General features: G+C 50.0%; 46 protein-coding genes and 1 pseudogene (2 of these 47 running past the window's edge). 17 read left to right on the forward strand and 30 right to left on the reverse strand.

Translation table 11 applies throughout. The features are described from left to right. On the reverse strand, positions 1-833 hold the 5' portion of the coding sequence (locus AC50X8_RS04655; protein WP_494864678.1) for an ABC transporter permease. It extends 679 nt beyond the left edge of the window; only the first 833 of its 1,512 coding nucleotides appear in the window; it begins with the start codon at positions 831-833; its stop codon lies off the left edge, out of view. Positions 834-847: 14 nt separating this feature from the next. Further along, the gene (locus AC50X8_RS04660; protein WP_494879066.1) at positions 848-2,224 is read right to left on the reverse strand and encodes an ABC transporter permease; all 1,377 of its coding nucleotides are present in this window, start codon (positions 2,222-2,224) and stop codon (positions 848-850) included. A 187-nt stretch (positions 2,225-2,411) separates the two neighbouring features. Here AC50X8_RS04660 and AC50X8_RS04665 point away from each other — a divergent pair, with 187 nt between their 5' ends. Then, on the forward strand, positions 2,412-4,148 hold the full coding sequence (locus AC50X8_RS04665) for an ABC transporter ATP-binding protein (protein ID WP_494878860.1): 1,737 nt from the start codon (positions 2,412-2,414) through the stop codon (positions 4,146-4,148). 142 nt (positions 4,149-4,290) lie between these two features. Here AC50X8_RS04665 and AC50X8_RS04670 read toward each other — a convergent pair whose 3' ends face one another. Then, the gene (locus AC50X8_RS04670) at positions 4,291-5,190 is read right to left on the reverse strand and encodes a manganese catalase family protein (protein WP_494864674.1); all 900 of its coding nucleotides are present in this window, start codon (positions 5,188-5,190) and stop codon (positions 4,291-4,293) included. A gap of 128 nt (positions 5,191-5,318) precedes the next feature. After that, the gene (locus AC50X8_RS04675) at positions 5,319-6,143 is read right to left on the reverse strand and encodes an AraC family transcriptional regulator (RefSeq protein ID WP_494878861.1); all 825 of its coding nucleotides are present in this window, start codon (positions 6,141-6,143) and stop codon (positions 5,319-5,321) included. A 126-nt stretch (positions 6,144-6,269) separates the two neighbouring features. Between AC50X8_RS04675 and AC50X8_RS04680 the strand changes: the two genes are divergently transcribed. Next, on the forward strand, positions 6,270-7,727 hold the full coding sequence (locus AC50X8_RS04680; protein ID WP_494878862.1) for an alpha-L-fucosidase: 1,458 nt from the start codon (positions 6,270-6,272) through the stop codon (positions 7,725-7,727). Between the two features lie 58 nt (positions 7,728-7,785). Here AC50X8_RS04680 and AC50X8_RS04685 read toward each other — a convergent pair whose 3' ends face one another. Together AC50X8_RS04685 and AC50X8_RS04690 are read right to left on the reverse strand one after the other, a co-directional pair. Next, the gene (locus AC50X8_RS04685; protein ID WP_494878863.1) at positions 7,786-8,016 is read right to left on the reverse strand and encodes a deaminase; all 231 of its coding nucleotides are present in this window, start codon (positions 8,014-8,016) and stop codon (positions 7,786-7,788) included. Continuing rightward, on the reverse strand, positions 8,001-8,648 hold the full coding sequence (locus tag AC50X8_RS04690) for a DUF3885 domain-containing protein (RefSeq protein ID WP_494878864.1): 648 nt from the start codon (positions 8,646-8,648) through the stop codon (positions 8,001-8,003). Before AC50X8_RS04690 ends, AC50X8_RS04685 begins: the two co-directional genes overlap by 16 nt. 130 nt (positions 8,649-8,778) lie before the next feature. Between AC50X8_RS04690 and AC50X8_RS04695 the strand changes: the two genes are divergently transcribed. Beyond that, the gene (locus AC50X8_RS04695; RefSeq protein ID WP_056031249.1) at positions 8,779-9,318 is read left to right on the forward strand and encodes a hypothetical protein; all 540 of its coding nucleotides are present in this window, start codon (positions 8,779-8,781) and stop codon (positions 9,316-9,318) included. A gap of 118 nt (positions 9,319-9,436) precedes the next feature. Here AC50X8_RS04695 and AC50X8_RS04700 read toward each other — a convergent pair whose 3' ends face one another. Next, a complete protein-coding gene (locus AC50X8_RS04700) occupies positions 9,437-11,074 on the reverse strand; it encodes an alkaline phosphatase (RefSeq protein ID WP_056031252.1) in 1,638 nt (545 codons plus the stop codon). Between the two features lie 370 nt (positions 11,075-11,444). Here AC50X8_RS04700 and AC50X8_RS04705 point away from each other — a divergent pair, with 370 nt between their 5' ends. After that, complete coding sequence (locus AC50X8_RS04705; RefSeq protein ID WP_494878865.1) at positions 11,445-14,321, forward strand: S-layer homology domain-containing protein; 2,877 nt, start codon at positions 11,445-11,447, stop codon at positions 14,319-14,321. Positions 14,322-14,454: 133 nt separating this feature from the next. On the opposite strand, the pseudogene AC50X8_RS04710 reads toward AC50X8_RS04705, so the two are convergent. Continuing rightward, a pseudogene (locus tag AC50X8_RS04710) lies at positions 14,455-14,661 on the reverse strand (DoxX-related protein); the annotation flags it as partial. A gap of 259 nt (positions 14,662-14,920) precedes the next feature. Between AC50X8_RS04710 and AC50X8_RS04715 the strand changes: the two are divergent. The 4 genes from AC50X8_RS04715 to AC50X8_RS04730 all read left to right on the forward strand — a co-directional run bounded on the left by AC50X8_RS04715 (position 14,921) and on the right by AC50X8_RS04730 (position 20,612). Continuing rightward, positions 14,921-16,462 carry a spore germination protein gene (locus tag AC50X8_RS04715; protein ID WP_494878866.1) on the forward strand — a complete coding sequence of 514 codons (1,542 nt, stop codon included), beginning with the start codon at positions 14,921-14,923 and terminating at the stop codon, positions 16,460-16,462. Positions 16,463-16,535: 73 nt separating this feature from the next. Continuing rightward, positions 16,536-17,756 (forward strand): Ger(x)C family spore germination protein, encoded by a 1,221-nt coding sequence (locus AC50X8_RS04720; protein WP_056031261.1) that lies wholly within the window; start codon positions 16,536-16,538, stop codon positions 17,754-17,756. 68 nt (positions 17,757-17,824) lie between these two features. Next, positions 17,825-18,925 (forward strand): GerAB/ArcD/ProY family transporter, encoded by a 1,101-nt coding sequence (locus tag AC50X8_RS04725; protein ID WP_056031264.1) that lies wholly within the window; start codon positions 17,825-17,827, stop codon positions 18,923-18,925. Between the two features lie 64 nt (positions 18,926-18,989). Continuing rightward, a complete protein-coding gene (locus tag AC50X8_RS04730; protein ID WP_494878867.1) occupies positions 18,990-20,612 on the forward strand; it encodes a PucR family transcriptional regulator in 1,623 nt (540 codons plus the stop codon). A gap of 21 nt (positions 20,613-20,633) precedes the next feature. Here AC50X8_RS04730 and AC50X8_RS04735 read toward each other — a convergent pair whose 3' ends face one another. The 17 genes from AC50X8_RS04735 to AC50X8_RS04815 form a co-directional block, all read right to left on the reverse strand. Then, positions 20,634-20,897: a hypothetical protein gene (locus AC50X8_RS04735; protein WP_494878868.1), complete on the reverse strand. Its 264-nt coding sequence runs from the start codon at positions 20,895-20,897 to the stop codon at positions 20,634-20,636. A 30-nt stretch (positions 20,898-20,927) separates the two neighbouring features. Further along, on the reverse strand, positions 20,928-22,379 hold the full coding sequence (gene hydA, locus AC50X8_RS04740) for a dihydropyrimidinase (protein WP_494879067.1): 1,452 nt from the start codon (positions 22,377-22,379) through the stop codon (positions 20,928-20,930). A gap of 12 nt (positions 22,380-22,391) precedes the next feature. After that, positions 22,392-23,696: an NAD-dependent dihydropyrimidine dehydrogenase subunit PreA gene (preA, locus tag AC50X8_RS04745; RefSeq protein ID WP_494864655.1), complete on the reverse strand. Its 1,305-nt coding sequence runs from the start codon at positions 23,694-23,696 to the stop codon at positions 22,392-22,394. 168 nt (positions 23,697-23,864) lie between these two features. Then, positions 23,865-25,223: an NAD(P)-dependent oxidoreductase gene (locus AC50X8_RS04750; RefSeq protein WP_056031275.1), complete on the reverse strand. Its 1,359-nt coding sequence runs from the start codon at positions 25,221-25,223 to the stop codon at positions 23,865-23,867. 90 nt (positions 25,224-25,313) lie between these two features. Next, positions 25,314-26,195, reverse strand: a complete 882-nt coding sequence (locus AC50X8_RS04755) for a nitrilase-related carbon-nitrogen hydrolase (protein ID WP_494864871.1) — start codon at positions 26,193-26,195, stop codon at positions 25,314-25,316. Positions 26,196-26,216: 21 nt separating this feature from the next. After that, entirely contained in the window at positions 26,217-27,488 is a 1,272-nt protein-coding gene (locus tag AC50X8_RS04760; RefSeq protein ID WP_494878870.1) for a M20 family metallo-hydrolase, read from the reverse strand. Beyond that, positions 27,469-28,860 (reverse strand): aspartate aminotransferase family protein, encoded by a 1,392-nt coding sequence (locus AC50X8_RS04765; RefSeq protein WP_494879068.1) that lies wholly within the window; start codon positions 28,858-28,860, stop codon positions 27,469-27,471. The genes AC50X8_RS04760 and AC50X8_RS04765 overlap by 20 nt, the downstream gene beginning before the upstream one ends. A 205-nt stretch (positions 28,861-29,065) precedes the next feature. Further along, a complete protein-coding gene (locus AC50X8_RS04770) occupies positions 29,066-30,154 on the reverse strand; it encodes an ABC transporter substrate-binding protein (RefSeq protein ID WP_081418648.1) in 1,089 nt (362 codons plus the stop codon). A 159-nt stretch (positions 30,155-30,313) separates the two neighbouring features. After that, positions 30,314-31,171 (reverse strand): ABC transporter permease, encoded by an 858-nt coding sequence (locus AC50X8_RS04775; protein ID WP_494878880.1) that lies wholly within the window; start codon positions 31,169-31,171, stop codon positions 30,314-30,316. Then, positions 31,168-31,917, reverse strand: coding sequence for an ABC transporter permease (locus tag AC50X8_RS04780; RefSeq protein WP_494878884.1), 750 nt, complete (start codon positions 31,915-31,917; stop codon positions 31,168-31,170). The genes AC50X8_RS04775 and AC50X8_RS04780 overlap by 4 nt, the downstream gene beginning before the upstream one ends. 43 nt (positions 31,918-31,960) lie before the next feature. Further along, the gene (locus AC50X8_RS04785; RefSeq protein WP_056031290.1) at positions 31,961-32,773 is read right to left on the reverse strand and encodes an ABC transporter ATP-binding protein; all 813 of its coding nucleotides are present in this window, start codon (positions 32,771-32,773) and stop codon (positions 31,961-31,963) included. A gap of 825 nt (positions 32,774-33,598) precedes the next feature. Next, positions 33,599-34,432, reverse strand: a complete 834-nt coding sequence (locus tag AC50X8_RS04790) for a carbohydrate ABC transporter permease (RefSeq protein WP_494864644.1) — start codon at positions 34,430-34,432, stop codon at positions 33,599-33,601. A gap of 9 nt (positions 34,433-34,441) precedes the next feature. Next, on the reverse strand, positions 34,442-35,398 hold the full coding sequence (locus tag AC50X8_RS04795) for a carbohydrate ABC transporter permease (protein ID WP_494878886.1): 957 nt from the start codon (positions 35,396-35,398) through the stop codon (positions 34,442-34,444). Positions 35,399-35,491: 93 nt separating this feature from the next. Beyond that, entirely contained in the window at positions 35,492-36,781 is a 1,290-nt protein-coding gene (locus AC50X8_RS04800) for an ABC transporter substrate-binding protein (RefSeq protein WP_494878888.1), read from the reverse strand. 121 nt (positions 36,782-36,902) lie between these two features. Next, the gene (locus tag AC50X8_RS04805; protein ID WP_494864640.1) at positions 36,903-38,285 is read right to left on the reverse strand and encodes an AraC family transcriptional regulator; all 1,383 of its coding nucleotides are present in this window, start codon (positions 38,283-38,285) and stop codon (positions 36,903-36,905) included. Between the two features lie 140 nt (positions 38,286-38,425). Beyond that, positions 38,426-39,532 carry a DUF4303 domain-containing protein gene (locus AC50X8_RS04810; protein WP_494878890.1) on the reverse strand — a complete coding sequence of 369 codons (1,107 nt, stop codon included), beginning with the start codon at positions 39,530-39,532 and terminating at the stop codon, positions 38,426-38,428. Positions 39,533-39,553: 21 nt separating this feature from the next. Further along, positions 39,554-40,345, reverse strand: a complete 792-nt coding sequence (locus AC50X8_RS04815) for an SDR family oxidoreductase (RefSeq protein ID WP_494878892.1) — start codon at positions 40,343-40,345, stop codon at positions 39,554-39,556. A gap of 536 nt (positions 40,346-40,881) precedes the next feature. On the opposite strand from AC50X8_RS04815, the gene AC50X8_RS04820 reads away from it, so the two are divergent. After that, entirely contained in the window at positions 40,882-41,670 is a 789-nt protein-coding gene (locus AC50X8_RS04820; protein ID WP_056031304.1) for a hypothetical protein, read from the forward strand. 105 nt (positions 41,671-41,775) lie between these two features. On the opposite strand, the gene AC50X8_RS04825 is transcribed toward AC50X8_RS04820, so the two are convergent. The 3 genes from AC50X8_RS04825 to AC50X8_RS04835 all read right to left on the reverse strand — a co-directional run bounded on the left by AC50X8_RS04825 (position 41,776) and on the right by AC50X8_RS04835 (position 44,451). Continuing rightward, positions 41,776-42,633 (reverse strand): aminoglycoside 6-adenylyltransferase, encoded by an 858-nt coding sequence (locus tag AC50X8_RS04825; RefSeq protein WP_494878894.1) that lies wholly within the window; start codon positions 42,631-42,633, stop codon positions 41,776-41,778. A gap of 27 nt (positions 42,634-42,660) precedes the next feature. Beyond that, a complete protein-coding gene (locus AC50X8_RS04830) occupies positions 42,661-43,080 on the reverse strand; it encodes a GNAT family N-acetyltransferase (RefSeq protein WP_056031310.1) in 420 nt (139 codons plus the stop codon). Positions 43,081-43,287: 207 nt separating this feature from the next. Continuing rightward, positions 43,288-44,451: a Gfo/Idh/MocA family protein gene (locus tag AC50X8_RS04835; RefSeq protein WP_494864623.1), complete on the reverse strand. Its 1,164-nt coding sequence runs from the start codon at positions 44,449-44,451 to the stop codon at positions 43,288-43,290. Positions 44,452-44,581: 130 nt separating this feature from the next. Here AC50X8_RS04835 and AC50X8_RS04840 point away from each other — a divergent pair, with 130 nt between their 5' ends. From AC50X8_RS04840 to AC50X8_RS04850, 3 genes are all read left to right on the forward strand, one after another. Next, positions 44,582-45,469, forward strand: a complete 888-nt coding sequence (locus tag AC50X8_RS04840; RefSeq protein WP_494878896.1) for an AraC family transcriptional regulator — start codon at positions 44,582-44,584, stop codon at positions 45,467-45,469. Positions 45,470-45,682: 213 nt separating this feature from the next. After that, positions 45,683-45,904: a hypothetical protein gene (locus tag AC50X8_RS04845; RefSeq protein WP_494878898.1), complete on the forward strand. Its 222-nt coding sequence runs from the start codon at positions 45,683-45,685 to the stop codon at positions 45,902-45,904. A gap of 189 nt (positions 45,905-46,093) precedes the next feature. Next, on the forward strand, positions 46,094-46,378 hold the full coding sequence (locus tag AC50X8_RS04850) for a hypothetical protein (RefSeq protein ID WP_056031318.1): 285 nt from the start codon (positions 46,094-46,096) through the stop codon (positions 46,376-46,378). A 103-nt stretch (positions 46,379-46,481) separates the two neighbouring features. Here AC50X8_RS04850 and AC50X8_RS04855 read toward each other — a convergent pair whose 3' ends face one another. After that, positions 46,482-47,333: an AraC family transcriptional regulator gene (locus AC50X8_RS04855; protein WP_494864619.1), complete on the reverse strand. Its 852-nt coding sequence runs from the start codon at positions 47,331-47,333 to the stop codon at positions 46,482-46,484. Positions 47,334-47,455: 122 nt separating this feature from the next. Between AC50X8_RS04855 and AC50X8_RS04860 the strand changes: the two genes are divergently transcribed. The 5 genes from AC50X8_RS04860 (at position 47,456) to AC50X8_RS04880 (ending at position 56,868) form a co-directional block, all read left to right on the forward strand. Next, positions 47,456-48,454 (forward strand): Gfo/Idh/MocA family protein, encoded by a 999-nt coding sequence (locus AC50X8_RS04860; protein WP_494864617.1) that lies wholly within the window; start codon positions 47,456-47,458, stop codon positions 48,452-48,454. A 48-nt stretch (positions 48,455-48,502) separates the two neighbouring features. Next, positions 48,503-49,444, forward strand: a complete 942-nt coding sequence (locus AC50X8_RS04865; protein ID WP_494864615.1) for an aldo/keto reductase — start codon at positions 48,503-48,505, stop codon at positions 49,442-49,444. Between the two features lie 699 nt (positions 49,445-50,143). After that, a complete protein-coding gene (locus AC50X8_RS04870; protein WP_494878900.1) occupies positions 50,144-54,739 on the forward strand; it encodes an S-layer homology domain-containing protein in 4,596 nt (1,531 codons plus the stop codon). Positions 54,740-54,911: 172 nt separating this feature from the next. After that, positions 54,912-56,651 carry a helix-turn-helix domain-containing protein gene (locus AC50X8_RS04875; protein WP_494878902.1) on the forward strand — a complete coding sequence of 580 codons (1,740 nt, stop codon included), beginning with the start codon at positions 54,912-54,914 and terminating at the stop codon, positions 56,649-56,651. A gap of 7 nt (positions 56,652-56,658) precedes the next feature. Then, the gene (locus AC50X8_RS04880; RefSeq protein WP_494878904.1) at positions 56,659-56,868 is read left to right on the forward strand and encodes a hypothetical protein; all 210 of its coding nucleotides are present in this window, start codon (positions 56,659-56,661) and stop codon (positions 56,866-56,868) included. A 100-nt stretch (positions 56,869-56,968) separates the two neighbouring features. Here the strand turns inward: AC50X8_RS04880 and AC50X8_RS04885 are convergent, their stop codons facing one another. Beyond that, positions 56,969-57,671 carry the 3' portion of a stalk domain-containing protein gene (locus AC50X8_RS04885; RefSeq protein ID WP_494878906.1) on the reverse strand. The gene runs 446 nt beyond the window's last position, so 703 of the gene's 1,149 nt are visible here — the last part of the coding sequence; its start codon lies beyond the right edge, outside the window — the gene reads right to left on this strand; its stop codon occupies positions 56,969-56,971.

Below are 57,671 nucleotides of genomic sequence, written 5' to 3' on the forward strand. Positions count from 1 at the left end.
TGCTGCAAAATCGCTCCATAATTATTATCGATAGCCATTCCATAATCAAAGATCAAATAGCTGGTGACCGACAAGGTCAGCAGGAACAAAATAAAGAGCAGTCCCAGCATCGACGTTGAGCTTCTGGACAGCCGCTCCACCACATCGCTAAGTCGTGAGCCGGATGTAAAGCTTCGATCCCGCAGCTTGGCGATAAGCAGCAAGCCGAGGAACAGCGCGAACAGATTGCCGCTCACTGCCGTTGCGATTAGAATCAAGGCGACCAACCACATCCAGCGCGGCAATTCCGCCTTGTCAGCGTATTTGGCAACGAGCAGCAGACTCGCAAGCTGGGCCAACGCCGAGATGAGAAGCAGCAGCATGCCAAGCAAAAATGTATTCGCCACATAAGGCTTGAACAAATTTAGAGCAGATACGGCGAGCACTAGCAACGTAGTTAGCAAGGTATAAACCGCAAGCGTATAAGCTGCGCTCTTCTTCCGTTTAATGAGCTGGAATGCTGCGGTGGCAATGAACACATTCGCCGTCGCCAGGCTGAGCAGCAGCACATAGCCGAGCGCTCTAGTCGAGCGGCGAAGCTCGCCGCCCCCTTTAAGCAAATCGCGCCGAATGAACGCCCATACCGCAAGCTGCAGCAGCGCAAAACCGAAATAGGCAGCGCTTAGGGCCAGTCCCCCCGGCTTGAACGAAGCGTCGGCAGGCGTATAGCTACTGAGCAGCAGTACAAGCGCCAAAGCCAGGGAGACAATGCCAGCGAAGCTGGACTGGCTGTACTCCAGGCTGGATTTTAATTTAAATCGAATTTGCTGCTTGTTTATGAAAACATTGGACACGGATAGCACCTGCTTTAGTATTGTTTCATTTTGGAGCGAATTCTCGGGTCAAAGAAGGCGTAAAGCAGATCCACAATGACGTTAATAACCGATATCGTAATTGCCGTGTAGACAACCCCGCCCATAATGGCCGGAATATCCGGAATAAACTGCTTGTCCACAATATAGCTCCCAATCCCGCTAATATTGAACACCTTCTCCGTCACTGCCGCCCCGCCAAGCATCGCGCCAAATTGCAGCCCAATCACCGTAATAATTGGAATGAGCGCATTGCCTACAGCATGCTTCCAAATGACCTGCCGGCGGGCCAGCCCTTTCGCTTTGGCGGTCGTAATATAATCCTCATGAATAACCTCCAGCGTCGAAGAGCGAGTCATGCGCGCAACAGCCGCCGTCAGACCTGTACCTAGAACAATGATCGGCATAATCGCCGACAGCGCATTTTGCGGATTATAAGTTGCTGGCAGCCAGGATAGCTTAATTGAAAAATTCAAAATAAAAATCAATCCTTGCCAGAAATTCGGAATCGACAGCCCTAGCAAAGCAATGAACATAAAGGTGTAGTCGAAAAAGGAGCCTGGCCTCGTTGCCGAAATAATGCCGATTGGCAAAGCAATCAATACGGCGATCAACGTCGATACGAAGGTGAGCGTCAGCGTAACCGGAAATTTGCCGGCAATAGCTGTCGTTACACTTTCATTGCCTGCGAAGGAACGGCCCAGATCAAAGGTCAATATGCCCTTAATCGTATTCCATAGCTGAACAAGATAAGGTTGATCCAGCCCATACAGCTGGTTAAACGCCGCAATTTGCTCCGCGGTAGCCGTTTCTCCCAATATGTTGGCTGCTGGATTCATTGGCGAAATATATAAAATCGTAAAAACTAAAAAGGCTACACCGAAAATAACAAATATCGCCATAATCAGACGCTCGGCAATATATTTCACATACGGGTTCGCATAAAGCGCCATAATGGCGTACATCAGCAGGCCAGGAATAAACGATAATACGAAAAATGCGGGCCGCTTGAGCAGGGAGTCAAACGTATCGCTGAACGTCAGCTTCCCTTGCGGCTCCTCCGATAGCCGTTCCAATACGCGGGCGGCAAGCTGCTCTTTAAATTTAGCGGCAGCGATTCGCCTCGCTTCCTGCTCCGTTTTGTGTGCGCCGGGCGTCTGACCGAAAAATTGCTGCTTGCGCTGCAACTGATCCAGCGCCTCCGCCAGCAGCTTGTCCATGCTGCCTGCTTGCAGCAGCTCTTGTCTCGTCTCTTCCTCAAGCCGGCGATAGCCAAACCGGGCTTTGTGATATACATAAACCGCGAATACGAATGCGGATACAGGTGCGCCTGCAATGAGCAGCAGCAGCCTGTAGGCTGGATGCTGAAGCATTTTACGATAGACAGCAGCCGTTAGGTCTGTGATGCCATTTCCAATTTTCAAGTCTTGCACCGTCAAGCCTGTCCGCTCCTTTTAATTCAGCATTTTAATTGCATTATTCCGATAGATATAGTAGATTTTATTTTAAGGAATACAAAATGTCAACATTCTACTAAATATGATTTGCACAGGTGACGATATGAAACCATTATTACAAGTCAATCATTTGTCCGTTTCCTTCTTTTCTCGTGATTCAGAGGTTGAGGCGGTACGCGGGGTAAGCTTCGAAGTGCATCCAGGGGAAACGCTCGGCATCGTAGGCGAATCGGGCAGCGGCAAAAGCGTAACCGCCCGCACGATCATGCGCTTGCTCCCTTCTCCCCCCTCCATCGTCAAAGGCGGCGAGGTGTTGTTTCAAGGCGATAATCTCGCTCATAAATCAGAGCACGAAATGGAGAAAATACGCGGCAAGGATATCGGCATGATTTTTCAGGACCCGATGTCTTCGCTCAATCCGACGATGCGTATCGGCCGGCAAATTGAAGAAAGCTTAATCAAGCATCGCAAGCTTGGCAAGCAGGAGGCCCGCAAAGCGGCAATTGAAATGCTGGATATGGTTGGAATAGCTGATAGCGAGTCCCGCTACTATCAATATCCCCATGAATTTTCCGGCGGCATGCGGCAGCGGGTGATGATTGCGATTGCCCTTGCCTGTAGGCCTTCGCTGCTCATCGCAGACGAGCCTACGACTTCACTGGATGTAACGATTCAGGCGCAAATTTTGCAGCAAATGAAGGAATTGCAGCAGCAGCTCGGAACGTCCATTATACTGATCACGCATGATTTGGGCGTTGTAGCGGGGATGTGCGACCGCGTAGTCGTCATGAAGGATGGAGAAATCGTGGAGAGCGGCACGACGGAGCAAATTTTCGCAAATCCGCAGCATCCTTATACGGTGAAGCTGCTTCACGCCCTGCCGCGTCTCGATGAAAAAAAGAAGCCTAAGCTGCAGCCGTTGCTAGCCCGTCCGGAGGACAATGTTCCGCTGCTGCAGGTGCGCTCGCTCAGGCAGCATTTTGACCTCGGCAAAGGCCAAATCGTTAAGGCCGTTAACAATGTGAGCTTTGATATTAAAGCTGGCGAGACGCTTGGCGTCGTTGGCGAATCAGGCAGCGGCAAGTCGACGACAGGCCGCACCATATTGCGGTTAAACGAAGCGACTGGCGGGGAAGTGCTGTACCGAGGCATCCCGCTCCAGCATTTAAACCGGGCCGAGATGAAGCAAATGCGGCGGCATATGGGCATTATTTTTCAAGACCCCTATGCTTCGCTTAACCCGCGCCTGCGCATTGTCGATATTATCGGCGAGGCGCTGGACGCTCATGGCCTAACGAAGGGCAAGGCAAACCGTCTCAAACGCGTAGAGGAACTGCTGGAATTGGTCGGGCTGAACGCCTCCCATGCCCTGCGCTATCCGCATGAGTTTTCCGGCGGGCAGCGGCAGCGCATTGGCATCGCCCGCACGCTGGCGGTCGAGCCGGAATTTATCGTCTGCGACGAGCCGCTGTCTGCCCTTGACGTCTCGATTCAGGCGCAAATTGTGAAGCTCTTGGAGGAGCTTCAACAGCGGCTTGGCCTGACTTACCTGTTTATCGCCCATGATCTATCCATGGTTAAGCATATTAGCGACCGGGTCGCGGTTATGTATAAGGGCAAAATCGTTGAGCTCGCTGAAAGCGAGGAGCTGTATTCGAATCCGCTCCATGCCTATACGAAGTCGCTGCTCGCAGCTATCCCGGTTCCTGATCCTGCGATTGAGTCGAAGAAGCGGCTGCTGCCGCATACGGAGGCAGCCAAAGCCGATCCGTACGGACTGGAGCATTCTTCCTTTATTGAAGTGAAGCCGGGACATTTTGTCGCCGTTGCAGGAGCTTAAGCTTCCGGATCAGCCTTAGCATAGGTTTATTAAATAAACAGCCAGCACTAGCCGAAAATAGACGGCAGGTGCTGGCTGTTTAGCGTTCTTTTTCATGGAAACGGGGCTGTGTCTCCATTTGGCATCCTGTGTGCAGGCAAGGTTAATGGATATTACCCGCGGCCTTCAGCCTCTCGGCAATGGCGGCAAAATCCTCAGCGGAAATGCCCGGCGCGAATTCCTCCTCCACCTCTGGATATTCCGGTACAGGCACGCCCTTCGGCAACCCATGAATAACCTCAAGCGGCTGCCCATCCTCTGGATGCGTGCCCTTCCAAATTTGGTCAATCGTTTTAAAATCATTATCGCTGTACGTATAAAGCTTCGTATGAACGCCTTTCTCCTCATACTTGCGCGCTTCATTGAATGCTTTGTTATTAAGAGAAGGAATTGGAATCAGCTTCGTCACATCGACGCCGGTCGCCACTTGCAGCGCTTTCGCATACGCCACGACATGGACACCGCCCCGTACGAGCAAATAGCCGACTACTTCACGCGCAGCCGGATGGGAGGTCATTTCATACACCTTCATTTTATGGGTTCTGGCGCCAACTTCCAGGAAGAAATTATGCAGCAAATCTTCGACCAAATTTCCGCTGTTGAATACATGCTCGCCCGTCCACGGCCGCCCCATTGAATCAACGGGCAATGCGCCTTGTCCGCCAGACAGGAAAGGAAGCGACATCCGCCAGTCCTTAACGGATTTCAGCGGCGATTCATCCGGCTTGCCCGGTGTCGTGGAGCCATGCAAGCAATGGTTAATCGCGTGGGAGACGAGCTCGACATGGCCTAGCTCCTCCGCCGTAATGCTCGTAACCAAATCATAAAACGGGCGCAGCTTCGTTTTCGAGCGAAAATTAAACGACTGGTACAAATAGTTGCTCAGCGTAGACATTTCGCCAAATTTTCCGCCCAGCAGCTCTTGCACCGCAGCCGCCGCGTTCGGCTCAGGCCGCCCGGCATTCGGAATTTCGATCAACACTTCATCCAAGCGTTTGAACATGCTTTACCCTCCATCATTGTCAGTATCAGACTTCTCTGACAGCGCCAATAAGTTGCGACGCTTTATTATTTGCTGGATCAGGGAACGATATCCGTAATGGAGAACAATGGGAGAATGAAGCTGGTTTTTTATGGCCCTTGTTTTCTAAACTCTGTCGGAGACAGGCCCGCTATTTTCTTGAATTGCTTTGAAAAATAAAACAGGTCATTAAAGCCCGCCTGCTCGGCGACCTCGCTAACGCTGAGCGTTGAATCGGCCAGCAGCTCCTTCGCTTTTTCGATTTTCAAACGAGCGATGTATTGAATCGGCGGCACGCCCATTTGCTCCTTGAACATTCTTATAAAATAGTTCGGATGCAGGCACGCCCGCTTTGCCAGGTCTTGAATGGTGATATCGCTGCCGCTATTCATATGGATATAGCTCAAAATTTCTGTCAGCCGCTGGGTGGCAGCCGCATTTTTCAAGCTGATGCTCTCCTCGCCCTGCTGCATAATGAACAATGAAAACAGCTCCAGCAGCTTCGCTTTTGCAAGCAGCCTGGCATAGATTGTCTGGTCGTTCGCATAAAACACCAGCTCGGCAAAAATCGTCCGTACCCGTTCCTGATCAGCAGCCGTGCACAGATAAGGCACATCCAGCAGCTTGAACAGGTTGATTTCCCCAACCTTGGCGCTGAAATGGCACCAATATTTGCGGTATGTGGCACTCCCCTCTATGACCGAATACGATTGGGGCACGCCCTCCGGCACCAGAATAAGCTCGCCTGGAGCAGGCGAATACTCCTCGTCCCCGATTTTGAGCCAGCCGCTGCCATGCTCGATGTAATAAAACTTGCTGTAATCCGGCGTAAAATCGAGATCCCGCCATTCGGTGCTGACCGTATTATGATGGGCGATAAATAGCTCCACCTGCATATGGGACAAATAATAGGCGAGCAAGGAATGAGCATTCATGGGGCAAACCCGCTTCCATGGTTAATTTTATACAAATAAAAGTTAGTGTCCCACATTCTTAATCCTGTTAACGCTTGCTAGAATAGCCATGTAGATTTCAAATCGGAAAGGACGGTAACAGAAACCATGAATAAACAAGAGTATTTGAACCAAATAGCCGCAACGATTGCGCAGGGCCCTTATCGTGACGATTGGCAATCTCTCGGCGCATTTGAGGTTCCGGCTTGGTATAAGCAAGCTAAATTCGGCATCTTCATTCACTGGGGCGTGTACGCCGTTCCGGCCTTCGGCAGCGAATGGTATCCGCGGAATATGTATATCCAGGGCAGCAAGGAATATGAGCACCATATTGCCACCTATGGCGAGCATAAAAACTTTGGTTATAAAGATTTTATCCCGATGTTCCAGGCTGAAAAATTCAACGCCGAAGAGTGGGCCGACCTGTTCCAGCGCTCGGGAGCGAAATATGTGATGCCCGTTGCGGAGCATCATGACGGCTTTCAAATGTACAAAAGCGCCATTTCCCGCTTTAACGCTTATGAAATGGGACCTAGACGGGATTTGCTGAATGAGATGAAAACCGCTTTCGAGCAAAAGGATTTGACCTTCTGCGTCTCGTCACACCGTGCAGAGCATTGGTTCTTCCTGTCGCATGGCAAGGAGTTTGAATCCGATATCCATGAACCGCTTGCGTGCGGCGACTTGTATTGGCCTTCTATGCCGGAGCCAGATCATCATAACTTGTATGAATCGCCACCGACGGATGAATATATGGAGGACTGGCTCATTCGCTGCTGCGAGCTGATCGATAATTATGAGCCGAAAGTTTTATATTTTGACTGGTGGATTCAGCATGCCTCGTTCAAGCCGTATTTGAAAAAGCTCGCAGCCTATTATTACAATAAATCCGCTGAGCTTGGCTTCGAGGGCATCATTAACTATAAGCATGACGCCTACATGCTCGGCAGCGCCGTTCCCGATGTGGAACGCGGACAATTCGCTGAGCTGAAACCGTATTACTGGCAGACCGATACGGCTGTTGCCCGAAACTCATGGAGCTACACGCCTAACAATGATTATAAGTCGCCGCTGGAGCTCATTCAAGATTTGGTCGATATCGTCAGCAAAAACGGCAATCTGCTGCTCAATGTTGGCCCGAAAGCCGATGGCACGATCCCGCAGGAGGATCAGGACATTTTGCTCGCGATCGGAGGATGGCTTGAGACGAACGGAGAGGCCATTTATGACACGAGCTACTGGCGCACTTATGGGGAAGGACCGACGAAGGTTGTAGAGGGACAATTTACGGACGGTAAAAGCAAAATTTTCACACCGCAGGATATCCGCTTTACCGTGAAGGGAAGCAGCCTGTATGCCACCGTACTCGTCTATCCAGAGGACGGCGAGGTTAAAATTACGTCGCTGAAGGAGAAATCCCACGATTTTCAAGGCATTATTCAGCAGATCGAAGTACTCGGCTTCGAGGAGCAGCCTGTATGGGAACGCACAGCAGAAGCACTCGTCGTGAAGACGAATGATGTTCGCAGCTCTTATCCGGTTGTGTTGAAGATTACAGTGGATTAATCAGATCAATGTATCCATTCGTCTAAAAAAAGCAAACCCACCAACAGCCGGATAAAGGCTAGCGGTGGGTTTTGCAGTTGACTCTTTTGCAAATGCTAAGGACTTTTTTGATCATCGACAATACAATCGTCCCTGTACACATAGGACATGGCTCACAGGTCGTATACAGCGTCAGTCCATTGTCCGCGATAAACCTTTTATTTTCAAGCTGGAGCATGTGGTTCCCCGCTCGTCCATTCCAATTATCCCTCCAAAAATTCACAGCAAAAAGCTTCACAGCGTAAACCATTCGTCCACTTTCTTCCGATCATAATCTAAAATCCAATCATTATACTGCTTATATATCCCCCGTAACGTCTCCACTTTTTCAGCGATAATGTCCAGTCCTCTGTCATCATAGAGATGAAAAATCGTTTTGTTCGTTTCATTAATGATATATATGTCCCCATCAATAATTGGCTCAAGACCAAGCGAACGATTTGCAATCGCCTCTAAAAGAGAATTAACGTTCAAATTTTGAAGCTTCACGCGGGCATAGTACCTTACCGTCACAATATCATCCGCATCATCCGGGCTCTTGTATCGATATTCCTGCTCTTGCTTTGATACTTCACTTATAGGAATGCCGCTAATATAATCATTGAAAGTCTTATACACATCTTTTTCAAAAAGAGTAACCGGGTGCTCGTCCCAGCTATCCATGAATAGCACAAAATAAATAAAATCCTCGTATCCATTAATCGCATTAAATAAAGCCAGCGCTCTGCTTTTGACTTTCTCAGCTCTAGCCGCAGCTTCACATATGTCTCCGCCCATTTCGAATCTAATGCCTACTGGCGCATTATAAAATATCGGGCTTTTTAAAGGCAGGCTCTTAAAATAATGCAGTAAGAAATGATCTAAATGTGAATCAAACGCCATCCCATCACCTCTTTCAAATCTGATCGTTCTCACCTTCGCCAGAAAACCATTGTATAATGAACACAGCTCTATTGAAACGCTTCAATATTTGCTTCGACATTAAAAATATGACCACTGCGAGGGAAAAAAGATGTTTGATCCAACCGTATTCGATAATTTGAAGGTTGCTTTTGAAAATCAGCTGTACGATCTGGATACGCTGGACGAAACGATTCAGATAACAGGCCGCAAAGATACGATGGAAATGTCCGTTATGGGACGAGCCTTCAGCCTTGCCTTCCACTTAACCGGGCAGGAAGCCGTAACCGCCGAGCTGCGGCTCGAAGCCTCATTGAAGGAGCTGGCCGCCGAGCTATTGGAGCTGCCGGGAGAGGCGCCCGGCTGCGAGCTGAGCTTGCTTTTTCATATGAGGGTGAAGGATTTCGAGCAGCAATGTCCGCAGATTGAAGCGGTATTCCAGCGGATTTGGCCGGAAAACCCTGTCCCTGTGCAGTCGCTCAGCTTTGTCTACTCAGAGGGGCAGGCGGAGCATCAGAACGAGATTAAGCTATCGTTCAAGCGCAAAATCAACGAGGAGCAAATGGAGGATATTCCGAGCTTGCTGGAGCATGTTCTGTTGACTTTGCGAGCGCTGGGCGAGGTTTCCGCTGCAAGCATAGAGGGAAAATAAGCGGCCCACCACATAACAGGCTAATCATTCCATAGTCAATATAGCGCATAGCAGCAAAAAGAAGAGCCCGCAGCCAATGCGGGCTCTTGCTCTTTGCACTATTTTCACAATCCATCGCTTATTTAATCAGATCTACAGCATCCTGCGGCACAAACGCATCGGTTCCGTTGTAAACGATGACGCCTTTAAGGGTCGTTTTCTTTCCGTTCAGGACGGCGATGTTTTTGTAAATTTGCAGCTCCAGCTTCTGGCTGCCCTTCGTCACGAGGATGGTTGGGTTTTTCGCATCCTTCAGGTTAAGCTCGTATTTCGCGCCTTTAGCCGTAAAAGCCTGCTTAGCCGGCACGAAGAGCTGCTTGCTGACCGCATCCAAATCAAGATCCAGCACGCGAGCCATATACTTCGCAATATCGGTATTGTCGATGACGCCAAATGGCCGGTCATTATTCGGAGCATATGTGTACAGCACCACATCTCCGCCGGTGTGTCCGCCAGTTGTCCAGCCAATACCTGCACGCTTGCTGATCATAGGGCCTACTGCATAATTCATTCTGCCCGGCTCCGCAGCTTTAATCGCCGCCATTTCCTCCGTCGTCAAATCCGAAATGCCATAATATTGCTGAAGCACAGATTTAATGTTCGTTCTCTTCGCATCCAGCTTCGCCTCCAAGCCCTCACCCGTCAGCTTCGCTTTCTTCAGCGGGCCAATGAAGGTGGACAACGGCTCCTTATCGTAGGTGCCTGTCGTTGCGGCGCTGCCGATCGTCAAACCGCCATTGCCATGGTCCGTTACAGCAACAACGGCTGTCTGCTTGTCCTTTTTCGCAAAATCCAACGCTACTTTAACCGCATTATCAAAGGCCAGCACATCGCTGATAATACCGATTGGATCGTTGGCATGAGCTGCCCAATCCACCTTGCTGCCCTCTACCATGAGGAAAAAGCCGTCTTTATCCTTGGAAAGAATGTCGATCGCTTTTTGCGTCATGTCGGCGAGACTTGGCTGCTTAGCGGGATCACGGTCCATATCATAGGACAGGCCTGCCGGAGCAAACATGCCCCATAGCTTGCCCGATTTGGAGGCCTTCATCGCCGCTGGCGTCGTGACATAGTCGTAACCGAGCGCTTTAATGGAGGAAACCAAATTTTCGCCATCGCTGCGGCCGGACGGAACCAAATAATCGCTGCCGCCGCCTAATACAACATCGACCTGATTATATACCTGCTGCTTGCTTAGGGCATCGTAGTTTTTACGGTCTGGATAGTGAGCGGTAAAATCAGCCGGAGTCGCATGCATAATTTCCGAGGTTGCAATGATGCCCGTCGCTTTTCCCGCAAGCTTGGAAGCTTCCAGCACAGAAGCAACCGGCTTTCTCTCATCGCCCGGGGCGATAGCCTTTTGGCCCGGCATCGTAGCCTTGTCTGGCAAAACGCCAACAAACCCCGTATGCGATTTATGTCCAGTAGCAAAAGCGGTGCCCGCAGGAGCAGAATCCGCAATCGGCGCATCTGCCGAGTGGGTGCGGACCATGCCGCTCGCCATTTGATCAAGCGTTAAGGAAGAGCCTTTATACCATCTGGCGAGCGCCGTTGCATCATTTGCCATGCCGTCAGGAATGAGAATGATCACATTTTTGATTGGCGATTGCTCATCCTCTGCGCTCACTCCGCTGTTTCCCCCTACAGTTGTTACTGCCACAATAGTCGCGACTGCCAGTGCTACCTTGGCTGCACGAGCATGGAACCTCTTTAACATGTACATCCTCCTATTAACTAGATTGGATAATGCTTCAACACAACTAGTTTATAAGAGAATTGATAGGGGAATGTAAAGGTCACTTTGATTATTTGTAAATTTGCAACAATTACCCATATTTAGTTTATCGCTTGAATCCTTAGATACATGCGTTTTTTCTACTTTATTCAGCTTTATTCAACAAAACATTTTGATAAATTCAATAAAACATCTTCCCTATTCATTATTTTCCATGGTAGTATTATACTATTGAGCAAAAAGACCTATTTTATCTTCTATGCAGAGTGAGTACATAGTCTTATTGTTTTAGGTCCTATGCACAATATGCAATTGTTTGGCAAACAGAGAATAGATAAGGGAGAGAGTTATGATGATTGGCAACATGGCAAGCAAACGTATTTCAGTCGCACTTGTTTTTGCAATGGTCTTATCGATTTTTTCCACGAACTATATCGCCTTTGGCGCAGAGGCAGCCGCCTCCTCCGTGTCGTTCACAGACATCGAGAAATCTTATGCTAAAGATGAAGTAACCGCTCTAGTAGAAAAAGGCATTCTCGGCGGTTATGGCGACGGCAGCTTTAAGCCTTCGAACTCTATTACTCGCGCGGAACTAGCTAAAGTGCTTGTGCTTGCTCTAGGCAAAGAGCAGGATGCTGCAAGCGCCGCATCTTTCAAAGATGTGGCCAGCAACAGCTGGTATAACGGCTATGTTGGCGCACTTGTGAAATCCGGCATTACGCAAGGCATTTCCGCCGACCAATTTGCTCCGAACAAAACCGTTACACGCGAAGAGCTCGCCGTATTCTTTGTTCGCGCCTTCGGCTTGGAGCAAGCTGCTAAAGCGGTGCCGCTGGATGAGAAGCTCTCGGATCTCTCCACTGTATCGGCATGGGCGAAAAGCTCCGTTTCCTTCGCCTACCAAATCGGCTTCATTAAAGGCGTAGCCAATGCAGACGGTACAACTCGCTTCAATCCTTCGGGCGTAGCAGATCGTCAAGCGCTAGCTCGTCTAGCCTACGAATTCGTCTTCAACAAATCGTCCTATGAGCTGGCAGCCGCTTCGCTCGGTGCAACTGCTACACCAGCACCGTCTGCTACCCCGACTCCAACAAACCCGCCGAAGTCATCAGACAGCAGCAGCGGTGGTGGAAACAATGGTGGAAATAACGGTGGAAATAACGGTGGAAATAATGGCGGATCGACGAGCACTTCCATTAATTCCGCAGGTGAGCACACGCTGGGTGCGGTGACTGGCGATGTCCGCATCTACGCTGCCAATGTTACCCTTAAAAACACAACGATTTCGGGTAATCTGTACTTGGAAACTAGCATCGGCAATGGCGATGTAACGCTCCAGAACGTTACCGTTAGCGGATCGACGACCATTAATGGTGGCGGCCCTAACAGTATTCACGTACAAAACTCCACTCTGGCAACCGTCATTGTAGACAAGCAAGATGGAAGCATTCGTCTCGTATTGGAAAATGGAACCGATGTTCAGCAGGTTGCGATTCGCTCTGGCGCTATTATCGAAACACAGCCAGGGGTTGGACAAGTTGGAAACATCAACATCTCAAGCAACGTTCCACATAACGCACAAGTTTCGTTAAACGGCGTATTTAATTCGGTTTCCGTCTATGCTGAACAAGCAGCCATCACGCTAGGCGAGAACGGCTCTATCGGTCAGCTGGATGTATTCGCAAGCGCACTGAATACCGTTTTCCACCTGGAACATGGCTCTAACGTTGCAAATGCCGTACTTGATGCGATCGTTTCCTTCCTTGGACAAGGCTCGATTACTGATGCAGTGGTCAATGCAGACGGCGTAGACTTCAGCTCGCTGCCAAGCCAGCCAAACCTGCAAGCCGATCCTGCGGTTTCCAGCATCATTGCTGAACCTGCTCTAGGCTTTGAGCTTTCAGCGATTGGAGCAACACGTCAAATCGTTGCGACAGGCGTGAAATACACAGCTAACGCTAAAGATATTACGACTCATTCCAACTGGACCAGTTCAGATGCTTCTGTAGCTGAAGTTGTATATGGCAAGGTTAAAGCGGTTGGCGAAGGTACGACCTTCATTACAGCAACCTATGGCTTGTACAATGTGCAGGTTCCTGTAACGGTAGCCGTTTATGAGCAAGGATACCCGACGATTTCGGCGGTACAAGTGACGAACGGCGCAGTTGATGTTGCTTTTGATCAGCAAGTGGATGATGTGAGCCTGTCTGATTTCGCAATTTCCGCAACGCTGAACGGTGCAGCTTATGAGCTGAGCGGCTTGCAATATGCGAATGGCAAAATCACCTTTAATCCGGTTCAAAGCTATGGCTCCACGCTGTACGTACATGTGGAAGCGAATGAAGCCAAAACCAAGTTCGCAGGCAGCCAAAGCGGTTCGGTTAAACTGACAGGCTTCGGCGGTACCATCATTGATGTTGCCCGTAATCCTGTAGCTAACCTGACGATTGAGTTCCGCAAAGGCCTCGGCGCTACAAGTGGCCCTGTTGTTGGAACAGCTGTAACCGATGCTAACGGAAGATATTACATTTATTTGGCTCCTGGCATTTACACAGGTGAGCTGGGCGGCGTAGGCACGCCATATGTAACGACCTATATGACTGCTGTATCGGCAGTAAATGTAAATAACCAAAATGAAAACCAGACTGCAATCGGCATCCCGTCCGAAAATGAAACGCGTATCGTATTAACATGGGGCAAGGACCCTGCCGATCTGGATTCGCATCTAATTGGACCAGCTGCACAAGGCGGATTCTTCCACACTTGGTATGCGGATAAAGCTTATTATTATAACAATTCCAAAATTGCTGATCTGGATCTAGATGACACATCGTCTTATGGACCAGAAACAACAACGATCCGTAAAGATACAAACGGCACGTATACTTTCTATGTGCATCACTACTCCGGAGCAAGCACAATTTCGGCTTCCGGTGCCAAAATTGAAGTGTACCGTGGTTCTTCCCCTACACCAATTAAAGTGTACGAAGTGCCAACCGATAGAGGAAACGAGCGTTATTGGACGGTATTCACAATGACTATCACGGACGGTCAAATCACGTTCACGGATGTTAATACATTCTCGAATACGAATCCTGTAGGTGGCTTGAACCTTGTCAACAACGGTCAAAGACCTTCTGAAGAACCCGTGCAAGAAGAAGAGCCAGAACAACAACCGGAGCAGGAGCAACAACTCGAACAACAGCCTGATCCACAAACAGCACCTTAATAGGTTGCATAAAAAATAGCGCAGCGGCATCGCCATATACTTCCGGCATACGCTGGGCAACCAACAAAAACAGCATGACCGCTGAATCGGTCATGCTGTTTTTCTTTTTCAACTATAGGCTTGCTCCACCCGCTTACCCGTTACGGCTCTTTGGCAAACGCGTCGCCCACCAAACCCACCAAATCAGCACTAAATACCAAACAATCCAATTCCCCGTCTTCCTTCTCACAGAAGGTACGAACAGCAGCAGCGCAAATATCCACTCCACTATACCTGTCGCATAAATGATTTCAAGCCGCAATGGAACAAAATCAGGCAGCATCTCGGCAAAGCCCTGCGCCTCCCGAAAATGTTAAAACCCCGCAACCACAAATAATAAAGCAAATAATACACAGCCAATGAATCTGGCTGCCGTTGTTCGCTGCTGTCGAATATTCCGTCACACTCCTTCCAATTGCTTTTATTATCTATTACCCCTATTCCTTTTCATACATAAAAGGGTAAGCTTTTAGCCAAATTATGACTTGGAGAGCTTTGGCGACTGGCGTGATCCCTTACCTAGCCGCACTCCGATCCTATTCAAGGAGGGTGGCACTGGCATGTTTTTCAACCATACAAAATCAGGTGGCTTGAATCAGCCGAAGGGCGGCTCTCCCCGGAAGAAGCATAAGGAACAACCGTTCAGCCCTTCGCTCAAATCCAATATAGATACGTTTACTAAGCTGCTTGGTCACAGCTCTGATCTCGAAATTAAGTCTTTTGCAAGCGACTTGGCTCCAGAGATTACGATGTCGCTCGTCTATTTGAGCGAAATGGTCAATGAGGCGACGTTAAATGAATCCGTCCTGCGCCCCTTAATGGAGGAAGATAAACAAGCGGAGGAGCGCAGCAACGCTTTAATTCATTTGATTAAGGAACAGATTATACAGGTCGGCTCGACTTATTGCACCGATTCCATAGAAGAAGCGATCGATATGCTGCTGAATGGTTACTGTCTCCTGCTTGTCCAGGAAGCGAGCAGCGGGCTGATGATTAATGTCAGCAGCAAAGAAGGCAGAACAGTCAGTGAGCCGACTACCCAAACCGTGCTGCGCGGGCCACAGCAAAGCTTCAATGAAATCTTGAGTACAAATATTAATCTGATGCGCCAAATCATTAAGTCGCCGGACTTGCATATCGAATCGATGGTTGTTGGCAGCCAAACACGTACGCAAATTGCGATGCTGTATTTGAACGGCGTCGCTTCAGCAGAAGCTGTAAAGACCATTCGTGAACGCCTTGAGGCTATTGAAGTCAGCGGCATTCTTGAAAGCGGCTATATCGAAGCGCTCATTCAGGAAAAACGATATACCCCCTTCCCAACGCTGATGAACACCGAGCGTCCAGATGCGGTTGCCGGGGGCATATTGGAGGGACAAATTGCGATTGTTGTAGATGGCACGCCATTCGTGCTGCTTGCGCCGGTCACGCTGTTTCAATTTTTCCAGACACCGGAAGACTATTACCACCGCTTTGATATCGCTACCTTCCTGCGGCTGATTCGTTTCGTATCTTTTCTCATTTCCATGCTGCTGCCAGCCCTATATATTGCCGTGACAACATTCCATCAGGAAATGCTGCCAACTACACTGCTCATCACGCTTGCTGCCCAGCGGGAGGGCATTCCGTTTCCGGGGCTGGTCGAGGCGCTGATTATGGAGATGACCTTTGAAGTATTGCGTGAAGCAGGCGTACGGATGCCACGAGCTATTGGTCCAGCCATTTCCATCGTAGGCGCACTCGTCTTAGGACAAGCCGCCGTAGATGCCGGAATCGTATCCGCCGGCATGGTCATGGTCGTGTCCTTCACCGCCATATCCAGCTTTGTCATTCCGCAGTTCAATATTGCGATTTCCGCTAGGCTCATTCGCTTCACGTTCATGCTGCTCGCTGGCGTGTTCGGCTTTATGGGCATTGTCGCCGGATTTATGGCGATGCTCATCCATTTGGCTGGACTTGAATCGTTTGGCGTTCCGTATATGACGCCGCTTGCTCCCTTCAATTGGTCGGCCATGAAGGATACGTTCATTCGCGCACCCCATAAAGCTCTGCTGAAACGAGAAGCTACGAACAAAATTAATCGCACTAGCAAGGCCGAATAAAGCTTAGCTGCCCAAATCTAGTCGAGAGCCCGCGGTTGTACAAGCGGCGTACGCTGAAAGGAGGAATCCGCATATGTATCGCCTGCTTACTCGCATCGTAGGCTCTTTGCTCATATTCATGCTGCTGGGAGGCTGCTGGAATCGCGTTGAAATGAATGAAATCGGCATTATTTCTGCCACGGCAGTAGATTGGGAAAAAGGGAAATGGATTGTATCTTACCAGATGGTCATCCCGCAGGCCATTTCCTCTCAAGGCAATAGCGCTGCTACGGGCGATGCCCCGGTGAACGTATTTTCGACCGAGGCAGATAGCATTCGCAAAGCCATCGGCGATGCCAGCCGCGAAATGTCGCGCAAGCTTTATTTTGCCCATAATCAAATCATTGTCATTAGCGAGACGGTCGCGAAGAAGGGAATCTCGCCGCTGATGGAAATCTATATGCGCAACACCGATGCCCGCGAAACGGTGTCGATGTTCATTGCCAAGGGCAAAGCGCGCAAGCTCATTGAGCAGCTGCTCCCTGTGGAGAAAATTCCCGGTACCGCTGTCCAGCGTCTGGTCGAAAACGAAGCTGCAAGCAGCTCCGTCTATCCCGATATGACAATGTATCGCATTTTACTCGAGCTGCTTGGCCCTACGCAGGCAACCGGCATTCCTGAGCTGGAAATTTCCGGTTCCAAGCAGCCTCTCAGTTCCGTAAGCTCCCTGCAGAACACCTATACCCGAGCAAAAATCAAGCTGGGAGACCTTGGCGTTATTTCCGGTGACAAGCTGGCCGGTTGGCTCACACCGGATGAAGCGGCCGGCGTCATGTGGCTGTCCGATCAGGTCAAGCGGACGACCATTAGCTTTGATTGCAGAGGTCAGGGGAGCAAAAAGGATTCCTCCGTTATTATAGGGGGAGCCTCCACCACGGTGAAGCCGGAGCAGCGGGCCGATGGAAGATGGGTCATGAATGTAAGTGTCAAAGCTAATGGGACACTCCTTGAATATACTTGCCCGAACGATCTTCAGCAGCCGGGGCTGTTAAAGCAGGAGGAGCTAAGAATCGCCGAAGAAATTAAACGAGGGATGGAAACGAGCTGGAAGGCGGCAAGCCGTCTGAAGACGGATATCGTCGGATTCGGCAAAGCCATAAGCATGAAATATCCGCAGCAGTGGAAGCAAATACAGAAGGATTGGAATGAGGAATTTCCCGAGACGGTGCTGAATTTGGATGTCAAATTCAAGCTTGCCCGCATTGGGTTCAGCAACTTTACCTTCAAAGAGGCGCAATCAAAAACGAGAAAATAGCGACGCCAGATTTGCACGCGCAGCCTGCGCTGCATACTAATACACGCTCGAAGGAGGGGTAAAATGCGATGGCGAAGGCACCCAAAATAGGCAAGTTTCAGCTTGCCATCATGATTTTGCTTTTCCAGATCGGCAGCACCCCCCTCTTCGAGCTGGGCGTAGATGCGAAGCAGGATTCATGGCTTGCGATGGCGCTCGGGGCAGTGATTGGCGGGATTTTTCTCTGGATGCTGCTGCGCATTCAAACTCGGTCCCCAGACGCTGACATGCCAGAGCTCTATAAGCAGCTGTTTGGCAAATGGCTGGGTTTTACGCTTGCTGTGCCGCAGGCACTTATATTTGCCTATGAATCGATGCGAAACGTCCGCGATTTTGGCGAGCTGACCGTCATGACCATTTTGAACAAAACGCCGCAATGGAGCATTATGCTGCTCATCATTTTATTGTCCTTATATGCGATTTGGAAAGGAGTCGAGGTATTTTTTCGGCTGGTGGAGCTGCTGTTTCCGATCGTATTTTTCAGCTATATTCTGCTTATCGCGCTGCTTATTCAGACCGGACTGCCGGACTATCACCGCCTGCTGCCAATTATGAGTGATGGCCTAGCGCCGATTTTCAAAGCGGCCGTGCCGGATATCGTCGCGTTTCCATTCGCACAGATGCTAACGATGTTAATGTTCTGGAAATATGTAAAGCCGATTGCCTCAAGGCTTCGCACCACCTACAGCGCTTATACGATCGTCTCCCTATTTCTGGTTTTCATGAATATGCTCATTATGTCCGTGCTCGGCCCTGCGCTCTCAGGCTACAGCATGATGCCTTTTCTTGAAGCCGTCCAGCTCATTCGCATTGCTGACTTTCTGGAACGGCTCGATGTAGTCGTAACGATTCTGCTTATTATCGGGCTGTTCGTCAAGCTGTCGCTGCTTTTTATGGCCGCCGTTCTGGCGCTCAGCTCACTGCTGAAAATTCCGTACCGCAAATGCGCGATTATCGTCGCAGTATTGATTTACAGCGCCTCCTTTGCCGAACCGAACAATACGGTTCATCTGTGGATTGGGCTGAAATATACGGTAAGGTACGTAACTCCTGTGCAAATAGCCATTCTGTTTATCGCCTTCCTGCTCGGCTTTTTTCGCAAAGCCAAACCTGCCAGCCGCACGCAATAGGGTCGGTATCTACTTTCAAATGAAAATCCTGTATAATAGTGTCAACTATCTTCACATGAGGGGAGTGGACACTATCGTACAAACGCTGCTGCAGCTGACAATCCGCGATATTTTACAACGGCCGCTGTTCCAGAAAGCCGAGGTGCTCGCAAGTGAAGATGCCTTAAACCGCACCGTCAGATGGGTCCACATTATGGAGGTCATTCAAGCTGGCCAGCTTTTAAGCGGCGGCGAGCTGATTTTGACGACAGGCATCGGCTGGCAGGAGGATGAAGAACGAAGCCTGATTTTTCTACAGCAATTGCTCGATTCCGGCGCATCTGGGCTGTGCATTGAGCTGGTCACTTATACTTCCAGACCGCCGGCACGGATGCTGGAGCTGGCAAAACGCGAGCATTTCCCCATTCTCCTCTTCCACGAGCAAGTCCGCTACATTGATATCACTCAGGATCTTCATGCCCACTTCATTAATCAGCATCATAAAATGGTGTCCGAACTGGAGACGTTATCCAGGCAGCTCGGACAGCTGCTCTTGTCCGGCAAGGGCCTGAGGCCCCTTCTGGAGCTGCTTCAGCAAACAACGGGTGCGCAGGTCGCTTTTTTTCCCTTGAATGCCGAAGCCCAGTTTGTCCCCTTCATGACGAAAGCGAAAGCCGACAAATTTTACGAGCGGTGGATTTACAATGAAATGTTCCCCGCTCCGCTGCTGAGCCAGCAGCTTGCTCATCGGCCCATTGTGGCGCTCGGCCATCTATTCGCTGATTTGCTCATTCACGCGAGGCAGGAGCTGACTGAATTTCAAATTCTTGCGCTGGATCGCTGTGCGACTGCGGTAGCCCAGGAAATGATGCGCACCCAATATACCGAGGAGAAACGCCGCTACCAAGACGATCTCTGGCTTGGCGACTGGCTTTCCGGCAAACATGGCCTAACCGAAATCAACGATTATATTCGCCGTATTAAACCGTCTGCCAAGCTTGGCAGCGTAGCGGTATGTGTGTTTCAGCTGGAAGCCTCGCACATGGAAGCGGCGGATTTTGAATCGCTGCTGCTCCAGCGCTACCGGGTGGCGCGGGCGATTTTTGAGGGGGAGGGCTTTTATTTGCTCCCGCTGCTGCTGCAAGGGCAAATTGTGTTTATTTTGCTGGATCAGCTGGAGCGCCAAAAATGGAAGGAGCGCCTGCTGCAAGCAGTTGAGCGGCTGCGCAAGACGGAGATGAAGCAGGAGCCGGCGCTCTTCTCCGGGCTTTGGGGCATTGGCAAGCTGGCCGCACAGGTCGACCAAGCAGCGGAAAGCTATGCAGCAGCCAAAGAGACGCTTGCTATACAACGGGATGCCGGGCCGCTGCCAGCCCCCTTTTTCGACGAGCTGCATACGTACAAAATCATTTCCGCGCTGAAAAAAAGCGGGATGCTGGATGAACTGATCCGCGAATACATTGAGCCGCTTGTCTCCTATGACAAGGAAAAACACGGCCAGCTGCTGCTGACGCTGAAAACCTATTTAATCCGCTCCGGCTCCAAGCAGGATACAGCCCGCGAGCTGTTCATCGCCCGGCAGACGCTGTATCATCGCCTTGATAAAATCATTGCGCTGCTGGGCGAAGATTTTATGAACGCCGATAAGCGGCTCGCCATTGAGCTCGCAGTGAACGCCTATGAATATACGCGCGGGGCCATCCGCTAAGGGGGCAGCGGATGGCGAGGATTACGCTGATGGCGCAGCGCCTGGGCTGGAAGAGGATGCAGCAGCCGATGCCCGGGCCTGCGCCAGCTGCTTGATCAGCAAATTGGTTAAATATTTGCGCGCTTCGGCAGTAAGCAGCTGAACCGTTGCGGCTTCTCCGCCCGGATGCTGGAGCGTTACCGTCGCTCCGCTCAAATTTTCCTCAATGTGGATAAATTTAAACTGCCTGACCATATAGCCGTCCAGCTTCGCCTTCTCCTCCAAAACCTGCTGATATTCCGACACTTCGATCCCTCCTTGCTATCATTGAACCGTCTATTTGCTGCTTATGCCGACCGCTTTATAAGAAGCAGCGGGCAGCTCCCCCTGCACGGGCTGTTTGTAGGGCGCACGCTTCACATATTGTCCGGCGCCTGCCCGTCCGACGAAGGCTAGATCGCGAATGACAAACTCGCCGCGAGAGAGCACGCTGACCGGGGCTCCCGTTACAGCTATCCCTTCAAACGGATTATAGTCCACATTCATATGATGCGCTGCTTCCGAGATTACCCTCTGGATCGTCGGGTCGAAAATCACAATGTCGGCATCGCTGCCTACCGCAATCGTGCCCTTGCGTGGAAACAGCCCGAACAGCTTCGCGCTGCGCGTCGAGACGAGATCGACAAACTGGTTCAGCGTCAATCGCCCTTTCCCCACGCCTTCGGAATAAAGCAGCGAGAAGCGGTCTTCGATGACCGGCCCGCCATTCGGAATTTTGCTGAAATCTTCGCGTCCAAGCTCTTTTTGCCCGCTGAAATTAAAGGAGCATTGGTCCGAGCCGATCGTTTGCAGCCCGCCTGTGCGCAGCGCATTCCACAAGACGTCCTGATGCCGGGCCTCGCGCAGCGGGGGCGACCATACGTACTTGGCTCCCTCAAAATCCGGCAGCTCCAAATACGATTGGTCGAGCAGCAAATATTGCGGACAGGTTTCGCCCCAGACGTCGAAGCCCTGCTCCCTCGCTTCAGCAATCGCTTTTACCGCCTCCTCGCAGGTGACATGCACGACGTACAGCCTCGCTCCCGTCAATCCTGCAAGCTTTGCCGCTCTTCCTGTCGCCTCTCCCTCCAGCATGGATGGTCGGGTCAGCGCATGATAGATCGGCTCCGTATGCCCTTCCGCCAATGCCTTGGCAACGAGATAGTCGATAACATCGCCGTTCTCGGCATGCACCATAACCATCGCTCCCAGCTCGCTTGCCGTCAGCATCGTTCGGTAGAGCGTGCCGTCGTCGGCTTGGAAAACATTTTTGTAAGCCATAAATACCTTGAACGACGTAATGCCCTCCGTGTGGACAATATCCGGCAGCTCGGCCAGCACCGCATCGTTAATTTCGCCAATCATCAGATGGAAGCCGTAGTCGATGGCCGACTTTCCAGCCGATTTCGCGTGCCACTTCTGAATTGAATCCGCCAGCGGCTTGCCTTTATCCGTCAGGCAAAAATCAATAATCGTCGTCGTTCCGCCAAACGCAGCAGCAATCGTCCCCGTCTCAAAATTATCCGCCGTCACCGTACCGCCGAAAGGCATATCCAGATGCGTATGCGGATCAATGCCTCCGGGAAACAAATATTTTCCAGACACATCGATGATTTCCGCGCCGATAGCCGCACCAGCAGCTTCCAGCCCCGTCCCGATAGCCTGGATGATGCCCCCCTCAATCAGCACATCCGCCTGATACGTGTCCGCAGCCGTTACAATCGTTCCATTTCGAATGAGTTTCGCCATCTTCTCCATCTGCTACACCGCCTCTCTCGCACTTGATTTGGCATTCCCTTCGCTGCCGCCCATGCCCGCTATCGCTTGCTGGCGCTCATTCCATGACATCGGCAGCTCGGAAGACGGCACCTCGACCATTGAGATTGCTCCTTCCACTGGGCAAACGATGGAGCATAAATTGCAGCCGACGCAATCCTCTTCCCTCACCTTCAAGAAAGCACGCCCGCCTTCGTCCGTATGCCGCTCGATGCATTGATGCGAGGTATCCTCGCAGGCGATATGGCATTTGTTGCATACGATACATTCTTCCTCATGAATGCGGGCAACGACTTGATAATTCAAATCGAGATCGCCCCAGTCCGAATAGCGGGACACCGATTTGCCGATCAGCTCCATCGCCGACGATAATCCCTTGTCATCCAAGTAATTGTTCAAGCCGTCGATCATGTCCTCGACAATGCTGAAGCCATGATGCATCGCTGCCGTACACACTTGAACGCCCGTTGCGCCCATAAGCATAAATTCAACCGCATCGCGCCAATTCGAGATGCCGCCGATTCCCGAAATCGGAATGTTCACCTGCGGATTACGAGCGCATTCCGCGACCATGTTCAGCGCAATTGGCTTCACTGCCGGGCCGCAATAGCCGCCATGCGCCCCCTTCCCGCCCACATGCGGAATCGTCAGCCAAGAATCCAGATCGACGCCAGCGAGCGAGTTAATCGTGTTAATTAAGGAAATGGCATCCGCCCCGCCCCGCGTCGCCGCCTTTGCAGTCGCCGTTATATCGGTAATATTGGGCGTCAGCTTGACGATAACCGGCGTCCGCGCTGCCTCCTTCGCCCACATCGTCTGCGCTTCGACCAGATCCGGCTGCTGCCCGGAAGCAGCCCCCATGCCGCGCTCCGCCATCCCATGCGGACAGCCAAAGTTCAGCTCAAGTCCATCTACGCCGACCGCCTCGACCTTTTTGACGATTTCATGCCATTTCTCGCGGCTTGGCTCGACCATCAGCGAAGCGATGACAGCATGATTCGGGAATCTCTTTTTTGTCTCATAGATTTCCTTTAAGTTGACCTCCAGCGGACGATCCGTAATCAGCTCAATATTGTTGAAGCCCGCAACCCGCTGCCCGTTGAAATGTACGGCGGCAAAGCGCGAGGACGTATTGATAATGGGATCGCCCAGCGTCTTCCACACTGCGCCGCCCCAGCCTGCCTCGAATGCGCGCTGCACCTGGTAGCCCGTATTGGTAGGCGGCGCAGATGCCAGCCAGAAAGGATTTGGAGAGGCAATACCCGCTAGATTAATGCGTAAATCAGCCATTGTCGTTTCCCTCCTTATGCCTTCGATAAGATGCGAATTTGTACAGCTGCGTTTATAGCAGCTTGGCATTGATTGATGAGCCTGCTGCCTTGTCGTTCCCATGCAACAGTCACGTACGGGATTTCACCGCATGCGGAGCCGACCCGGCCAATTTTGACGCTGCTTTCCTTATGCCGGCTCCTCCTGCAGCTTGATTAACTGCTTATAAATAGCATAAGCTGCCTTCTTGCCCTGCTGGGCGGCCGAGACGACCATCGCTTCTCCTTGGCCTTCACCGAAAATAACGTCCCCAGCGGCAAAAATTTGCGGATCGGACGTTTGATAGCTGCTCTCGTCTACCGTTACAATGCCGCGTGTATGCGCGATGCCTAGCTGCTCGATCAATGGCAGATGGCGCGTTTGTCCAATTGCTAAAACAACAGCATCCACTTCCAGCCTGAACGTCGAGCCGGGAATCGGTACGGGACGCGCCCGCCCTTCTTCCGTTTCCTCCAGCTCCATCATGAGGCATTCGAGTGCCGTCACTTGCCCCTTGGCATTCCCGATAATGCGAGCCGGTGCTGTCAGCCATTGAAATTCAACGCCATCCTGCTTGGCGAAGTCATATTCGAACGCATAGGCCGTCATTTCGGCGGCGCTGCGGCGGTAGACGATTTTCACATTCATGGCGCCAAGTCGTACCGAGCAGGTCGCCGCATCAATGGCCGTGTTGCCTGCGCCGATAACGGCGACACGTTTGCCCGCTATGTCGGTGCGCACAGCCGTTTTCGTCGACTCCACAAAATCAATGGCGTCAAATACGCCGTCCAGCGTTTCGCCTTCAATGCCAAGCGAAGGTACCTTCGACATGCCAATGGCCAGCACGATGGCATCAAATTCACGGCGCAGCTGCTCCAAGCCCACATCTACGCCAACCTTTGTATTCGTCCGAATGTCTACGCCTAGCTGCCGCACTTGCTCAACCTCCCAGAGCGAAACCTCCTGCGGCAGCCGGAAGGAGACGATGCCATACGTATCTAGACCGCCCGCTTGCTCCTTCGCCTCAAATACGGTAACGGCAAAGCCGAACCGCGCCAGCTCCCGCGCTGCCGACAGCCCGGCTGGGCCGCCGCCGATAATCGCGATGCGCTTGCCGTTGCTCTTGCCGGCCGTGAACAGCTGCTGCTCATTATGAATCGCCCAATCTGTAGCATAACGCTGCAAATCGCCAATGCGAATCGGCGTGGAGGAATGATTCAGCACGCATGCGCCCTCGCACAGCTCCTCGGTTGGACATACGCGCGAGCAGGTCGCGCCGACCGGATTGGCATCCATAATCGCTCTGGCGGAGCCCTTCAAATTGCCAGAAGCGATCTTTTTAATAAAAGAAGGGATATTGATACCTGTTGGACAGGCCGTAATGCACGGTGCATCATAGCAATACAAACAGCGATTCGATTCATCGATCGCTTCCTTCGGCTTCATGCCTGCCTTCACCTCGGCGAAATTGCGCCGGAGCGATTGCTCCGATATAAAGGCGATGCCCATAGCTGCTTCCCCTCCTATTTTTAAACCGCCTATTTATGATGAAAATGATCCACTATCCGCTTATCCGCTTATCCGTTTGTCCGTTTACAATCACAAGCTGACGAGATTGTCATACGTCTCCGGGCGGCGGTCACGGTAAAACTGCCATACCTCGCGCACTTCGCGAATCAGCTCTTTATCCAGTACGCCCATAACGATTTCCTCCTTATCCCGGCTCCCGATTGCCGTAATCGCCCCACGCGGATTGACCAAATACGATTGCCCATAAAACTCGCCCATATTCCAAGGCTCCTCTACACCCACACGGTTGATCGCCGCAACATAATAGCCATTCGCCACCGCATGGGCGGGCTGCTCCAGCTTCCACAAATACTCCGAGGTTCCCGCAACCGTCGCCGATGGATTAAACACGATTTCCGCTCCGTTCAACCCCAGTGCCCGCGCCCCTTCCGGGAAATGGCGGTCATAGCATATATACACGCCAACCTTGGCGTACGCCGTATCAAAGACGGGATAACCGAGATTGCCCGGTTTAAAATAAAACTTCTCCCAAAAGCCGCTCCCGCCGCCGCCCGCAGCGACATGAGGAATATGATGCTTGCGGTATTTGCCAACATAAGCGCCATCCGCATCAATAACGGCAGCGGTGTTGTAATAAGTGGCGATGCCCTCCCGCTCGTAAATCGGCAAAATGATGACGATGCCGCATTCCTTCGCCAGCTCCTGAAAAAGCCGCGTCGTTGGCCCATTCGGAATTTCTTCCGCAGCTGCATACCATTTCGTCTGCTGCTCCGCGCAAAAATAAGGGCCATAAAAAATTTCCTGAAGCGATACGATTTGCGCACCTTGAGCCGCAGCTTCCCTTATCATGCGGATATGCTTCTCTATTGCAGCCGCCTTATGCGCCTCGACAGACTCGCCGCCATGCAGTTCGTTCGCCGCTTGAATTAAAGCAATCGACACCTTGCTCATCCCGTTTTCGCTCAAACCACCTCACTCCTTCCCCTTAGCAATGTTCACAGCCGCGCGGTACAGCAGCTCAGCTCCAAGCGCAATATCCTCCGGCGCGGCATATTCCCGCGGATTATGGCTAATGCCCTCCTTGCAGCGGACAAAAATCATGCTGTAATCGCACACGTAAGACATCGTGAGCGAATCATGAAACGGTCCGCTCATCAGCTCTGGCGGCGCAAGTCCCATGCCCGCAGCCTCGCGGTGCAAAATCGTCTTCAGCCAGTCCGCGCAATATCTCGGCTCGCTGTTCGTATCCTCGCGTATCGCATACGCGAGGCCATGCTCCACGCTGACCTGCTCGATCACCGCTCGCAGCTCCCGCTCCAGCCCGTTTCTCCGCTCCAGCTCAATGTCTCGGAAATCAACGGTAAAGCTGACCTTCTCCGGTATAATGTTGCGCGAATCAGGGAAAACAGCAACCGATCCGACGGTGCCGACCGTCGGCGCACCTGGCTCGCGCCGCGCCAGCTCATCCAGCGCGACAATAACCTTGGCGCAGCCGACCATCGCATCCCGGCGCATCGCCATCGGCACAGAGCCGGCATGCCCGGCAAAGCCGGTCAATTCGACCGTCCACCAGACGGGACCGGAAATGCCGCTGACGATGCCGATTGGTTCATTTTTCGCTTCCAGTATGGGGCCCTGCTCGATATGAAGCTCCAGAAAGGCTCGGATTGATCCCGCCTCAAAAGAATAGCTGTCATATTGTGCTGGATCACAGCCGAATTGCAGCAGCGCTTCCCTGCGGGTTATGCCGTTTTTATCGGCTCGCGCCAGCTCCCCCTCCTCCAGCTTCCCGGTCATTCCCCTTGCGCCGAACAGCCCTATATTGAAGCGGCAGCCCTCTTCATCGCAAAAGGCGACGACCTCTACATTCATCTCCGGCCTAATGCCGCGCTCCGCCATCGTCTGCACTGCTTCAATTGCGCCGAGGACGCCAATGACGCCGTCGAATCGGCCACCATAAGGCTGCGAATCAATATGTGAGCCCAGCATAAGCACAGGCGCCTGCTCATCCCGTCCCTTATACACGCCGATTAAATTGCCGAAGGGATCGATTCGCGCCCTCATGCCTGCTTCCTCCATCCAGCCCTTTACGAGCTCCACTCCTGCGCGGTCCTCCGGGGATAATGCGAGGCGGCATACGCCTGTTTCACCAATCTTGCCGATCGCAGCCAGCGCCATAATCCGCTGATGAAGCCGCTCCGCCTGAATGTGATGCTTGTTCTCCTTAGCCTGAAGCGGCTTCATGCCGCATCCCCTCCTCCGATGCTCCGCCAGCGGCCCCGAACACCGCCAGCAGCGTTTCGATGATAAAAGCGATATCTTCATCCGTCGAAGAAAGCGGCGGACTGAGCGTCAAAATATTCATAAAGCCCGGCACGGTATCCCCGTTTTTGCCAATGAGCAAGCCTCGTGCCTTGCAAGCCGCGATTACACCAGCAACAAATGCAGCAGCGGCAGGCATCTTCGTCTCCTTGTCCTCGACCAGCTCGATGCCGACGGCGGAGCCGAAGCTCCGAATTTCTCCGACATTCGGATGCCGGAGCAGCGGCTTCATGCGGCTGCGCATCCGCCTGCCAATGAGAGCAGAGCGCTCAACTAACCCTTCGCGCTCAATAATTTCAAGGTTTTTCAGTGCAACGGCACAGGAAACCGGATTGCCGCCAAACGTATTGATATGGCGGAAGTGGCTGTCCGGCCCTGCTTCCTTGAAGCTTTCATACAGCTCGGCGGATACAGCCGTTGCGGATAAAGGCGAGTAGGCGCTCGTCAGCCCCTTCGCCATCGTGACGATGTCCGGCTTAACGCCATAATTGTGGTGCCCGAATTTTCGCCCCGAACGTCCGAAGCCGCAGATGACCTCGTCAACAATCAGCAGGACGTCATATTTGTCGCAAATGGCTCGCAGCTTTGGCAAATAGCTGTCCGGCGGCACGAGCATGCCGCCACCGGTAATGACGGGCTCAACGATAATGCCAGCAACGGAGTCTGGCCCTTCCCAGATGATCGCGTCCTCATAGGCCTGGGCGCATTGCAGCTCGCAGGCACCGCTCGTCTGGCCGAATGGGCAGCGGTAGCAATAGGGCGGCGGCACGTGGGAGAAGCCCACGCCAAGCGGCTCGTATTTTAGCTTGCGCTGCGCCTGCCCCGTTGCGCCTAGCGCTCCCATCGAGTTGCCGTGATAAGCTCGATGGCGCGAAATGAACTTGTGCTTGGTCGCTTTTCCGCGTTGATGAAATGCTTGGCGGGCAATTTTGAACGCAACCTCGTTCGCATCAGAGCCGGAGTTAGAGAAGAATATCCGATATTCCCCCTCCAGCCAATCACCCAGCTTCGCTGCCAGCTCGATGCCCGGGACATGGGATTGAATGAGCGGCGAATAGGCCAGTGTCGTCATTTGTGCGGCAGCCGCCTCGGCAATTTCCTTCCGCCCGTGCCCCACATTGACGCACCATAGCCCTGACATGCCATCCAAATAGCGATTGCCGTCTACATCCGTAATCCAGCTTCCTTCCCCTGACGCGACAATCATCGGATGATCATTATGAGGTGTAATATGATGCCATAGGTACGCCCGATCCTTTTCCAGCAGCGCTTCCTTTAGCGCACTTGCTTGCATGGCTGCATGCTTAGCTTCATCATCCATTGCTTCGTGGATATCCATCAGCTTCTTCATCCTTCCCGCCGATTGCCGTCTATGTGCTCGATCTGCCGTTTATGTTGTCTATGCCCTGCAACAGCCATTTATGCACGAGCCCGAGAGATTCTTTAATTCCAATAAGGCTCGCCTTCTCGCAGTCTCAAAATCCCGCTTCGCTTCGGGCTTACGGCTTCGCCGCATCCGCCAAAATCGTCTTGTCGACTGCCACCGCCAAATCCGGCTCCTTCTTGATCAGCCCATATTTCAGCGAAATATCGACCGTCCGCTGCACAGCCTCGTCTACGAACGAGCCCACCTGCGCCTCCGTAAAGCCTTCCGGCTTGACCAGCTTGGCCATTTCCATCAACATCGTCGTCTGATGCTCCTTCGTCGTGCTGCCTTCAGTTACGGCTTTCATAATGATGTCAACCGATTCCGGCTGATTGGCAATGGCGTAGTTCCAGCCCTTCATCGTCGCGCGAATCGCTTTAACGGCGGTTTCCCGGTTCTTTTTCAGCCACTCCTCCTTCACGACCAGCGTATCCTCCAGCATGCCGACGCCCGCATCCTCAAAATCGTAGACGTACAGATCGTCTTCCTTCACGCCGCTTTCAAGCACAACATGGTATTCGTTGTAAATCGTCGAAACAGCCACATCAAGCTGCTTATTGAAAAATTGATCCATCGTGAAGCCCTGCTTCACAAGCTCCACGTCCTTTTTCGGATCAAGGCCATTTTTCTCCATGAAGGCGAGCACTTGAAACTGCTGGCTGCCCGTCCACATGCCAACCTTCTTGCCTTTCATCTTCGCCGGCTCGTCGATGCCAGATGCTTTGTCGGCGACGAAGCGGTAGGAGCTTTTCTGAATAAGCTGGGCGACCGATACGAGCGGCAAGCCATTAGCCCGGTTGACCAAAAGACTGTCAAAGCTCGTCACCCCAATATCCGCCGCCCCATTAACGACCTGCTGCTCAATGACGACATCTGGGCCGCCGGGAATAATCTCGACATCGAGCCCCTCCTGCTCATAGAAGCCTTTTTCCTTAGCGACAAAAATACCAGCGAATTGCGCCTGCGGCACCCATTTCAGCTGAATTTTCACCTTCGTAAGCGGCGCCTCAGCCGCTGCCGTCTCCTCCACTGCCGCCCCTTCCGATCCAGTAGGCATCTGTGTGCTTGCTGGCTCACTGCCTCCGCCGCCGCAAGCTGCCAGCAGCAAAAGCCATGCCATTGCCATCATTGCCAAGCTTGTTCTTCGGTTTCTCTTGATCATGAAGACCATTCCTCTCCCTATCGAATCGCATCTATTTATATGGGTCTTCCCTAGCTGCTGAAACTGCGACTGAGACTTAGACTGAGACTGCTGTGGCGGGGCGAGGTCGGCAGGCCCGCGCTTAAGCAGGCGAATCTAAGAGGCTCCGTATGAAGCGAGCTACCGATTGCGCTGCGCAACATGCCAAGGAATAGAAAGCTGCTCTGCAAGCTGTACAAGGTAAAAAAGCACAATGCCGAGCGCAGCGGCAATCGTTATGCAGGACCAGGCAAGCGGCATATTGCCGAGCTTGATTTGATCGGAAAGCAGAAAGCCCAGCCCCCGTGACGATATAAAAAACTCGCCGACAATGGCGCCGATGATGCTCGTCGACATATTGATTTTCAGTGCGGTAAAAAAATGCGGCAGACCATTTTTAAAACGAAGCTTTATAAATACGGAGCGGCGGCTTGCTGCATACACATGCATCAGCTCCACATACATGGGATCAATGGAACGCAAGCCCTTGTAGGCGCCGACCGCCATCGTGCTCATGGTCATAACGGAGACGATAGCTATTTTGGAAGCTGCTCCGCTGCCAAACCAGTTGTTCATTACGGGAGCAAGGGCAATAATCGGGACGGCATTCAGTGCCGCAAGCACAGCGATGCCGCCATTTAGAGCTTTCGGAGCAAAAGACGCAGCGGAAGCGGCGATTAGCCCCAGCAGCGAGCCTACTAAGCAGCCCATGATGATTTCCATGCCGGTAAACAGCGAATAGCGCCACAGCATCTCGGCATTTTCTTGAATGGACGAGGCAATCGCCGACGGCAGTGGCAGCTGATATAACTCCAGTTGAAACAGCTTATGGAATAGGCCCGTTTGCCAAGCCATCAGAAAAAGCAGCCCGAACACCAGCGGCAGCAGCCATGCCTTGCTTCCTCTTTGCCTTCGCCCCTTCTTCACTCGTCTGACAGTGTTTTCCCGCGACAGTACCGCAGATTGATTGGCAGGCACAGCAGCCATCTCCTTCATCATTCGTCCCTCCCTTGCGAGCGGAACTCTGGCTGCCATGGCGTAATAAGACGCTCCGCTATACTAATAGCCGCGAGCAGCAGCAGGCCAATAGCCATGCTCATTAACACCGTAGCCCAGAACATGTATACTTGAGCGTTCCCATAATAGAGCGAGCTAATCATCAGCACGCCGATGCCGTTCGGCGCTCCCATCAGCTCCACAATGATTGATGCGGTTATAGCAAGCGGCGCAGACAGCTTAAGTCCGGCAAACAGGCCGGGCAGCGAGGCTTGGAGCTTCAGCTTCATGTAAAGCGTCCATGTTGAGGCTGCGTAAGAGCGCATGAGTTCCTCTTGCTCCGGCTTAATGCTCTGCAAGCCGCGCAGCGTATACAGGGCAACCGGGAAAAAGGTAACGTAGCCCGACATCAGCGTTCGCGACAACGCTGGATCATGAACGATGCCGTAAATGATTGGCGCAAGCCCGATAATAGGTACCATTTGCGAGGCGATCATATACGGCGACAGCGTATGCTCAAGCGTGTGGGATAAGCTCATCAGCACCGCGAGAAGGAAGCCGACCGCAGAGCCAATGGTGAAACCTAGAAGCGAATTGCCGAATGTAATGGCACCCTGCTCGGCTAAAACAGGCCAATACTGCACAGCTGCATTCAGTACTAGGTGCAAATAAGGCAGCTTTGAAGCTGGAGCCAGCAGCTGCCATACATCGGCTATAAGCCAAGCAAATGCTTCCCATAGCAACAGCACGCATACTGTCCACAGAACTACATGCCAACTGATTCCCCATCGCCTATACGATTTGCTCGTCAAGCGAATCACTCTCCTCATGGAAGCAGCTCCGTACCAAATCGGTCATCGCATGAAACTTATCCGATCTGCGAGTATGCGCGAAGCTTCCTTCCTCCCGCTCAACCTTGATTATGGAATGAACACGACCCGGATGGGCCGATAAAATGACGATCCGATCGGATAAATACACCGCTTCAGGAATGCTGTGGGTAACAAAAACGATCGTTTTATTCGTTTGTTTTTTAATATCAAGCAAATCAAGCTGCAGCCGCTCCTTCGTAAATTCATCAAGTGCAGAGAAGGGCTCATCCATCAGCAGCAAAGGCGGATCAAGCGACAAGGCCCGGGCAATCGCGACCCGCTGCTGCATGCCTCCGCTAAGCTGCCACGGATAGTGGTTTTGAAATTTGGAAAGGCCGACAAGCTCTAGTAAATGCGTTATTATTTCAGAATATTCAGACTTTTTAAGTCCCATTATTTCCATTGGCAGCTCAATATTGTCCTTGACCGTGCGCCATTCAAACAGCGTAGCACTTTGAAAAACAATGCCGAATTTGCGGCGCAGGCGCGCCTCGCGGGGATGCTGGCTGCCAATCGTAATTTGGCCCGAGGTAGGCTCCAGCAAATCGGCCATTAAACGCAGAAGCGTCGATTTCCCGCAGCCGGATGGGCCGAGGAGCGAGACGAATTCGCCCTGGCGGACGTCAAAGCTTACATTTTGCAGCGCAGCCACCTTGCGGTCACCGCTGCCAAAATACATGGATATATCGTCGATGCGAATTTCCACTGGTTGATTTTCCTTCGGAGCGTCCATGCCATCCCTCCTTCTCTTCAATCAACGCTATCTTTGTGTAATATTATATAACACTCAGTTTTAATTACATTAGACAGAGTGTTACATAATCATAATAATCCATTGTACATGATGTCCAATTCTTGCATAAATAGCTGATTTCCGCGCGCTGCTGTTGGGATTTATGTTTTATTACCTTACCTATTTGATACCGTTAATAGTTAAGGCTATCAGCTATTTATGAGATATAGCTTCTACTTTTGTCCTGCTCGTCACTAAATTTGCATCCCCAAAGTCAACCTCATGCTTTTCGATCCAGGGGATTGCTTTGTGCACAAGGATACAAAGATAGTTACGGAGCGGAGGGCACAGCAGCCGTTCTTTCAACAGAATCGCGGGTTATTCCACAAGTGGCGGACACAGCAACCGCTATTTCAACAGAATCGCGGGTTATGGCGCAAGTGGCGGACTCAGGAGCAGCTATTGCGCTGCTAATCGCCATTTTGACGGGGTTAGAAGGACAATAACGGTTTTCCTGTCCGCTTGCGACCCGAAATCGGCTTAAATGCCCAAATAGCGGAACCTCAGTCCGCCAAAAAGGAGGGAGCGTCCCTAGCTGCCCAGTCTCAGCAATACTGTTCTCAGCAACTACACGCCTACACAACAAAAACCGCGCCACCACCATGAGCAGGAGCCCATGCCGGTAGCGTGGCTTTTTTTTCGAAATGAAAGCTATGCTATGAACTAATATCCCCAAACCGCCTAGCTATCCCACGCCTGCCAACGAAGGCCGGAGAATCAGCCTCGTTCTGCGTTACCTAGGATGCGGCCGGCGGGCGGTAAATGTCAGCCCTTTACCGCTCCATCGGTCACACCGGCTATAAATTGGCGGTTGAAAAACAGAAAGATTAGAAACAACGGCAGTGTAGCCATAACTGAAGCCGCCATAACAAGCGATTTATCCTGAAAATAGGACGATGTGTCCAGACGCAGCAGCGCTACCTGCACCGTCAGCATCTCATTCGATTTCATCACAATCGATGGCCATAAATAGTCATTCCACGCCCCCATAAAGGTCAAAATGCCAAGCGTCGCATAAGCGGGAGCAATTGCCGGAACAGCTATTAAGGCATACAGCTGCAGGTTTCGGCAGCCATCGATTCGCCCCGCCTCCACCAGCTCGTTCGGAACGGAGGCTTCGATATACTGCCGCATGAAAAACACCCCAAAGGCACTTACCATGCCCGGCACAATGACCGCGCGATAATCATTCAGCCATTGCAGCTTCGTAATAATCAAATATTGCGGGATAATGCCGAGCTGCGCCGGAATCATCAGCGTCCCGAGTACGAACAGCAGCATAAAGCCCTTTCCCGTAAAATTCAGCCGGGCAAAAGCGAAGCCTGCCAGCGAGCTGAGCAGCAGCATGGATATCGTGATGCTGACTGCAATAATGGCCGTATTGCCCATCGTACGCAAAAAATCGACATTTTCATTATTGAAAATCTTATCAAAGTTTTCCGCCAGGCGGCTTCCATAAAATACCTTCGGCGGTATCGCCGAAATTTCGCCAGCCGTACGGGTAGAAATAACGCTCATCCAATAAAAGGGAAAGATCGAAAAGCCGACAAACAGCAGCAGCAATACATAAACGATGGAACGCCCCGTCCGATTTCGCATGGCCGCCTCCTACCTCCTTAGCTTTCCGACTAGCAGCGAATTAAATAGAGCAAATATAACAATAATGATCAGCAGCAAATTGGCAATCGCTGAAGAATAGCCAAAAGCATGGTCGGTGAAAGCTGTTTTGTATAAATACATGACAACGGTTAGCACCTGATTGTTTGTGCCGCCATTAACGGCCGCGACGGCTCCCGACAAATCGGACATGAAGGTGAATGGCTCCGTAAACAGCTGGAGACCACCCGTCGTAGCAATCAGCGTCGAGAACATAATCGTTGGCGTCAGCATTGGGATCGTAATGCGGAAGAACTGCTGCCCCTTGCTGGCCCCATCAATCGTCGCGGCTTGGTACAAATCCCCTGGGATGCTTTGCAGCCCTGCCAGCTGAATGACCATGTGGAAGCCGAGATAACGCCAAAACACAAGCGCAGCGACTGCAAGCTGCGTAGCCCATGAATCCCCTGCCCAATCTAATCGATCCAAGCCCAGCAGCGTCAGCAAATAATTGAACAGGCCGTATTTCACCCCAAATACATTGGCAAAAATCAAGCTCACCGCCACAAGCGAGGTGATATTTGGCAAAAAGATAAAAAAGCGGAACACGCCTTTTCCTCTAATAAACGCCTGATTGAGCAGCACCGCCAGCAATATCGCAAACAAAATTTGAAAGGGCACGGATTCAAACCAAATTAAAAAAGTGTTGCCAATCGATTTCCAAAACAAGGGGTCATCCGTTAACAGCAGCCGATAATTCCGCAGTCCGACAAACGTCCGGTCCCCGAGCATATCCCATTTAAACAAGGAAATATAAATGGTATACAGCATCGGATAAAAGCCAAATACCATGAAGATTGCAAAAAACGGCAGCGTGTACAAATAACCGGAAATATGGTCGCTGATACGTTGATTAAACCGGCGAGCGGCATGCCCAGTCCTCCTTTTCCTCTCCATTTTCCTCTCCACTTTCCAGCCTCCTCTCTAGCAGCATTTCATTCATGCAGCCTCGAACAGCAAAGGTAGAGTGCAGCCGGAAGGCCGCGCTCTACCGTCGTTTTCTTAACGGGCCAACGTCGATTTCACCTTGCTCACTAGCTCGGTCCACGTTTTCTCCGGGTCAGCCCCTTTCTCCACATTCGGAAGCTGCTGCCCAATTTCATTCGTAATCGTCGACCAATTATTAATCGAATCCATTAACGTCACCTGCTCCGCTGCTTTCGGATAAATCTCGCCTACTGGTGCGCCATTGAAAAAATCATCCTTTTTCGAGGTGAACGCTTCATCCTTGTATACACCCGGTGTCGAAGGGAAATTGCCATTGGATTCATAGACCGAAAGCTGCTGCTCCGGCGCCAATATCCATTTAATAAACGCATAAGCTTCCTTTGCGTGCTTGCTTTGCTTAGGAATAAGCAGGAAGGAGCCGCCCCAGTTCGCCGAGCCGCCGGGCATCATCGCAATATCCCATTTCCCTTTCGCATTCGGAGCATTTTGCTTCACGAGGCCGAGCATCCACGGAGGCGCAAACATCGTCGCAAAATCGCCCGTATCCAGCCCGACCTTCCAGTCATTCGAAAAATCCGGCTGCTGCGCGGTCAATCCTGCCTGTGCAAGCTTCGCCGAGTAATCCCATGCCTCTTTCACCGCCGGATTCGTATCCATCGTCAAATTGCCGTCCTTGTCAAAAAAGGTGAACTCCCCGCCCTGCTGGATTTTAGGCAGAAACGCGCCAAAGAAGGCGTCGGTCGTCAGCGGCTTGCCCGTTTTCTCCTTAATCGTCTCGCCCAGCTTGAAATAGTCATCCCACGTAGCGGCGAGCTTGGATACCTCATCACGGTCCGTCGGCAGCCCCGCCTGCTCGAACAGCTCAATGCGATACATCATCGCCATAGGGCCGGAATCGGTAGGTATGCCAAAAATAAAGCTGCCATCCGCGCTTGTGCCCTGCTTCCAACGGGAATCGAGATAATCCTTTTGCAGCTCATCCGCTCCAAAGTCCTTCAGATTGTAGAAATAACCCTCTTTCTTAAACTGCGGAATATCATCAACCGTCAAAATAACGATATCTGGCGCTCCGCTGCCCGCGGACAGCGCGGTTAACAGATTTTGCTTATGGTTGGCTTCGTCAATTTGCACATCCAGCGTAATGTTTTTATTTTCTTCCTGATACTGTTTAATCAGTCCATCAAGTCCGGGACCGTTCGTATTCCAGTAAGTAAGCTTGATTGGCGAGTTAGCGCTTTCTGAGGTGCCTCTAGAAGATGGGTCATTCGAGGAGCTGCAAGCAGCCAAGGAGCCTGCCAATAATCCGGCGGCCAGCAGCATGGTAAAAGATTGCTTCATTCTCATCTTTATATCCCCCTGCATCATAATGTAAGCCCTTACAAGTCAGTTATACCACTTGCAGGCTAGGCCCGAGAATAAGGGGGATTTACGATTTTTTGAACTATTCTACAATCGGGTCATTTTTTCAGGTCGAACTCGACCGGATCCGGTAATCATAAGGGCTGACGCCCTCCAGCGATTTAAATAAGCGGCTGAAATAAGCTTGATCAGAGTAGCCGGTGTTATGGCAAATTTGATAGATTTTCAGATTCGTTTCACGCAATAGCGTCTTCGCCCGCTCCATCCGAATTTGCGTCAAATGCCGCGTGAAGGACAAGCCCGTCTCGGAAGTAAATAGGGCGCTTAAATAATTGGGCGTCACATCAAGCCGATTAGCCAGCATGCTGAGAGAAAGCTCTCGATTGGCATATTCATATTGAATGTGCGACATCGCATTTCGAATAATGCGATGCACAAATTCATTCATCGTTCGATTGATCGTTGAATCGGGCAGGCCACCCTGAAAGGTTCTCATACTCTGCTCATACATCGCACGAATCGACGCCAAATCTGCAGTTACGCCACCAAGTCCGACTGCTAACTGCACAGCCAGCTTTTGCTCCAGGCATAATCTGGCCTCCTCTATGTACGGCTCCAATGCGGGCACAGCGATATCTGTCGAGAATAGAACGGCGGTCATACGCGAGGCTTCCACAATAATGACGCCGATTCCGTAATGGGCCAAAACATCCTCCAGCAAGCTCTTCGCCCAGAAGCGGTCCGGCTTCGTCCAAAACTCACGGTCGGGACTCGTTAGTGTGAACAATCCAATCCAGCGGTGCGGTGGAAACAGCGAGTGGTCTAGCGGCAGCTCCGGCTGCTGTTCATAAAATAAATCCTGCACACGCGATTCCAGCGCATTTTGCTCGCGCAGCTTAATAATTTCGAGCGAGGGTCCTCGACTCTCATCCCTTAGTCCTGACTCTGACTTGAGGCTATCGATCCCCTCCAACCTGTGCTCAATCATCACAATGATCAATTGCAGCACATAAGTCCGCAGCTTCATTCGTTCCAGTTGGTTCATTGCAGCCGAATGGCGGGAGGCTTCGATTATTTGGTCAAGAATCGGTCGCAGCCGCTCCGCCACCCTAGAAGCAGCCGCATAAAACAGCTGCGGATCATGAAAAATCGAGTAGGCCAGCGAGCGATCCTCTATATCCAGGTGCAAGCAGAAGTAGGTGACTCCCTCCTTGTCACTCGTCTGGCTCTCATGCGTATAGCCGGGAGGAATAATGACCAGATCACCAGGGAATTGCTCATAAGGAATGCCATTAATGATCATTTTCTGAAAACCCTCAACGACCAGATTAATTTCCAGCAGCGGGTGGTCATGCTCCGGGTAAGACCAGCCCTGCTCTGCACTGCGCCAGTGTGTGCCATAAAGCTGGAAGCTGAACCTAAAATCCGGCAGCGCAAACTCCTCCAGACATTTGTCCTTCCCGCGGCCGGGAATAAACAATAACGCCATACGCCGTCCCTCCTAGAAATATCCATCGTCATTTTATTGTGGCATACGCCTTAAAAAAATAAAAGCGGCCGCATTATAGCAGCCGCTTACAATAAAATATTCAAATACCTTGGTGATTCAATCTAACCCAAATCATTAATTCACTTCAAAAGCGTAGCCCAATCTTGTATTAATCCGAAAGTCTCCTCTTGATTTTCATCTAATCTTTCAGCGATGCGTATACATTCTAATTTCTGCTCGGGTGTAAGTCCTCCGGCAAAATGTATGGCTTCTGCATAATAATAAATGAGCTGATTGTCTTCCTGTTCCAGTTCCTCCTTATCCGCCAGCTTTTCCAGACGCGCTATACACTCTACTGCCAAGGCATTCCCAAAAGACTCCAACTGCAAGAAAACATCGATTTCCGCTTTATCAAATTGAAATGGAGATACCTCTGCAAATTCACTTTCCAGTGCATCCAGCCAATAGTCCAAGTATTTCCCGACTGACAGTTGTTGATTTTGCTGCATCGTTTGCTTGAATTGCTCATCCTTCTCCTGTAAATCAGGGAATATCTCATAAAACAATTGTGGATCAATCGTCTTTCTCATAATTAAGCTATAATCCAAATAGTCATTTCCGGTATCGGCAAACGCAATAAAATTTTTGGTCTTGTTTAGTGATTGAAAAGCATCTTCCTCAATTAAACGTTTGACTGCTTTCAGCACAAGAACTTGAAAACCTGCCTTCATAATTCCAGTCTCAAATGCAACAATAGGGTCACTATCTTTAGCAGGAGTCTCCTCTTCCTCTAAATCTTCTGTCAAATAAGCCAGCTTTTCAAAAAAATCGATAACAAGTCCATGCATCCCCATATGCTCCTGCCAATATTGAAACTCGAAATCACCCTGATTATATTTCAAGCTGTTCACTTCGTGAGCACTTTTAAGTTTCGGATAACTTCTCAGCGTTTCCTCAAAACTTTCTAGCGTATTCATATAAATGTATATGCTGTTATGCTCATCAGCGTATAAATTAAAAGCATATACATCCTTATTGTGATCACTATCTGCAAAAGACTGTATCGCCACTTTGCACCCTTCTACCAAAGCATGAACAAACTTCTCTGTAGTAATAGTTTCAACATGCTCTGGCTTGCATAAGCTATATCCTGCCTCTCCATCCTCATATAACACGTAATAACCGGCTCGATCGATAGGGGTTCTTCCATCCATCTGTCTTCCAAGTTTCGAATAATAAATGTTCATATGATTTCTCCTCTATATGTTTTATTTCCCTAAAAATCCGCCTTCAGATCTAATGATCTGGCCCGTAATCCACTGCGCATCGTCGCTGGCCAGCAAACAGATCGCTTTCGCCGCATCCTCCGGCAGACCGATACGTCCCATCGGGAACAGCGGCAGCAGGCGGGCTTTCAGCTCATCATCCATCCAGCCCGAATCGGTCGGCCCCGGATCAAAGCCATTGACCGTTATTTGCAGCGGAGCAAGCCCCACAGCAAACGGCTCGATGAGAGCGATTAAAGCGCCTTTCGTAGCCGTATAGGCGAGATTGTCCGCATCCGGTCCTTTGGAAACCATAAATATAATTCTTCCGTTCGTCCCTATCGGCTGGTTTTGCTCAAAGCGCTTCGCGAACTCGGTACTGAGCAGCATCGTTGTCCGGTTGTTCACCACATGATGCTGCTCAAGCAGCGCTAGATTCAGGGTCCGAAAATTTGTCGGCACACAATAAGCCGCATTATTAATTAAAATCGAGGGGCTGCCCAGCGTCCGCTCCACCTCATCCATGATGAGAGACGGCATATCCGGGTTGGAAAAATCAGCCTCCATATGGCTCGCCCTTACGCCTAGACGTTCCAATTCGCCGCGCAATTGCTCCGGCCAAGCTTGCTCGAGGCCATTGCCTTCCACCTCATCAAACGCTTGCCAATGCGTAAAAAAGATATCGATGCCACTGCCCGCGAGCGCGCGGCAGATCGCTGTTCCAATGCCCGTGGAGCGGCTTGCGCCGGTCACAATAGCAATTTTATTTTTCATCGAAGCTTTCAAAGAAGTCATGTGTAATTCCCCCATTCAATATTGGAGGATAAGAAGACATTAGGCATTCACCCGAGATGCTGCTCTGCCCCATAACGAACAACGGCTGCCTATAGGCAGCCGCTGACAGGGGTATATGAAATCCCCAGCCCTGCTTATCCTGTAAGGTTTGCGAAAGGAACGCCAAATACAATAGCAAGCTAAAGCCCCTTACTAAATCGGCATTCTATTCTGCTGCTAACCTCTACAGGATTATCCACATAGCGGGTTCAAGTCTCCTTTTTCAAGCATCTCTATTCCGGATCATAGCATGGCGTGGAAGGTTTGGCAAATCGTGAGAATATAAATATGTGATCCTTTCATTACCTTTTAAATATGTATAGAAAGTATTGAAAATAATCGGGTCTATAACACCGCAAAATACAATCTATTACATCCACATTCGACTGATATCGCCAAATTATTTGGTTTAAATTCTCTCAAATTGTTGATGATGGAATCATTAAGTGATACTATAGAACTAAATAAAAAAGATTTTGAGGGGGATCAATTGGACATTGAATGAGAAAAAAAAGCCAGGCTGTTTGAAGATTATCCTTATCGTTTTTGGCGTTTTCCTAGCACTAAGCATTATTATTGCAATTATTGGAAGTTTAGCTGACGACTCTAGCGAACCCACTACTGCGTCCACAACTAAGGAAACAACAGCAAAAACTTCACAAGGCTCAGAAGAATTGTTTGCTACTGCTAAGAAGCAATTTGAAGAGGGCAGCTACCTTGATGCTTCTGCTACAATTGAAAAAGCAATTAAAGCTGAGAATAAAGACGAGTATACTAAATTAAAAACGGATATTGCGGCGAAAATCAAGGAACGCAAAACAAAGCTTGAATCCGGTTTTGAAATCAAGGAAGATAAGGTTGAGAACATCACTTTCATCTCTCCATCCGAAGGTGTTACAAAAGGATTAGTATTTTACCCTTACATCGGCGTTAAAGATTCCAAAAAGTATATGTTGTTAAGAGTAGGATTCCAAGAGGATACTTCAAAAGCTCTATTCGTATTTACTAGCATTAAAGTACGTGCAGGAGATAAATTAGAAGAACTTTCTTTTAATCCTTTGAATAAATCAAGCGATGTTGATATACTTGGTGCTGGTATGACGGAAATTGTTGATATTAATGTTAACAAAACCATTCAAAACATGCTTGACAGCCAAATTCCAAGTACCGAAGAAGTTATTGTTAGGTTTGAGGACATTTCCAATAAATCAACCGACTATACATTAACGAAAGAACAAAAACAAACGATTGCTGACATTCTAGAGTATTACAATTATTTGGATTAAATCATAAGAATACTTAAAGGCGCCTCCTTTCTTTTATACAAGAAAGGAGGCGCCTTTTGTATACTGCCGTTACTTTTCCGAGCATGAAGCAGTAAAACCTTAAGGCTACTTATTTTTCACCATTTGTCTCGCATGCAGCCAAGTTTTGATATTGCTATACAAGCTGTGCGGGTAATCATAATGATAAACTTGCGCTGTCTCTAAAGACAGACGGCCGAATAATTCATAAGAGACGATCAAGGCTTTCCAGCTAGCAAGCTGATCAAAACCTCCGAACGATTGTTTTAAGTCCGCTATAACTGCATCATCTGCCCAGTCTGCAATAAATTTCCCGGCATGCCAAGTATCATAGTTTTGTCCATGAATCGCTTTGGCATGCCACTCCATCATTTGCAGCAGCAGCTGTTTGCAATCGTGATCCCTTTCGCCCGCGACCCACAATTCACCGCGCAATATCTGCTTCGCCACATACAGGCAGGCAAACCCATATTGCTGAACCACCTGCTGGAAGGCAGCTTCCGTAATCGGTGGCGGCAGGTCAGGAACAGCTGTTTCGGGAATCAATTTGTCGCCTTTGCCCGTCTTGTCCAGCAGCAGCTTCACCCCACGCTTAAAGCCCTGCGGCACTTGTCCAACAGCAGCCAAACGCTCCAGTTCAGCAATAGGACAAAACAAGAAATCCACCTGCAGTCCCTCGCCAAAAAGTACTAATTTCTCAGGGTCTCCTCCTGCCGTCCGGTACATGAAGCTCGTCCAGACTTCCCCAATATTGATCAGCCAATCATTATGCTCAAAATAGTAATCTGGATTGGTCGAATAAATGACGATGTCCAGATCGGAAAATTCATCAAACGGCTTATCCGTTCTTGCTCGCGATCCCATCAAATATATCGTCTGGATTTCATTGTTTTCACTAGCCCAGCTTACGATTCGCTGCTGCAGCATTTCGTATAAATCTGCCATTTTCGCTCCTCCATCACTTGTGGGCGTCTAAAGATCCTTTTTCAAATAATAATGCTGATGGCCCCCGGCATTGTCTATTGTGCCATACACCTCATAGCCATGCTTCTTGTAAAAATCCAGCGCCTGAAAGCTTAACGTGTCCAGCTTAATGAAATCGCATTTTTTCGCTTTGGCAAGCTCCTCTGCTTCTTCCAAGAGCTTCGACCCATAGCCTAATTTCCGCAGCGGCTCATCGACATACAAAATATGCACCTCCAGCCAGTTCCAGCACACTTCGCCCAAGAGCCCGCCATATACGACGCCATCCTCCTTTTTTAAAATCAGATTAATCTCTTGGTATCTGTCGCTTAGCTCTTTCGGAAAATGCTCCCTATTAAAGGCGATTAGCTTATTTAGCACAGCTTTCTTATCGGCCGAATTTGATTCGTTTATGATCTGAAGTTCCATGGCACACCCCTGCTTTCTCCCAGCTAATTCCATCCTATTCTTGTATTATCTACCGCAAACGGGGAAAAAGCTATACACAAATAGAGAAATAGAGCGCAGCTTACTGGGGAAGCTTAAGTTTCCCCCCTTTAAAAATCGCGAGCCAAATGAACAGCAGCCTAGCCCAAGCATCGGCATGCTTGGGCTAGGCTGTGTGCAAAGTGAGCGTTACGCTTTATTTTCCAGACTGCTGCCTGTCGTAATGGCTGCCTCCTTAAAATTTTCCACCGAAGCGGTCTTTTCATAAAAACGGGGCGTATTCGCCATTAAGCCTTCACGCGTATAGAAGGGATCGTTTTCTGCAAGCGGGAACACGACCTTTTCTCCTGTGCTTGCCGACTTGTAAACACCCGTAATAAATTCAAGCGTGCTGCGGCCGCTGATACCGTCAATAAGAACGGGCGCGCCGGTCTCGATCGCGGTCAGCACGTTATCGATCTGTCCGAGATGGCCGATATACTCCACCTCCGGAAGGTCTTCATACAGCTTTTGAAGCTGCTGCTCCAGCCCTTCATTAGCTATCGGGAAGCCATTCGGCCGCGAGATAGAAGCCTTCATTTTCCATGGAACGGACACGCGGGCCTGCTTGCCTTGGAAAATCAGCTGCTGCTCCTCGCCATGGTGCACAACGGAGCTAGTCACGATGCCGAGAGCCCCTTGCGGGAAGCGCAGCATTGCCATCGACAGATCCTCGACCTCTGCATTATCATGCGATATATTCGTCATAAATGCTTGTACCTCGCTGGGCTGCCCCATCATCCACAGCAGCGCATCAATATGGTGCACCGCATGGTTCAGCGTACAGCCGCCACCTTCCTTCTCCCATGTGCCTCGCCACCACAAATCGTAATAGGAATGTCCACGCCACCAGAAGGAATCAACCTGAGCATGAACGATAGGCCCCATCAGACCGCTATCTACCACCGATTTCAGCTTCATCATTGGCGTTTTAAAGCGATTTTGCGCCACAATGGACAGGATTTTCCCGCTGCGGCGGGCCGCTTCGTTCATTTGGTCGCATTCCTGCAAGGAAGAGGCCATCGGCTTTTCCACGAGTACATGCTTGCCATCGTTCAGAAGATCAACCGCAATAGGCGCATGGGTATAAGGCGGCGTACATACCGATACCAGATCGATATCCTCCCCTAGCAGTTCCTTATAATCAGCTACAATTTTAACGCCTTCCAATTGAAACTGCTCCAGTCTCGCCTGTGCCTTATCCGTGTAGGAATCGCAAATCGCTACAACCTTGCAGCGCTCGCCAAATGTTCTATACGCTTCCAAATGAGCGGAGCTAATGGCTCCTGCTCCAATAACCGCTACTTTCAGCATAAAACGAACTCCCCCGTCCGCAAATGAGTTAATCTTTCCCTCTTAATTTTAAAGGAAAATCAACCTCATTTATGATTGGGAATTGTGATAAAATACAACTATATTGCGGTTTTTGAAGTGTTTCAGCTACATGCAATATAAGGGAGGCTCGGCAGCCGTGCACAAAATGGAAGAACAGTTTTCATTCAACTATCGCATCTCATCCGACAGCAGCTTCTGGGAAGTTTTTCACGCCCATTCCCAAATGGAATTTTCCTATGTCCATGCCGGACATGGGGATCTCATTGTAGAAGGCAAGCGCTACCGGGTCGAGCCAAATACTTTAATGGTTTTTCATCCCTTTCAGCTTCATCGGGTACAGATGGATGTATCGGCAGAGCAGCCGTTCGTTCGCACCGTGCTCATGTTTGAGCCGTCGCCACTCAAAAAATACTGGAGCTCCTTCCCATTGCTGAAAGCTTTTTTCGAGGAATTGCTGCTTCGGCCCGGCGGCGAGCCCTGGTACGGCATTTCTGAGTCATCACCGCTTGCGCTGCTTTTGAAGCAATTTAAGGAAACGCGGGAGCAGCTTGCTGCTGATGAATCCGCGGAAGAAGAGGACGATCATTTTCTGCTGCTGGAGCTGCTGCGGCAATTAAAAGCCATTCGCCAGAAGCCCGGCAGCCAAGCTGCCTTGCAAATAAGACGGCAGAGCCACAGGGCAGAGGAAATGATGGAGTGGATCGAACAGCACTATCAGGAGCCGTTCCGGCTGGAGCAAATGGCCGATGCGCTGCATCTGTCCCGCTATCATGTCGTGCATTTGTTCAAGCAGGCTACGGGCTCAACCATTATGGACTATACCAAAGCGACGCGCGTCCGACATGCCTGCCTCTATTTAATCGAAACGACGCTGACCGTACCTGAAATCGCCACCCGTGTCGGCATGGGCACCCCCTCTTATTTCTGCAAGGTGTTTCGTCAGCAGATGGGACATACGCCGCATCAATATCGGCTGCATACCCAGCGCAGAAAATAAGGCCGCTCTATTCGCATAGAAGGCAGCCTTGCTCTGTCAATGCTAAGCTTTTCTACATTTCCATTTCCCGTTTCGGACGGGGCTCACTTTAACCCCAATTTCCACAGCGGTTATGGAAAGGACTTTAATATAAGTAACCACACCCTTCACATTAAGAATGGCACAACCATTGGCCACTCCCATGAACACGCCTACATGGGAGGTGCCATCAAAATGAATGCGAATATTAGGAGTACCTACACCAATACCCTTAAGAATGTTCCGAATGCAGCTGTTGCTGCCTCCGCTTTTGTTGTTGCAGCTTCGATCATCTTTGCTCTTATTCCCATAGCTTTTATTCCCGTAGCTTTTGTTTCCGTGGCTTTTGTTTCCGTGGCTTTTGTTACTATAATTTTTGCTGCTATAGCTGCGACTGACTCCTTTTCTAGGCAATAATATCACCTCCTTATTGATAGAGTTGATATTATTGTATGGAAGTTGATAGATTATGGTGTGTGTCTTTTATGCTATTAAATTTCATCTTCCCGCAATACAAGGAAAAGGAAAATTCCTACCCATTCGCGCTACTAAGCACTTTATAGTAAAATGAGAGAATGCTCTAAGATAAGATGAAGAGGTGCCTGAATGTCCATTAGTTTCACTACATCGATTATAAGCCGGCTCAAAAGAGAAATTGCTGCTTTAGAAGCCCAAAGCGTATTGGAGAAAAATAAATCCGCTAAAGCGCAAGCGAAGCTGAAGCAATTGCAAAAGGATAGCAAAAAAAGCAGCCTGCCCAGCGATTTAAGCAGCAAGCTGACCCGTATGAATAAATTAAATGAAGAAATCGCCGAAAGCGCGAAAAAACAAGCCGAGTTCTCCCGGCAGTTGGTTTACAAAAAGTCTGAGTTAAAAAAACACTCCTCCTAGATTTTCACACCCTACAATCGGCTAACGAATGCATGTAGTCCGCAATTGGAAAAAGGTTGGATTCTCCTTTAATCGAGGGAATCCAACCTTTTTTATTTTCCCATTATTCCTTCCCATGCATCCCGTACAGGCGACGATAGGCAGTCGGCGTCATGCCTTCATGCTGCATAAAACGCTTATTGAAATAGCTGACGCTCGGATAGCCAGCTTCCTCGGCAATTTGCCCAATGTTGTCATCCTTCCGCTCCAATAGCCATTGCTTGGCTGCTTGCAGGCGACAGCGCGTAATAAAATCCATTGGCGTCATCCTCGTCGCCGCTCGAAACAGCTTACAGAAATAATAAGGCGTCACTCCGAGCCTATCCGCCCATTCATCCAAAATAAACGGCTTTACCGCCTCCTGCTGCATCAGCGGAAGCAGCTCCATAATTCGGTCGGCGGACGTCTCCGCCTTGCCCTGTTTCAGCGCCACTGCCTGCTCGACGAATATCGTAAGCAAAGCATAAGTAAGCATAGAGAGATGCGCCGGATGCAGCATGCGATACGTCTCCGCCTCGCCCAGCAGCTCCTCATGAGCCTTCTCCCAAACCGCGGGCTGACGAAGTCTCCATAAAGGGCTTTTGTGCAAGCCCTGCTCAATCAAATAATCGCGCAGCCCGCTGCCGCCATAAAAGTGGAGCCAGCGGATATCCCATGGCTCATCCTTGCTGCTGTAATAACGCTGTTTTTGCAGTGGAAAATACAGTACCGCCTCCCCCGCGCGCAGCTCGTGAACGACACCGTCCAATTCGACAAATCCTCTGCCCGATGCGACATAATGGATATTAAAATTATTCAGCGCGCCCGCTTCCCGATATACGCTATGCTCGGGCTGTTCATTGTAATTGCCAACCGATTCCGGAAAACAAAAGTAAGGCATATTCGGTAGGGTAAGCAAATGGCTTTGACGATGCAAATCCAACACCTCAATGACAATATTGTTTTAATAGGGTGCAAAATATTATCATTTTAATTTTAATTCACATCCTCTATAATCGCAATATCATCATAAACTTTCATACAAAGCGAGGTTGAATCATGAGCAAGAAGTTGAAATGGGGCATTATTGGCTGTGCTGGAATTGCGAAACGCGCTGTTATTCCAGGGCTGCATTTATCTGAATTAAATGAAGTGGCTGCCATCGCCAGCCGCGACGGAGACAAGGCTAAGCAAACCGCCGAACAACTCCAAATTCCGACTGCATACGACAGCTATGAAGCCCTTTTGGCGGACAGCTCCATCGACGTCATTTATATACCGCTCCCTAACCATTTGCATAAGGAATGGGCAATCAAGGCTGCTGCGGCAGGCAAACATATTTTATGCGAAAAACCGCTTGCCCTTACGGCACACGAAGCAGCAGAAATGGCTGAAGCCGCTGAGCAAGCTGGCGTCCTGCTTTCCGAGGCTTTTATGTATCGCTACCATCCCCGCTATGAAACGATTAAAAACTTAATTGCAAACGGTGCCATCGGTGAGGTACGCGGCATTCGCAGTGCTTTTACATTCAACAATGCAGGCGATAAAGCGAACGTCCGTTACCGCAAGGCTTGGGGCGGCGGCTCCCTCTACGATGTAGGCTGCTATCCGATTAATGCAGCGCGCCTACTGCTGGGCAAGGAGCCTGAGGCGGTAACGGTAAACGCCCAATTTTCACCTGAGCATGATGATGTGGATATGATGGCGTCCGGGCTCATCGAATTCGAGGGCAATGTATCGCTCACCTTCGATTGCGGCATGTGGTCCGCCTTCCGCAATCCGCTTGAGATATTAGGCAGCGATGGCATTATCGAGCTTCCCTCCGCTTTTGTTACGCCTACTCCAGAAAGCGGCACGATATTCGTCACATCTGGCGGCGAGCGCAAGGAAGTTGAAGTCCCTTATGTAAATGCCTATACCGAGCAAGCCGACCATATGGCACGTGCCATTACAGAAGGCAAAGCTCTAACCTTCGGTGCTGCGGATGGCATTCGCAATATGAAAGTGATTGATGCCTGCCTGCAGTCTGCACGCGAGCGCCAAAGAGTTATTTTATAAGCTTAAACGCTTCAAGCACATTAGCCTATTGAGGAGGCCACGACAACAATGGATTATTTAAAGGTGCAAGGCTTGGACAAACCGGTATCCCGGCTTATGAAAGGCTCGGATTATTTTTTTCATGACCGCTATGATAAAGCTGCGGCAAACTTGGATGCGTTTTTCGCCATCGGCGGCAATTCCATTGATTCGGCCCATATTTACTGCGGCGGTCAAAGCGAGGAAGTTATCGGCCGTTATTTGAAAGAAAGAGGCAATCGGGAGCAGTGGGTCATTTTGACTAAAGGCGCACATCATGACCAAAATGGCCCTCGTGTAAGCAGTGAAGCGATTCGCAGCGATTTGAACACCAGCCTTGAGCGGCTGCAATCCGGCTACATTGATATGTATGCGCTGCACCGCGATGATCCAGCCGTTCCCGCTGGCGAGGTCATTGAAATTTTGAACGAGCATGTCGCTTCAGGCGCCGTTCGGACGATTGGCGTGTCCAACTGGACATGGCAGCGTATTAAGGAAGCCAATGATTACGCAGCAGCCAAAGGTTTGGTGGGCTTTTCCTTCAATAGCCCTAACTTCAGCCTGGCAAAAGCAAACGAACCGTTCTGGGCAGGCTGCGTTTCCGCCGATGAAGAGACATCCGCTTGGCATGAAGCAACGCAAATGCCGTTATTTTCGTGGTCGTCCCAAGCCAGAGGCTTCTTCACGGAACGCTTTACACCCGAGGATCGGTCGAATGCCGATCTGGTCCGCGTCTTCTACAGCGACGGCAACTGGGAGCGGCTGGAGCGTGCCAAGCAGCTTGCTGCCCGCAAAGGGGTTACCGCCATTCAAATCGCACTCGCTTACGTGCTAAATCAGCCGTTCCCGACCTGCGCCTTAATTGGCGCACAGTCACTGGAGGAGCTGCGATCCTGCGATGAGGGCTCGCTTATTACATTGACAGCGGAAGAACGGAATTGGCTGGATCTGACCTCGGAAACTCAAGGCTAGGTAACCGCAGCATACGATTGTTGCTGAGATCACGCAGTTTTGGAACCTCATTCCTTTTTTGGCGGACTGAGGTTCCGCTATTCTGGCTTTTGACCCGATTATAGGCGATATGCGGACAGGAAATCCGTTATTGCCCTCTTCCTCCCATCGAAATGGCTTTGGACAGCGCATTAGCGGCTCCTGAGTCCGCGACGTGTGCCATAACCCGTGATTCGGTTAAAATAGCAGCTGCTGTGTCCGCCAAATCTATCTTTGTACAGGGGAAACTCCTGAAACGACTCGTATGAAGCTGCCTTACGGTACTTCATCTATTAGATCGAGATATCGAGATCCAAAATATCCTTGAGCCGCCAACCTTTTGGCGGTTTTTTTGGCGTGCTTTTAACGAAAAAATATTATGGATAGCGCTGTTATAAAGCAAAGGAAATCGACAGCTATTTGTCGAATAATGTCTGTTATATTATCTACTACTATTTTCAGATAACTGTGGGAATGGGGGAGCGTTAGCAGCAAATTGTATGAAAGAATGGGATTCATAAACATCGAGAAATAAAATTAGGCCGTACACCGCTGTAAACCATTTAATTAAGAGCACCTACATCTGAGGGAGTGATCCATATTATACGCTCGGTTAAACATCTCAAGAAGGCTTTTATGATTTTATTAAGCTTAACGGTCGTTCTTTCTAGCAGTTTTTCTATGAATCCATTCATAGACGTGGCTGCCGCTGCCATCACCTCCACAACTGTCACGTTTACCACGAATGAAGCAACTGCGTGGAACGACGGTATTGCCGAAGACGGCGAGGGCGGATCTGCCAATATCGCAGGTATTAATATGCAGTTTTACAATATCAGCGATACGAGCGGCACAATTATTCCAGAAAAGCTGATACATGGGGATACTCAACAAAGTGACTCTTTCCATGCTTTGACTAGTTATGCTTCTAATATAGCTAGTGGTTGGAAAGGCATGGGCATGCAATCGTCTGACGGAGCCGAGTTTCGGTTAAAGGAATTCTTTTACTCTAATTGGGGCGGATCTGCTTCTATTACTGTAGTAGGCTATCGTAATGGAACGGAAGTGGGAAATACTTCATTTACTACAGATGAATTAGTGAATAATTACGATTCGAAAACAGTGATATTAGGATCAGCATTCTACAATGTTGATAAGGTGCTTCTATATTCAACAGGCCCAACCTGGCATGGTATTAATAATATTCAAATTGACGAACCAATCATCACTAATGCGGCTCCGCCAACTATTGGCACTCAGCCGACTGATAAGACCGTGAACGTGGGCGGCAGTGCAAGCCTAAGTGTTGCGGCTAGCGGTGGCGCGACGCTTAGCTACCAATGGTATAGCAATTTGACGAACAGCAACGTCGGCGGGACGCTTATTGGCGGTGCGACTAGCGCTTCGTATGCAGCGCCGACCTCCAGTGCAGGCACGACCTACTATTACGCAGTCGTAACGAATACAGACAGCAGCGCATCAGGGAATCAGACTGCTACGGCTACCAGCAATGCAGCTAAGGTTACCGTGAACGCTCTTACACATGCTGCAACTCCAACGATTAACACGCAGCCAACTGATAAAACTGCGAACGTCGGCGACAGTGCAAACCTCAGTGTCGCGGCTAGCGGCAGCGCGGCGCTTAGCTATCAGTGGTACAGCAATTCGACGAACAGCAACGTCGGCGGGACTCTCGTTGGCGGTGCGACTAACGCTTCGTATTCAGCGCCAACTTCTAGTGCAGGCACGACTTACTACTATGTTGTCGTGACCAATACGGACAGCAGTGCTACAGGAAACCAGACTGCTACGGCTACCAGCAATGCAGCTAAGGTTACCGTGAACGCTCTTACACATGCTGCAACTCCAACGATTAACACGCAGCCAACTGATAAAACTGTGAACGTCGGCGACAGCGCAAACCTCAGTGTTGCGGCTAGCGGTGGCGCGGCGCTTAGCTATCAGTGGTACAGCAATTCGACGAACAGCAACGTCGGCGGGACACTCGTTGGCGGTGCGACTAACGCTTCGTATTCAGCACCAACTTCTAGTGTAGGTACGACTTACTACTATGTTGTCGTGACCAATACGGACAGTAGTGCTACAGGAAACCAGACTGCTATGGCTACCAGCAATGCAGCTAAGGTTACCGTGATTGCTCTTACTCATGCTGCAACTCCAACGATTAATACGCAGCCAACAGATAAAACTGTGAACGTCGGCGACAGCGCGAACCTCAGTGTTGCGGCTAGCGGTGGCGCGGCGCTTAGCTATCAGTGGTACAGCAATTCGACGAACAGCAACGTCGGCGGGACGCTGATCGGCAGTGCGACTAGCGCTTCGTATGCAGCACCAACTTCCAGTGCAGGCACTGCCTACTACTACGTTGTCATCACAAATACAGACAGTAGCGCAACAGGTAACCAAACCGCTACGGCTACCAGTAATGTTGCAACCGTAACCGTGATTGCGTTAACCAACGCATCCACTCCTACTATCGATACAGAGCCAACGGATAAGACTGTGAACGTGGGCGACAACGCGAATCTGAGTATTGCAGCTAGTGGCGATGCAACACTGAGCTATCAATGGTATAGCAATTCAACTAACAGCACAGTTGGCGGGACGCCTATCGGCGGTGCGACTAGCGCTTCTTATTCAGCACCAACTTCTAGTGCGGTCACGACTTACTACTACGTTGTCGTGACCAATACGGACAGCAGTGCTACAGGGAGCCAGACTGCTACGGCTACCAGCAATGTAGCTGTCGTAACCGTGAATGCACTAACCAACGCATCCACTCCTACTATCGATACTGAGCCAACGGATAAGACTGTGAACGTGGGCGACAACGCGAACCTAAGTATTGCAGCTAGTGGCGATGCAACACTGAGCTATCAGTGGTATAGCAATTCAACTAACAGCACGGTTGGCGGTACGCCTATCGGCGGCGCGACTAACGCTTCGTATGCAGCGCCAACTTCCAGCGCAGGCACTACCTACTACTACGTTGTCATTACAAACACAGACAGTAGCGCAACAGGCAACCCAACCGCTACGGCTACCAGCAATATAGCTACCGTAACCGTGAATGCGTTAACCAACGCTTCCACTCCTACTATCGATACTGAGCCAACGAATAAAAACGTAAACGTGGGCGACAGCGCGAACCTAAGTATTGCAGCTAGCGGCGACGCGACGCTAAGCTACCAATGGTACAGCAATTTAACTAACAGCAACGTGGGCGGTACGCCTATCGGCGGTGCAACTAGCGCTTCGTACTCAGCACCAACTACTAGTGCAGGTACGACTTACTACTACGTTGTCATCACAAACACAGACAGCAGCGCGACGGGCAACCCAACCGCTACGGCTACCAGCAATTCAGCTGGTGTAACGGTTAATGTACTAATCGCACCTGATCAACCGCAAAATCTTATTGCCCTAGGCGGCGATCAACAAGTCACCTTGAATTGGAGCCCTTCAGCAGACGCGAGCTATTACGATATTTTTATAGCAAATGCTTCCGGGCAGTACAGCAATACGCCTATCGCAACAGTGACAGGCACTAGCACGATTGTGCAAAATCTAAGCAATGGCACAGCTTATTACTTTGTTGTAAAAGCAGGCGGTACAGGCGGCCTGAGCCTTCAATCCAATGAAGCAAGCACGACTCCAGCCACCGTTGCCACAGCCCCAACGAACGTCACCGCAGCAGCAGGGAATGGGCAGGCAACTGTCTCCTTCACCGCCCCAGCAGACAACGGCGGGAGCTTAATAACAGCGTATCAAATAACCGTTTCTCCAGGAAACGCAACGGTTACCGGAACAGCTAGCCCAATCACCATTACTGGCTTAACAAATGGTACGAGCTACACTTTTACAGTCAAGGCGCTTAACGCTGCAGGCGAAAGCATGGCTTCCACTGCCTCTAACGCCGTCACGCCATTTACGACAACTAGCAATAGTGGCAGCGGTGGATCTTCACCTGCTGTACAGCCAACAGATTCGACAACTACCCGTAACGGTGTTGAAGTATGGATCAATGGTAAGGTTGAAAATATCGGCACTTCCATCACTAGTATCATCAACAACCGTTCCACCACAACAATTATAGTTGATCAAAAAAGTCTGGAGAAAAAGCTTGCAGAGGAAGGCAAGTTTGCCGTCGTCACGATTCCGGTAAGCAGCCAATCTGATGTGATCATCGGTGAAATCAATGGTCAGATGCTTAAAACGATGGAAGATTATCAAGCCACTCTTGAAATCAGAACAGATCGTGCATCCTACAAAATTCCCGTTTTGCAAATCAATAGCAGCTTTGTTTCCGCCCAGCTTGGCAACGCTCTATCTTTGCAGGACATAAAAATTCAAATTACAATATCCACGCCAACAACTGATATGAAAAATGTAGTAAACAATGCTGTGGCTAAAGAAGGACTCACGCTTGTCGCTCCTGCCATTGAGTTTACTGTCAAAGGCATCTACGGCAATAAAACCTTTGAGATTACCAAGTTCAACACTTATGTACAGCGCTCAATCGCTATTCCGAGCGGCATTGACCCGAACAAAATTACAACGGGAGTTGTCGTTGAACCAGATGGAACGGTGCGCCATGTGCCGACAAAGGTCGTCCAAGAAAATGGTGCCTATTTTGCACAAGTAAATAGCCTAACCAACAGTACGTATGCGATAGTCTGGCATCCCTTTGAGTTTAGCGATGTCACGCAGCATTGGGCGAAAAAGGCAGTCAACGATATGGGCTCGCGAATGATTATTGAAGGAAATGAAAATGGCCTCTTTAATCCCAATCGCGACATTTCTCGCGCAGAGTTTGCAGCCGTAATCGTCCGTGGACTAGGCTTGCGACTTGAAAACGGTGCGGCTTCATTTTCAGATGTATCCGCCTCGGATTGGTATAGCTCCGCCATTCATACCGCCTATGCCTATCATTTAATCGATGGATTTGAAGATGGTACGTTCCGTCCGAACGATAAAATTACACGGGAACAAGCGATGGTCATTATCGCTAAAGCCATGACGCTGACGAATTTGAAAGCCCAGCTTGCGAATGAGGCGGCAGCACAAACTCTGCTCCCTTATAAAGATGCAGCGAATGCTGCTGAATGGGCGAAAAATGGCATAGCCGACAGCGTGCTAGCAGGCATCGTATCCGGAAGAACCAGCGCCGAGCTGGCTCCTAAAGCTTTTATTACCAGAGCTGAGGTCGCTGCCATTATGCAAAGACTGCTGCAAAAATCGTATCTGATTCAATAATTAAAATTAGACTGACCAAAGGGGTTGCCATTCAAGTCATCCACGATGACTTAAGGGCAGCCCTTTTCTATTTTGCGGCACCGCTGGTTGTTGATCAGAAGATCTGTCCATTATAATTGAATGTATAAGCACTAAGCAGCTCGGCATTTATTGAGAAAGCAGGTTTCAGAGGATGAACGTACATGATCATATCGTGATATGGAATTACACCTATTGCAAACTGCTGGATGTTCGCCACATTGTTGTGAAAGCGGGAGAATCCACTCGCCCCTATAAAGCGCCTGCCAGCCTGTTTATTATGTGTATTCGTGGAAGCGCGCAGGTACAAGTTAACGGGGAATTGCACCCTTTTAATCGTTTTAAGATTTTGCATATCGGTAAAGGAGCAGCCATTGATTTTCAGGCTGGTGAGGACGGCTTTGAATATTATAGTGTTTATTATAAAGCGACGATTCCACTGCCTGCGCCGCAGCACATTGTTCAGCTTGCTGAACGGCTGCGCCCTTTTCACACGCTATATGAATTTGCGCCTGCCCATCCTGTCGTTTTATACCGCTGCTTGACCGACATGTACAAGGAATGGAACAAGGCGGAGGCGCTTGGACAGCTGCATGCCAAAAACCTGCTTTTCCAGTTCGCCCACGAACTATTGAATCAATTGAAAGTACAGGGCACTTATTCAGAAAAGCGTGATTTAGCCGCGCAAATCATTGCGATTATTCAGAAGCAATATGCCGAGCCCATCACTCTTGAGTCTTTATCAGAAAGCCTGAATTACAGCGTCCCTCATTTATCCTCCTATTTTAAAAGCCGGACGGGTGTTAGCCCCATTGATTATTTGATCAAAGTCCGTATCGACAGGGCGGCAGCTCTGCTGCTTGAAACCGATGCCACGCTAAGCGAAATAGCGGCTGGCGTCGGCTATCGCGACCCCTATTATTTAGGCAGGCTGTTTAAAAAATATAAAGGCGTCTCTCCCTCCCTATTCAGAGCGCAGCGTTCTGCAATTAAACCGGTAGAAGATTGTCCTTCTACAATCATGAGATCCTCCATTGCCCCTCCAAAAACGCTCCGCTATACTAATGTAGCTGATAACGATTATCAACGGAGCAAAGAGGGAGAGTCTATTATGTTTAGAGAATTAAAACCGTCCATGGCGGCGGTAATACTACTCAGCTTTATGCTGCTTCTCAACGCTTGCGGAACACAAGCGTCTAGCAATAATGCTGCTACTGGAGCAGCAAGCTCTACAGAACCGAGCAGTACGTCTCAAGCAACGGCTAGCCCCGCGCCTGAGCAAGAAGGAACCAAAATCGTATCGACCGTTATGGGTGATGTTGAAGTTCCGCTGCATCCGAAACGCGTAGTGGCTGGAGAATATTTAGGCAGCCTGCTGGCACTCGGTGTGATTCCGGTTGGAACCTCCACTCACCATCTTTCAAATCCTTATTTAAGCGATGCTTTAAAGGACGTAGAGGATCTGGGAGACGGGAACGGCAGTATAGAGAAAATTCTTTCGATAGAGCCAGATCTGATCATTATGGATGACATGTATACTGAAATGAATGATCAGCTAAGCAAAATCGCGCCAACTGTTATTATCCCTTATGCTTCGCTTAAATCGGTACATGAGGAAGTTTCCTATTTTGGCGAACTGCTGGGCAAGGAGCAGGAAGCAACCGCATGGCTTGCCGACTATGATAGCCGTATCGCAACAGCGAAACAAAAAGTGCTTGAGGTCATTCCGGCAGAAAGCACGTTCTCCGTCTTGGAATGGATCGGGAAAGACGTTTCGGCGGTCGGCGCCAACTATGGCAAAGGCGGACAGCCCATTTACAATGTATTTGGCTTTAAGCCTCCTGCTGAAGTAGCTGCTGAGATAGGCGATCCAGGCTGGGCAACCCCTATCTAATGAGGTATTGCCTAAATATGCCGGGGATTATATCGTGCTCACGACCGACAGGCAGTCCATCGACGATCTCAAAGCAGACCCGATCTGGGGATCTCTTGACGCCGTCAAAAATAACCGGGTATTTATTTGGGGCAAAGAGCGTTCCTGGTACTGGGACCCGATCGCTATTCTGACCCAAACGGAAGAGCTTGCTGATTGGCTTGTAAGTACGAAATAATAAATTAATGGCGTTTAGAAAATAGGTAATGGAGTGAAATATTCGCTCCATAAAAAAACACAGCAACGGCGCGAAATGTGCATTGCTGTGTTTTTTTATTTTATGAGACAAGCTCCGAATAAATCATGATAGAGCTATCGGGCTCCCAGTACCACTTGCCATCAGTTGCTTTACTTACATCCTGCAACTCATAGAGCCGAGTAAATTCTTCTGTAGTCCCTTCACTATTTTTTACCGTAGACACATAATATACTTTTGCTTTATTCGGCTCATATGAAACTATCGTCGCTTGCTCCAGCCTATAGTCGTAATCGTAATTTAAAAAAACAGAGGTATAATATTTATTCAATTCTTCCTTGGAAAAAGAGCCTTCACTTGCCCAATAAACGGGATTGATCATCTCGATCAAAGCTGAGGAATTTTCATCATCTATTGCTTTCGCGTTTGCCTCCACTAAAGTATAGATAGCGGATTTATCTTTATCAGGTACAGCTACCTCCTTATGGGAGAGTGACTCATAATCAAGATATTCGATTTCCGATGAGACATCATGTATTTCCCAGCCTTTTCCTTCTTCATTACTCATTCTAATAGTCGCATGCTCCATGCGATCCAGCAACTCATTCCCCATCTTTGGTATGAATACACCCGTGAGCATCGTGACATAGGTGCCCCAAGATTCTAATTCAATGCTTGTTATCTGAGCAACGGGATTAAAATCTTGAAAGTATGACTCAAGAATGGATCGAATTATTCTTAGATCGGCCTTTTTGGGTTTTGGCCACATACTTTCATGTACGTTT

It is taken from the genome of Paenibacillus sp. JT22N15 (assembly GCF_059383755.1).

What these genes read in the sequence shown, in the direction of transcription:
- AC50X8_RS04765 (WP_494879068.1), bottom strand. Translation starts at nt 28,860, where the DNA reads ATGCAAGCAAGTGCGCTAAAGGAAGCGCTGCTGGAAAAGGATCGGGCG.
- AC50X8_RS04770 (WP_081418648.1), bottom strand. Translation starts at nt 30,154, where the DNA reads ATGATCAAGAGAAACCGAAGAACAAGCTTGGCAATGATGGCAATGGCA.
- AC50X8_RS04665 (WP_494878860.1), top strand. Translation starts at nt 2,412, where the DNA reads ATGAAACCATTATTACAAGTCAATCATTTGTCCGTTTCCTTCTTTTCT.
- AC50X8_RS04755 (WP_494864871.1), bottom strand. Translation starts at nt 26,195, where the DNA reads ATGAGCAAGGTGTCGATTGCTTTAATTCAAGCGGCGAACGAACTGCAT.
- AC50X8_RS04720 (WP_056031261.1), top strand. Translation starts at nt 16,536, where the DNA reads ATGTATCGCCTGCTTACTCGCATCGTAGGCTCTTTGCTCATATTCATG.
- preA (WP_494864655.1), bottom strand. Translation starts at nt 23,696, where the DNA reads ATGGCTGATTTACGCATTAATCTAGCGGGTATTGCCTCTCCAAATCCT.
- AC50X8_RS04790 (WP_494864644.1), bottom strand. Translation starts at nt 34,432, where the DNA reads ATGCGAAATCGGACGGGGCGTTCCATCGTTTATGTATTGCTGCTGCTG.
- AC50X8_RS04675 (WP_494878861.1), bottom strand. Translation starts at nt 6,143, where the DNA reads ATGAATGCTCATTCCTTGCTCGCCTATTATTTGTCCCATATGCAGGTG.
- AC50X8_RS04725 (WP_056031264.1), top strand. Translation starts at nt 17,825, where the DNA reads ATGGCGAAGGCACCCAAAATAGGCAAGTTTCAGCTTGCCATCATGATT.
- hydA (WP_494879067.1), bottom strand. Translation starts at nt 22,379, where the DNA reads ATGGCGAAACTCATTCGAAATGGAACGATTGTAACGGCTGCGGACACG.
- AC50X8_RS04860 (WP_494864617.1), top strand. Translation starts at nt 47,456, where the DNA reads ATGAGCAAGAAGTTGAAATGGGGCATTATTGGCTGTGCTGGAATTGCG.
- AC50X8_RS04810 (WP_494878890.1), bottom strand. Translation starts at nt 39,532, where the DNA reads ATGAACATTTATTATTCGAAACTTGGAAGACAGATGGATGGAAGAACC.
- AC50X8_RS04695 (WP_056031249.1), top strand. Translation starts at nt 8,779, where the DNA reads ATGTTTGATCCAACCGTATTCGATAATTTGAAGGTTGCTTTTGAAAAT.
- AC50X8_RS04805 (WP_494864640.1), bottom strand. Translation starts at nt 38,285, where the DNA reads ATGGCGTTATTGTTTATTCCCGGCCGCGGGAAGGACAAATGTCTGGAG.
- AC50X8_RS04660 (WP_494879066.1), bottom strand. Translation starts at nt 2,224, where the DNA reads ATGCTTCAGCATCCAGCCTACAGGCTGCTGCTGCTCATTGCAGGCGCA.
- AC50X8_RS04700 (WP_056031252.1), bottom strand. Translation starts at nt 11,074, where the DNA reads ATGTTAAAGAGGTTCCATGCTCGTGCAGCCAAGGTAGCACTGGCAGTC.
- AC50X8_RS04670 (WP_494864674.1), bottom strand. Translation starts at nt 5,190, where the DNA reads ATGTTCAAACGCTTGGATGAAGTGTTGATCGAAATTCCGAATGCCGGG.
- AC50X8_RS04690 (WP_494878864.1), bottom strand. Translation starts at nt 8,648, where the DNA reads ATGGCGTTTGATTCACATTTAGATCATTTCTTACTGCATTATTTTAAG.
- AC50X8_RS04785 (WP_056031290.1), bottom strand. Translation starts at nt 32,773, where the DNA reads ATGGACGCTCCGAAGGAAAATCAACCAGTGGAAATTCGCATCGACGAT.
- AC50X8_RS04845 (WP_494878898.1), top strand. Translation starts at nt 45,683, where the DNA reads ATGAATGCGAATATTAGGAGTACCTACACCAATACCCTTAAGAATGTT.
- AC50X8_RS04825 (WP_494878894.1), bottom strand. Translation starts at nt 42,633, where the DNA reads ATGGCAGATTTATACGAAATGCTGCAGCAGCGAATCGTAAGCTGGGCT.
- AC50X8_RS04680 (WP_494878862.1), top strand. Translation starts at nt 6,270, where the DNA reads ATGAATAAACAAGAGTATTTGAACCAAATAGCCGCAACGATTGCGCAG.
- AC50X8_RS04800 (WP_494878888.1), bottom strand. Translation starts at nt 36,781, where the DNA reads ATGAGAATGAAGCAATCTTTTACCATGCTGCTGGCCGCCGGATTATTG.
- AC50X8_RS04760 (WP_494878870.1), bottom strand. Translation starts at nt 27,488, where the DNA reads ATGAAGCCGCTTCAGGCTAAGGAGAACAAGCATCACATTCAGGCGGAG.
- AC50X8_RS04870 (WP_494878900.1), top strand. Translation starts at nt 50,144, where the DNA reads ATGAATCCATTCATAGACGTGGCTGCCGCTGCCATCACCTCCACAACT.
- AC50X8_RS04875 (WP_494878902.1), top strand. Translation starts at nt 54,912, where the DNA reads ATGAACGTACATGATCATATCGTGATATGGAATTACACCTATTGCAAA.
- AC50X8_RS04750 (WP_056031275.1), bottom strand. Translation starts at nt 25,223, where the DNA reads ATGGGCATCGCCTTTATATCGGAGCAATCGCTCCGGCGCAATTTCGCC.
- AC50X8_RS04830 (WP_056031310.1), bottom strand. Translation starts at nt 43,080, where the DNA reads ATGGAACTTCAGATCATAAACGAATCAAATTCGGCCGATAAGAAAGCT.
- AC50X8_RS04705 (WP_494878865.1), top strand. Translation starts at nt 11,445, where the DNA reads ATGATTGGCAACATGGCAAGCAAACGTATTTCAGTCGCACTTGTTTTT.
- AC50X8_RS04840 (WP_494878896.1), top strand. Translation starts at nt 44,582, where the DNA reads ATGCAATATAAGGGAGGCTCGGCAGCCGTGCACAAAATGGAAGAACAG.
- AC50X8_RS04775 (WP_494878880.1), bottom strand. Translation starts at nt 31,171, where the DNA reads ATGATGAAGGAGATGGCTGCTGTGCCTGCCAATCAATCTGCGGTACTG.
- AC50X8_RS04835 (WP_494864623.1), bottom strand. Translation starts at nt 44,451, where the DNA reads ATGCTGAAAGTAGCGGTTATTGGAGCAGGAGCCATTAGCTCCGCTCAT.
- AC50X8_RS04715 (WP_494878866.1), top strand. Translation starts at nt 14,921, where the DNA reads ATGTTTTTCAACCATACAAAATCAGGTGGCTTGAATCAGCCGAAGGGC.
- AC50X8_RS04685 (WP_494878863.1), bottom strand. Translation starts at nt 8,016, where the DNA reads ATGGTTTACGCTGTGAAGCTTTTTGCTGTGAATTTTTGGAGGGATAAT.
- AC50X8_RS04815 (WP_494878892.1), bottom strand. Translation starts at nt 40,345, where the DNA reads ATGACTTCTTTGAAAGCTTCGATGAAAAATAAAATTGCTATTGTGACC.
- AC50X8_RS04850 (WP_056031318.1), top strand. Translation starts at nt 46,094, where the DNA reads ATGTCCATTAGTTTCACTACATCGATTATAAGCCGGCTCAAAAGAGAA.
- AC50X8_RS04865 (WP_494864615.1), top strand. Translation starts at nt 48,503, where the DNA reads ATGGATTATTTAAAGGTGCAAGGCTTGGACAAACCGGTATCCCGGCTT.